The 55,314-nt window shown below is 66.7% G+C and carries 54 protein-coding genes, 1 tRNA gene and 1 pseudogene (2 of these 56 only partly in view); 25 read left to right on the top strand and 31 right to left on the bottom strand.

Annotated elements, in window-relative coordinates; genetic code table 11:
* The 3 genes in view from C936_RS0100810 to C936_RS0100800 are tightly spaced (at most 26 nt apart) and all read right to left on the bottom strand, a layout consistent with a single transcriptional unit that may run on beyond the window.
* Positions 1-872, bottom strand: the 5' portion of a protein-coding gene (locus tag C936_RS0100810) for a hypothetical protein (protein WP_018174914.1). It extends 271 nt beyond the left edge of the window; only the first 872 of its 1,143 coding nucleotides appear in the window; its start codon is at positions 870-872; its stop codon lies beyond the left edge, outside the window.
* Complete coding sequence (locus tag C936_RS0100805) at positions 872-2,239, bottom strand: adenylate/guanylate cyclase domain-containing protein (RefSeq protein ID WP_018862858.1); 1,368 nt, start codon at positions 2,237-2,239, stop codon at positions 872-874. The genes C936_RS0100810 and C936_RS0100805 overlap by 1 nt, the downstream gene beginning before the upstream one ends.
* A gap of 26 nt (positions 2,240-2,265) precedes the next feature.
* Positions 2,266-3,099: an inositol monophosphatase family protein gene (locus tag C936_RS0100800; protein WP_018649109.1), complete on the bottom strand. Its 834-nt coding sequence runs from the start codon at positions 3,097-3,099 to the stop codon at positions 2,266-2,268.
* Positions 3,100-3,159: 60 nt separating this feature from the next.
* On the opposite strand from C936_RS0100800, the gene C936_RS0100795 reads away from it, so the two are divergent.
* On the top strand, positions 3,160-3,519 hold the full coding sequence (locus C936_RS0100795) for a DUF3301 domain-containing protein (RefSeq protein ID WP_018649108.1): 360 nt from the start codon (positions 3,160-3,162) through the stop codon (positions 3,517-3,519).
* Entirely contained in the window at positions 3,516-4,457 is a 942-nt protein-coding gene (locus tag C936_RS0100790) for a hydrogen peroxide-inducible genes activator (protein ID WP_018137910.1), read from the top strand. Before C936_RS0100795 ends, C936_RS0100790 begins: the two co-directional genes overlap by 4 nt.
* 19 nt (positions 4,458-4,476) lie before the next feature.
* Here the strand turns inward: C936_RS0100790 and C936_RS0100785 are convergent, their stop codons facing one another.
* The gene (locus C936_RS0100785; RefSeq protein ID WP_018137911.1) at positions 4,477-5,400 is read right to left on the bottom strand and encodes a GGDEF domain-containing protein; all 924 of its coding nucleotides are present in this window, start codon (positions 5,398-5,400) and stop codon (positions 4,477-4,479) included.
* Between the two features lie 260 nt (positions 5,401-5,660).
* Between C936_RS0100785 and C936_RS0100780 the strand changes: the two genes are divergently transcribed.
* Together C936_RS0100780 and C936_RS0100775 are read left to right on the top strand one after the other, a co-directional pair.
* A complete protein-coding gene (locus tag C936_RS0100780) occupies positions 5,661-7,568 on the top strand; it encodes an ATP-binding cassette domain-containing protein (protein WP_018137912.1) in 1,908 nt (635 codons plus the stop codon).
* A gap of 75 nt (positions 7,569-7,643) precedes the next feature.
* Positions 7,644-7,940 carry a hypothetical protein gene (locus tag C936_RS0100775; RefSeq protein ID WP_012983699.1) on the top strand — a complete coding sequence of 99 codons (297 nt, stop codon included), beginning with the start codon at positions 7,644-7,646 and terminating at the stop codon, positions 7,938-7,940.
* A 119-nt stretch (positions 7,941-8,059) separates the two neighbouring features.
* On the opposite strand, the gene fliL is transcribed toward C936_RS0100775, so the two are convergent.
* Together fliL and C936_RS0100765 are read right to left on the bottom strand one after the other, a co-directional pair.
* Positions 8,060-8,458 (bottom strand): flagellar basal body-associated protein FliL, encoded by a 399-nt coding sequence (fliL, locus tag C936_RS0100770; RefSeq protein WP_018137913.1) that lies wholly within the window; start codon positions 8,456-8,458, stop codon positions 8,060-8,062.
* Positions 8,455-9,291: a zinc-dependent peptidase gene (locus tag C936_RS0100765; protein ID WP_018137914.1), complete on the bottom strand. Its 837-nt coding sequence runs from the start codon at positions 9,289-9,291 to the stop codon at positions 8,455-8,457. The genes fliL and C936_RS0100765 overlap by 4 nt, the downstream gene beginning before the upstream one ends.
* Before the next feature lie 211 nt (positions 9,292-9,502).
* Here C936_RS0100765 and C936_RS0100760 point away from each other — a divergent pair, with 211 nt between their 5' ends.
* Positions 9,503-9,865 carry a hypothetical protein gene (locus tag C936_RS0100760; protein ID WP_018137915.1) on the top strand — a complete coding sequence of 121 codons (363 nt, stop codon included), beginning with the start codon at positions 9,503-9,505 and terminating at the stop codon, positions 9,863-9,865.
* Between the two features lie 90 nt (positions 9,866-9,955).
* On the top strand, positions 9,956-10,372 hold the full coding sequence (locus C936_RS0100755) for an ABZJ_00895 family protein (RefSeq protein WP_018137916.1): 417 nt from the start codon (positions 9,956-9,958) through the stop codon (positions 10,370-10,372).
* On the opposite strand, the gene C936_RS0100750 is transcribed toward C936_RS0100755, so the two are convergent.
* The 8 genes from C936_RS0100750 to budA form a co-directional block, all read right to left on the bottom strand.
* Positions 10,369-12,054 (bottom strand): alpha/beta-hydrolase family protein, encoded by a 1,686-nt coding sequence (locus C936_RS0100750; protein ID WP_018649107.1) that lies wholly within the window; start codon positions 12,052-12,054, stop codon positions 10,369-10,371. The two genes, C936_RS0100755 and C936_RS0100750, sit on opposite strands and share 4 nt — an antisense overlap.
* A gap of 96 nt (positions 12,055-12,150) precedes the next feature.
* Positions 12,151-12,570 carry a hypothetical protein gene (locus C936_RS0100745; RefSeq protein ID WP_018649106.1) on the bottom strand — a complete coding sequence of 140 codons (420 nt, stop codon included), beginning with the start codon at positions 12,568-12,570 and terminating at the stop codon, positions 12,151-12,153.
* A gap of 171 nt (positions 12,571-12,741) precedes the next feature.
* Positions 12,742-13,224 carry a DUF302 domain-containing protein gene (locus tag C936_RS0100740; RefSeq protein WP_018174912.1) on the bottom strand — a complete coding sequence of 161 codons (483 nt, stop codon included), beginning with the start codon at positions 13,222-13,224 and terminating at the stop codon, positions 12,742-12,744.
* A gap of 19 nt (positions 13,225-13,243) precedes the next feature.
* Positions 13,244-13,606, bottom strand: coding sequence for a group 1 truncated hemoglobin (locus tag C936_RS0100735; protein ID WP_018138891.1), 363 nt, complete (start codon positions 13,604-13,606; stop codon positions 13,244-13,246).
* A gap of 21 nt (positions 13,607-13,627) precedes the next feature.
* Complete coding sequence (locus C936_RS0100730; protein WP_018138892.1) at positions 13,628-14,716, bottom strand: class I SAM-dependent methyltransferase; 1,089 nt, start codon at positions 14,714-14,716, stop codon at positions 13,628-13,630.
* A gap of 189 nt (positions 14,717-14,905) precedes the next feature.
* On the bottom strand, positions 14,906-15,778 hold the full coding sequence (locus C936_RS0100725) for a helix-turn-helix domain-containing protein (protein WP_018138893.1): 873 nt from the start codon (positions 15,776-15,778) through the stop codon (positions 14,906-14,908).
* A 100-nt stretch (positions 15,779-15,878) separates the two neighbouring features.
* A complete protein-coding gene (locus C936_RS0100720) occupies positions 15,879-16,277 on the bottom strand; it encodes a hypothetical protein (protein WP_018138894.1) in 399 nt (132 codons plus the stop codon).
* A 78-nt stretch (positions 16,278-16,355) separates the two neighbouring features.
* Positions 16,356-17,168, bottom strand: coding sequence for an acetolactate decarboxylase (budA, locus tag C936_RS0100715; protein ID WP_018138895.1), 813 nt, complete (start codon positions 17,166-17,168; stop codon positions 16,356-16,358).
* 147 nt (positions 17,169-17,315) lie between these two features.
* On the opposite strand from budA, the gene gshA reads away from it, so the two are divergent.
* The 4 genes from gshA (at position 17,316) to C936_RS0100695 (ending at position 24,404) form a co-directional block, all read left to right on the top strand.
* Positions 17,316-18,902 carry a glutamate--cysteine ligase gene (gshA, locus tag C936_RS0100710; protein ID WP_018138896.1) on the top strand — a complete coding sequence of 529 codons (1,587 nt, stop codon included), beginning with the start codon at positions 17,316-17,318 and terminating at the stop codon, positions 18,900-18,902.
* Positions 18,903-19,040: 138 nt separating this feature from the next.
* Entirely contained in the window at positions 19,041-20,057 is a 1,017-nt protein-coding gene (locus C936_RS0100705; protein ID WP_018174911.1) for a glutathione S-transferase family protein, read from the top strand.
* A 76-nt stretch (positions 20,058-20,133) separates the two neighbouring features.
* Complete coding sequence (locus C936_RS0100700) at positions 20,134-21,249, top strand: efflux RND transporter periplasmic adaptor subunit (protein ID WP_018649105.1); 1,116 nt, start codon at positions 20,134-20,136, stop codon at positions 21,247-21,249.
* The gene (locus C936_RS0100695; protein WP_018174909.1) at positions 21,246-24,404 is read left to right on the top strand and encodes an efflux RND transporter permease subunit; all 3,159 of its coding nucleotides are present in this window, start codon (positions 21,246-21,248) and stop codon (positions 24,402-24,404) included. The genes C936_RS0100700 and C936_RS0100695 overlap by 4 nt, the downstream gene beginning before the upstream one ends.
* Before the next feature lie 917 nt (positions 24,405-25,321).
* Here C936_RS0100695 and C936_RS0100690 read toward each other — a convergent pair.
* Both C936_RS0100690 and msrB read right to left on the bottom strand, forming a co-directional pair.
* Positions 25,322-26,533, bottom strand: coding sequence for an MFS transporter (locus tag C936_RS0100690; RefSeq protein WP_018138900.1), 1,212 nt, complete (start codon positions 26,531-26,533; stop codon positions 25,322-25,324).
* 31 nt (positions 26,534-26,564) lie between these two features.
* A complete protein-coding gene (gene msrB, locus C936_RS0100685; protein ID WP_018138901.1) occupies positions 26,565-26,960 on the bottom strand; it encodes a peptide-methionine (R)-S-oxide reductase MsrB in 396 nt (131 codons plus the stop codon).
* 105 nt (positions 26,961-27,065) lie between these two features.
* On the opposite strand from msrB, the gene C936_RS0100680 reads away from it, so the two are divergent.
* Genes C936_RS0100680 through C936_RS0100670 form a run of 3 tightly spaced genes read left to right on the top strand, consistent with a single transcriptional unit; the run spans position 27,066 to position 31,783 of the window.
* Positions 27,066-28,142 (top strand): EAL domain-containing protein, encoded by a 1,077-nt coding sequence (locus tag C936_RS0100680; protein WP_018138902.1) that lies wholly within the window; start codon positions 27,066-27,068, stop codon positions 28,140-28,142.
* Positions 28,143-28,200: 58 nt separating this feature from the next.
* Entirely contained in the window at positions 28,201-29,598 is a 1,398-nt protein-coding gene (locus C936_RS0100675; RefSeq protein ID WP_018138903.1) for a glycoside hydrolase 100 family protein, read from the top strand.
* 13 nt (positions 29,599-29,611) lie between these two features.
* A complete protein-coding gene (locus C936_RS0100670) occupies positions 29,612-31,783 on the top strand; it encodes an HAD-IIB family hydrolase (protein ID WP_018138904.1) in 2,172 nt (723 codons plus the stop codon).
* A gap of 22 nt (positions 31,784-31,805) precedes the next feature.
* Here C936_RS0100670 and coq7 read toward each other — a convergent pair whose 3' ends face one another.
* On the bottom strand, positions 31,806-32,444 hold the full coding sequence (coq7, locus tag C936_RS0100665) for a 2-polyprenyl-3-methyl-6-methoxy-1,4-benzoquinone monooxygenase (protein ID WP_018138905.1): 639 nt from the start codon (positions 32,442-32,444) through the stop codon (positions 31,806-31,808).
* A 55-nt stretch (positions 32,445-32,499) separates the two neighbouring features.
* On the bottom strand, positions 32,500-33,792 hold the full coding sequence (locus C936_RS0100660) for a (Fe-S)-binding protein (RefSeq protein WP_081616840.1): 1,293 nt from the start codon (positions 33,790-33,792) through the stop codon (positions 32,500-32,502).
* Here C936_RS0100660 and C936_RS0100655 point away from each other — a divergent pair.
* The 5 genes from C936_RS0100655 to C936_RS0100635 all read left to right on the top strand — a co-directional run bounded on the left by C936_RS0100655 (position 33,791) and on the right by C936_RS0100635 (position 37,814).
* Positions 33,791-34,525 (top strand): YdiY family protein, encoded by a 735-nt coding sequence (locus tag C936_RS0100655; RefSeq protein WP_018138907.1) that lies wholly within the window; start codon positions 33,791-33,793, stop codon positions 34,523-34,525. The genes C936_RS0100660 and C936_RS0100655 overlap by 2 nt on opposite strands.
* A gap of 54 nt (positions 34,526-34,579) precedes the next feature.
* A complete protein-coding gene (locus tag C936_RS0100650; protein WP_018138908.1) occupies positions 34,580-34,885 on the top strand; it encodes a ferredoxin in 306 nt (101 codons plus the stop codon).
* A gap of 60 nt (positions 34,886-34,945) precedes the next feature.
* Positions 34,946-35,022, top strand: a tRNA-Met gene (locus C936_RS0100645).
* A gap of 141 nt (positions 35,023-35,163) precedes the next feature.
* Positions 35,164-35,373, top strand: a complete 210-nt coding sequence (locus C936_RS0100640; protein WP_018138909.1) for a hypothetical protein — start codon at positions 35,164-35,166, stop codon at positions 35,371-35,373.
* Between the two features lie 209 nt (positions 35,374-35,582).
* Entirely contained in the window at positions 35,583-37,814 is a 2,232-nt protein-coding gene (locus C936_RS0100635) for a hypothetical protein (RefSeq protein ID WP_018138910.1), read from the top strand.
* A 43-nt stretch (positions 37,815-37,857) separates the two neighbouring features.
* Here the strand turns inward: C936_RS0100635 and C936_RS0100630 are convergent, their stop codons facing one another.
* Genes C936_RS0100630 through C936_RS0100620 form a run of 3 tightly spaced genes read right to left on the bottom strand, consistent with a single transcriptional unit; the run spans position 37,858 to position 40,762 of the window.
* The gene (locus C936_RS0100630) at positions 37,858-38,871 is read right to left on the bottom strand and encodes a M14 family metallopeptidase (RefSeq protein ID WP_018174907.1); all 1,014 of its coding nucleotides are present in this window, start codon (positions 38,869-38,871) and stop codon (positions 37,858-37,860) included.
* 8 nt (positions 38,872-38,879) lie between these two features.
* Positions 38,880-40,316 carry a glutamate--cysteine ligase GCS2 gene (locus tag C936_RS0100625; RefSeq protein ID WP_018649104.1) on the bottom strand — a complete coding sequence of 479 codons (1,437 nt, stop codon included), beginning with the start codon at positions 40,314-40,316 and terminating at the stop codon, positions 38,880-38,882.
* 2 nt (positions 40,317-40,318) lie between these two features.
* Entirely contained in the window at positions 40,319-40,762 is a 444-nt protein-coding gene (locus tag C936_RS0100620) for a hypothetical protein (protein WP_012983666.1), read from the bottom strand.
* Positions 40,763-40,906: 144 nt separating this feature from the next.
* On the opposite strand from C936_RS0100620, the gene C936_RS0100615 reads away from it, so the two are divergent.
* Genes C936_RS0100615 through C936_RS0100605 form a run of 3 tightly spaced genes read left to right on the top strand, consistent with a single transcriptional unit; the run spans position 40,907 to position 42,801 of the window.
* Entirely contained in the window at positions 40,907-41,467 is a 561-nt protein-coding gene (locus tag C936_RS0100615) for an RNA polymerase sigma factor (RefSeq protein ID WP_012983665.1), read from the top strand.
* The gene (locus C936_RS0100610) at positions 41,460-42,272 is read left to right on the top strand and encodes a hypothetical protein (RefSeq protein ID WP_018649103.1); all 813 of its coding nucleotides are present in this window, start codon (positions 41,460-41,462) and stop codon (positions 42,270-42,272) included. The genes C936_RS0100615 and C936_RS0100610 overlap by 8 nt, the downstream gene beginning before the upstream one ends.
* Positions 42,273-42,312: 40 nt before the next feature.
* The gene (locus C936_RS0100605) at positions 42,313-42,801 is read left to right on the top strand and encodes a DsrE family protein (protein WP_012983663.1); all 489 of its coding nucleotides are present in this window, start codon (positions 42,313-42,315) and stop codon (positions 42,799-42,801) included.
* On the opposite strand, the gene murU is transcribed toward C936_RS0100605, so the two are convergent.
* Genes murU through C936_RS0100590 form a run of 3 tightly spaced genes read right to left on the bottom strand, consistent with a single transcriptional unit; the run spans position 42,786 to position 45,258 of the window.
* Entirely contained in the window at positions 42,786-43,478 is a 693-nt protein-coding gene (gene murU, locus C936_RS0100600; RefSeq protein ID WP_012983662.1) for an N-acetylmuramate alpha-1-phosphate uridylyltransferase MurU, read from the bottom strand. The genes C936_RS0100605 and murU overlap by 16 nt on opposite strands.
* Positions 43,478-44,464 (bottom strand): aminoglycoside phosphotransferase family protein, encoded by a 987-nt coding sequence (locus C936_RS0100595; RefSeq protein ID WP_018649102.1) that lies wholly within the window; start codon positions 44,462-44,464, stop codon positions 43,478-43,480. Before C936_RS0100595 ends, murU begins: the two co-directional genes overlap by 1 nt.
* Positions 44,461-45,258: a phosphodiesterase gene (locus C936_RS0100590; protein WP_012983660.1), complete on the bottom strand. Its 798-nt coding sequence runs from the start codon at positions 45,256-45,258 to the stop codon at positions 44,461-44,463. The genes C936_RS0100595 and C936_RS0100590 overlap by 4 nt, the downstream gene beginning before the upstream one ends.
* A gap of 141 nt (positions 45,259-45,399) precedes the next feature.
* Between C936_RS0100590 and dksA the strand changes: the two genes are divergently transcribed.
* A complete protein-coding gene (gene dksA / locus C936_RS0100585; RefSeq protein ID WP_012983659.1) occupies positions 45,400-45,825 on the top strand; it encodes an RNA polymerase-binding protein DksA in 426 nt (141 codons plus the stop codon).
* A 42-nt stretch (positions 45,826-45,867) separates the two neighbouring features.
* A complete protein-coding gene (locus C936_RS0100580; protein WP_018174903.1) occupies positions 45,868-46,746 on the top strand; it encodes a sterol desaturase family protein in 879 nt (292 codons plus the stop codon).
* 27 nt (positions 46,747-46,773) lie between these two features.
* Here the strand turns inward: C936_RS0100580 and argA are convergent, their stop codons facing one another.
* The 3 genes from argA to C936_RS0100565 all read right to left on the bottom strand — a co-directional run bounded on the left by argA (position 46,774) and on the right by C936_RS0100565 (position 48,981).
* The gene (argA, locus tag C936_RS0100575; protein ID WP_018174902.1) at positions 46,774-48,015 is read right to left on the bottom strand and encodes an amino-acid N-acetyltransferase; all 1,242 of its coding nucleotides are present in this window, start codon (positions 48,013-48,015) and stop codon (positions 46,774-46,776) included.
* A 207-nt stretch (positions 48,016-48,222) separates the two neighbouring features.
* Complete coding sequence (locus C936_RS0100570; protein ID WP_018174901.1) at positions 48,223-48,693, bottom strand: DUF192 domain-containing protein; 471 nt, start codon at positions 48,691-48,693, stop codon at positions 48,223-48,225.
* 15 nt (positions 48,694-48,708) lie between these two features.
* Positions 48,709-48,981 carry a heavy-metal-associated domain-containing protein gene (locus tag C936_RS0100565; RefSeq protein WP_018174900.1) on the bottom strand — a complete coding sequence of 91 codons (273 nt, stop codon included), beginning with the start codon at positions 48,979-48,981 and terminating at the stop codon, positions 48,709-48,711.
* Positions 48,982-49,063: 82 nt separating this feature from the next.
* Between C936_RS0100565 and ilvD the strand changes: the two genes are divergently transcribed.
* Complete coding sequence (gene ilvD / locus C936_RS0100560; protein ID WP_018174899.1) at positions 49,064-50,917, top strand: dihydroxy-acid dehydratase; 1,854 nt, start codon at positions 49,064-49,066, stop codon at positions 50,915-50,917.
* 247 nt (positions 50,918-51,164) lie between these two features.
* A complete protein-coding gene (gene radC, locus C936_RS0100555) occupies positions 51,165-51,836 on the top strand; it encodes a DNA repair protein RadC (RefSeq protein ID WP_018649101.1) in 672 nt (223 codons plus the stop codon).
* A gap of 7 nt (positions 51,837-51,843) precedes the next feature.
* Here the strand turns inward: radC and C936_RS0100550 are convergent.
* The 4 genes and pseudogenes from C936_RS0100550 to C936_RS0100530 form a co-directional block, all read right to left on the bottom strand.
* Positions 51,844-53,068 (bottom strand): annotated as a pseudogene (locus C936_RS0100550) (DUF418 domain-containing protein).
* Between the two features lie 135 nt (positions 53,069-53,203).
* Complete coding sequence (locus C936_RS0100540) at positions 53,204-53,782, bottom strand: glycine zipper domain-containing protein (protein ID WP_012983651.1); 579 nt, start codon at positions 53,780-53,782, stop codon at positions 53,204-53,206.
* 121 nt (positions 53,783-53,903) lie between these two features.
* Positions 53,904-55,085, bottom strand: a complete 1,182-nt coding sequence (gene bioF, locus C936_RS0100535; RefSeq protein WP_018174895.1) for an 8-amino-7-oxononanoate synthase — start codon at positions 55,083-55,085, stop codon at positions 53,904-53,906.
* Between the two features lie 24 nt (positions 55,086-55,109).
* Positions 55,110-55,314 carry the final stretch of a class I SAM-dependent methyltransferase gene (locus tag C936_RS0100530; RefSeq protein WP_018174894.1) on the bottom strand. It continues 548 nt past the right edge of the window, so the window shows 205 of its 753 coding nt (coding positions 549-753); the start codon falls outside the window, past its right edge; the stop codon is at positions 55,110-55,112.

The raw sequence follows: 55,314 nt of genomic DNA, 5'->3' as shown, positions 1-55,314 counted from the left end.
TCGCGCCACTCGTCGCACAGGGAGATGCGTGCTCGCTGGGCGGCCTGGTCGGGGCCGGAGGCATCTTCGTCCAGCCGGATGTCGCCACTACGGCACCACTGAGCCGCCCGCTGCAATTCGCCGGCCTGCAGGGCCTGACGCAACTGCGCGTTGATCGCGGACAGGCGCTCGGCCTCCTCTTCGCGGTCCTTGTCTTCCTCGCGTGTGCGCATCTCCTCCTGGAGTTCGCGGATGCGGGAGGCCCGTTCGCTGACCGGGGATAAATCCTGTGCCAGGCGCAACAGCTCCAGGCGCTCGCGGCCATCGCTGTCGTCGGCATACTGCTCCAGGGCCTTGGCCAGGGCGGGGGCGCGTTCGCTCAGGGCGTCCGGGTCTGCGGGCAGTTGACCGGTATCCGGAACCAGGGGGCGCATGATCTCCAGCAGGCGGAGTTGCTGAACCAGGTTGCGGGCCTCAAGGACATCGTGGCGCTGCTGCAGGGTGCGCAGACCGACCTGGCGCTGGCGCTCCAGCTGGTCAATGAAGCGGGCACGCTCCTCGCTTTCGGGCAGGCGGGAGTCGGCGTCCTCCAGGATCCCCAGGGCCTCTGCGACCGCGCCCTCGGCGGAAACAGCCCGTGCTTTCTTCATGGCCTGCTCTGCTGCCTCTTGCGCCATGATCTCGATCTGCTCTCGGCGCGAGGTCCATTCGGCGGCTGGCTCGGGGTCGTGCTCGTTGATCAGCTCCAGGGCGCGCTGGTACTCGCCTTCCTCGACGGCGGCTTCGATCTGGTCTTCCGCCGTCATGAAGGGCTGCATGCCGGCGCAGCCCTGGAAAAAAAGCAGAGCGAGGGCGGCCAGCAGCAGGCCCGGTCGCGCGCCGTGGAGCCGCATCAATGGGTGTCCGCCACCGCGAGGATACGAATGACCTCGGCGGGTTCGCTGACGCCGTGTAACTCGTGCGTCCCCCAGTGTTCGGTTTCAAACTGCCCTTTCACCTGCTCATGCTCCATGAAGCACTGCGTGGTTACCATGCCGGCGGATGGCGCGACCGTGACCAGGCGGGCCGCCACGTTGACGGTGTCGCCGACCACGGTGAATTGCATGCGGTCCTGCGCGCCCATGTTGCCGGCCAGCATCTCGCCCGCGTTCAAGCCAATGCGGAATTCGACGCGTTCCTCGCCCCGGGCCTCGCGTTCAGCGTTGATCGCGGCGACCGTTTCCAGCAACGCGAGCCCGGTTCGTGCGGCCGTCTGGCGATGGTTCTCGTCACCGCCGAGGCCAAACACCGCCATGGTACAGTCGCCCATGTACTTGTCTACCGTCCCACCGTGACGGGCAATACATTCCGCCATCGGACCGAAGAATTCATTCAGCATGCGGCCGAGTTCTTCCGGGGTGCAGCGCTCCGACAGCGCGGTATAGCCCTTGATGTCGGCGAACAGCACCGAGCCCTCGACCGCCCGTCCTCCGAGCTCGATCCGGTCGAGATTCTCCAGGATGTCCTGCGCGATCGCGTCGGAGACATAACGGCGCAGGGCCGATTCGACCTGGTCCTTGCGCAGCAGGTCCTGGGCCATGTTGTTGAAGGCGTCGGTCAGCTGGGCGATCTCGTCCTCGTGCACCATCGGCACGGGTCGCCCATGTTCGTCGACGGGATGGCGTATGCGCTCGCGCATGGCATGTGCCAGGCGCTCCAGCGGGCGCACCAGGCGCTTGCTGATGTCGATTGCCAGGATCAGGCTGAGCAGAAAGACCCCGATCGCTGTCGCAATCCCCGTATTGATGGTGTTGCGGATCAGTTCCTGCATGGGGGTCGTGTCGATGTGCGCCTCGATGTACCCGACCTGTACATCCTGGAAGTACACCTCGCGCTGGTAGGGCTCTACCGGAACGGCCAGTGGCCACACGCCTTCGCTGATGCCTCCCCCGGGGGAGGGTGGGGTGCCGGCCGAGGCGATCACGCCGCGGTCGATGGCGTAGGCGGTGACCGATTCGACGCGACCGTCCTCGACCAGCGAGTTCAGCAGGGTCTCCAGGGTCAGATAGTCCTCGGCCAGCATCAGCTCGGCCGAGGTGCGGGCGACGGGTGCCAGGGTCAGCTCGGCCTGGGCCTGGATCTGGTTGTTGAGGACATTGGTGACCTGGTTCAGCACCACCACCGAAAGGGTGCCGATGCCCAGCAGGGTGAGGATGGCGACGACCGCGACGATCTTCCAGGCGATGGGGAGATAGCGTGGAGTGAAATCCCCCGCCGACAAGCGCCCGTTGTTTGATTTTCTGGATTTCACGATTGAGAGGCCATGGAGGGCTTTCGGTGTGGGGAGGTCCATGCCCGCCATTGATCGAACAACGCGGCCGAACGGGCCGCGATGGCCGAGCGCTTGTTCAGGGAGCGGCCAAACGCCGCCTCGCCCTCGAGGTTGCTCATTGTGCCGCCGGCGCGGGCCAGCATCAGCGTTCCGGCGGCGCTGTCCCACAGGGCCTGCCCGCCGTGCAGATACAGATCGGCGCGCCCGGCCGCCAGCCAGGCCCATTCCAGGGCGCAGGCCCCCAGGTTGCGCTGCGAGCGGTACGGGGCGTTAGTGGCCATGGCCGCCGCCAAGTCGGGGGCCAGGCGCTTGTAGTCGACCAAGGCGATGGCCTTGTCCAGGCGGCTGGCCGGGGCGCGGGCGGCTGCCGGGGGGGGCGCATCGTTCAGCAGCAGGGGTCCGTCTTCGCGTGCGGTAAAGAGTTCGTCCCGTACCGGGTCGTAGGTCGCGCCATGGGTGACGCGGTCGTCTTCGATGCGCGCAATGGAGATCGCGAAAAAGGGCATGCAGCCGGCGAAGTTACTGGTGCCGTCCAGCGGGTCGACCAGCCAGAAGGCGGGTGCCTCGTCGAGTACGCGGGCCTGCTCCTGCCGCGATTGCTCCTCGCTCAATACGGGTTCGCCTGCGATCGCGGTCCCCAGCAGGTCGCGAAGTCGTGCATCGACGGCATGGTCGGCCTGGGTGATCACCGAGCCATCGGCCTTGTAGTCCACCGCGATCCCGGCCTCGAAGCGAGGTAGCAGCTCGCTCTGGCCAACAGAACGGAGCTCTCCGGCGAGTTGATTGAATGCGTTTGTGCTGATGGACATGGGGCGTCGAGTGCAGGGTGGTCGTCGGCAAGAAACGGAATGTGGGTATCATACCCGTCCATGACGGCTTTGCTGATAATCCTAGCCCTGGTTCTGGTGGCCTTTTACGTGAACGACTCCTGGCGCACCCACGAACGGGTGCGCCAGATCGCGCGCCGCAGTTGCGAGCAGGCCGGTGTGCAGTTGCTGGATGGCAGCGTGGTACGCACGCGCCAGTCCATTCGGCGCCGGCCCGGAGGCCTGGCCTGGTGGCGGCAATACCGCTTTGAATTCGCCACCGACGGGGCCAGCCGACATGTGGGCGAGATCTCGCTGGATGGCCGTCGTCTGCGCCAGGTCACCCTCGACCTGCCCGATGACGGGCGCCTGGTGGATGGCGATGGCGATGGCGGTGCGGGGCATCGGGGCCCCGAACGATGACGCTGAGCGAGTTGCGCTATGTCGTTGCGGTGGCCGACCAGCGTCATTTTGGTCGGGCGGCCGAGGCTTGTCATGTCAGTCAGCCGTCTTTGTCCGTCGCCATTCGCAAACTTGAAGATGAACTGGGGGTTACCCTGTTCGAGCGCGGCCGTGGCGAGGTCAGCGTGACCCCGGCCGGCGAGCAAGTCGTGACCCAGGCCCGCCGGGTGCTGACCGAGGTGGAGCATCTGCGTGCGGTGGCGGTGCAGAGTCAGGACCAGCTGGCGGGGCCTTTGCGGCTCGGGGCCATCTACACCATTGGTCCGTACCTGCTGCCCGAGCTGATCCCGGTGCTGCGCGAGCGCGCGCCCAGAATGCCGCTGGTGATCGAGGAGAACTACACCGACCGATTGCGCGAGCGGCTGAAGCACGGCGAACTGGACGCGATCATCATTTCGTTGCCGTTCGAAGAGCCGGGGGTGGTCACGCTGCCGCTGTACGACGAGCCTTTCGTCGCGGTGCTGCCGGGCGGCCACCCCCTGCAGGACAAGAAGACGCTGACCCTCGAGGACATGGCGGATGCGACCTTGCTGATGCTCGGTGCCGGGCACTGCTTCCGTGATCAGGTGCTGGAACGCTGCCCCGCCTGCCAGAGGACGGTTACGGCCGATGGCAGTACGCCGCGCAATATGGAGGGGTCCTCACTGGAGACCATTCGCCATATGGTGGCCTCGGGTATGGGCGTGACCATTCTGCCGTGTACTGCGGTGGGGGCCGATCGCTACGCCCAGCGCCTGCTGGCCGTGCGTCGATTCGAGGACCCGGCCCCCAGCCGCCGGGTGGCGCTGGCCTGGCGTACCAGTTTTCCGCGGCCGGAGGCGATCGAGGCCCTGCGCCAGGCCATCCTGGCCACGGCGCTTACCTGTGTGGATTTTATTCAGCCTGGCGCGAACCCCTGAGTCCAGCTTCGGCCGGGGGTCAGTTGCCCGCCAGGACGCGGTTGCGCCCGGACTGCTTGGCAGCGTATAGCGCCTCGTCGGCCTTCTGGTAGAGGGCCTGCAGCGTCGTGTGGCGGCCCACGCTCGCGACCCCGATGCTGGCCGTGACCTTGACTACGCCCTCGCTTTGCAGGGCTGATGCATCATCGGCGGTCGCGGTGGCGCGGATACTCGCAATCGCCGTGCGGATGCGTTCCGCGCACTCCATGGCGCAGGCCAGGTCGGCCCCCGGCAAGACGGCCAGGAATTCCTCTCCGCCCATACGCACCAGCAGATCGGACTGCCGTGTGGCCGTACGCAGCGTGTCCGCTACGCGGCGCAGTAGCTCGTCGCCCACCGCATGGCCGTAGTCGTCATTGATGCGCTTGAAGTGGTCCAGGTCGATGGCCAGCACGGACAGTGGGCGGTCCTGGCGGCGGCAGTCGGCCAGCCATTTGGCGCCCTGGATCTCGAAGGCACGACGGTTGCCCAGCCCCGTGAGTTCGTCGCTCTCCAGGTTGGACATCAGCCGCCGGAACCGGTGGGCATTGTGCAGGGCGGGGGCGGCCAGCCCGAGCAGCGCCTCGATCTGCTGCTGTTCCGCGTCGCTGAAGCGGCGTCCGCGCATCAGGATCAAGGAGCCCATGGTGACGCCGTTGTAGCTGAGCCCGTATTCGATGCGGTGACGGTCATCCTCGCCGCCCGACCACGACTGGTCTTCGTTGTCGGTGTAGAAGATCCATCCGGAATGCTGCAGGAGGGTGTGGAGCTGCTCTTGCAGGCGCTGAAGGACGGCGTCGAATTCCAGTGTCGCGGTCAGGGACTGGACGAAGGCCAGCGCGTCAAATGGGGCCTCGGGGTGCTCGGTGGATTTCCCCTTGCCCGATACCAGGCGCAGATTCCCTGCGTTTCCGTCGCGATTCATGGCCGCCTCGCCGTATCCAAAAGTCTTGGGCTCAAGCTGAAGCGAATTTTGTGCCATTTAGTAAAAAAAGATTATAAACAATGTGATGCGTTTATTGTCTTTCTTGGGGTGACGGAAAATCGGCGCCTTTCTGCCGGGGTGGCAAGGCAAGGCCGCCCCGGGCGGCAAGGGGTGGCAATAAATTGACGCATGGGTCAGGAGGGGGCTTTGAACTCGCACTGTCATGTGTGCGCGGGTAACCGTTTCCCTACACTACGCTCATGATCCGACTCTCCGATATCGAGCTGCGGCGTGGCCGGCAGGTGCTGCTGCAGCACAGCGACCTGACTGTTCACGCCGGCTGGCGCGTAGGGCTTACCGGGGCGAATGGCTGCGGCAAGTCCTCGTTGCTGGCCGCGTTGCAGGGCGAGCTCTCCGTGGATGCCGGCCATGTCGATGTGCCGGCGGAGTGGGTGGTCGCCCACCTCCCGCAGGAGGTCCCGGGCAGCCCCCGTCGAGCGGTCGACTACGTACTCGATGGCGATGCCGAGCTGCGCGAGCTGGAGCGCCAGCTGGAGTCGGTCGAGGACGGCGCGGAACACGCGCAGCTGTATGCGGCCATCGATGCGGTCGATGGCTGGTCCGCCGAGGCCCGCGCGCGCCGCCTGCTGGCCGGTCTCGGGTTTGCGCCGGAGGATGCCGATCGTCCGATGAGCGACTTTTCCGGTGGCTGGCGGATGCGGCTCGGCCTGGGGCGAACCCTGATGACCCGGTCGGACCTCCTGCTGCTGGACGAGCCGACCAACCACCTCGACATGGAGGCCATCGTCTGGCTGGAGGGCTGGCTGGCGCGCTATCCGGGCACCGTAATCGTGATCGCCCACGACCGGCGTTTCCTTGATGCGGTAGTCACACACATCGCGCATATCGAGCGCGGACGGATCGAGCTTTACAGCGGGGGTTACACCCAGGCCGAGAAACGACGCGCGGAGGTCGCGGCACAAAGCGAGGCGGCGGCCGCGAAGGTCGCCGCCGAGCGCGCGCACCTGGAGGACTTCGTGCGCCGTTTCCGCGCCAAGGCGAGCAAGGCGCGCCAGGCCCAGAGCCGGCTGAAGCGCCTCGAGCGGCTGGATGAGGTCGCGGTGATTCGCGCCGCGCGCCCGATCCACCTGGAGATCCCGACCCCGGGGCGTCTGCCCGATCCTCTGCTGGCGCTGGAGGCGGCGGCGGTCTGCGACGGCGAGACCTGCCGCCTGCGGGCGACCGACCTGCGGCTGCGCCCGGAGGATCGTATCGGCGTGCTGGGACCCAACGGCGCCGGGAAATCGACACTGCTGTCCCTGCTCGCAGGCGCGCTTGCCCCGACGGCGGGTGAGCGGCGCGTCGACCCCAGCCTGCGGGTGGGCTACTTCGCCCAGCATCAGCGCGAGCAGCTGGATCTTGCGGCCTCGCCCCTGACCCATATGACGCGGCTGGATGCCGCCGCACCGGAACAGCGCCTGCGTGATTTCCTGGGCGGCATGGGGTTTCCCGGCGAGCGTGCGGACGACCCCGTCGGGCAGTGCTCCGGCGGCGAGCGGGTGCGTCTGGTGCTGGCGATGCTCATCTGGCAGGCGCCCGCGCTGTTGCTGCTCGACGAGCCGACCAACCACCTGGACCTCGACATGCGCGAGGCCCTGGCGGAGGCGTTGGAGAACTATGCCGGCGGGCTGGTCGTGGTGGCACACGATCGCGAACTGCTGGCGCGTGTCTGCGACCGTTTCTGGCGGGTCGAGGAGGGCTGTCTGACCGAGTTTGACGGCGATCTGGATGACTACGCGCGCGAGCTGCAGCGCGAACGGGAGACGCCGGACGCCTCCGCGCCATCGGCGTCGCGCGCGCCGGAAGCGCCGCGTTCGCAGAAGGAGCGCCGCCAGCAGGCCGCTCAGGCACGCGCGGCGCTGCGTCCACTGCAAAAGCGGGCCGATACGGCGGAGCAGGCCTGTGGCGAGTTGCAGCAGCGGCTGGAGGCGATCGAAGGCGAGCTGGCCGATCCCGCGCTGTACACCGGAGATGCCACGGGCCGGCTGGCCGAGCTGACCCGTGAGCAGGGCGAGTTGCGTGCGCGCCTGGAGAACGCCGAGGCCGAATGGATGGAGGCGCTGGAGGCACTTGAGTCAGCGCGCGGGGATTCTGTGGGCCAGGTCTAATGCCCGAGCCTTGCACTCGGGTATTCGGGGGTCTATACAGTAGAGTGAATACACCGGCACGAGGAGTCATTCGCAATGAATGCACAGGAACTCAATCGTCGTTGTGTCGAACTCTTTCAGCACCCGGATGCACAACTGCACTGCTGGCATCCCCGGATGTTCTGGGAGACCCACATGGTGGAGAACCCGAAGCCGGAGGATCTGCAGCAGCCGAAGGTGGACCTGCGTGAGCTCGAGGTGCTGCTGGCCGAGGCCACGCACCAGGATTCACAGTGTGCTGCCGAGCTGGAGCAGGAAGAACCTGGCCGGGCGACCCTGATCCGGCACATGGTCGAGCGTGGCGAGATGCCACTGCTGCACCGGCCGCACTGATCTTGGCAGGATGAACTGGGTCCCTGGCGGGACCCCGGCCCGGTCCTCCGTCGGGCAGCTTGGGCCCCGGCAGATCTTGGCTGCCGGGGTCTCCTTTGTTTGGCCGGTGGCGCGCGTTACTACTGGCGGATGAAGTCCGAGAAGTACAGGGCCTCGATGCGCGGGGCGCCGGTCAGTTCCTCCAGCAGCTCGTTGAGCTCTTCCATCGCCTCCTGGCGCAAGTCCTCGCGGGCCGCGCTGCCGCGCAGGCTGTCGGGTGAGCGCCCTCCCAGGATGCGAATGAGCCGGTCCCGCACGGCCGGAATATGTCCACGAATCTCGCGGGCGTCACCCATCTCCGCAGCCTCGAGTTGAATCTTGGCCTGCAGGTAACGGGCGCGGTCGGAGGATTCCATGTTGACCACCACGGGTTCCAGGGTCACGTAGCGGCTGTCGAGGTCATCGACAGCGACAGCGCTGCCGGGGATCATCCACCAAAGCATGGCGAGCAGGAAAAGGCTTGGCGACAGGGTCTTCATGCGGAGATCTCGTGTGGCAAGTGGGTCCCTTGCGTGGCGATGGCCGCCGCGCGACGGTGTGGTTCCTGGCGATAATATCGGGCCAGATGATCATAGACCGCCGGCAGGGCCTCGCGCAGCCCTTGCGGCTCGAAGAAGAAGGCCTCTGCGGCCACGGCCAGGAATTCCTCCGGCGCGGTCGCGGCGTACGGATCCAGCGGCAGCTGGTCTTCCGGGGTGTCGTTCTCCACGGCCTCGACAAACGCCTCGTAGGCCGCGGTGAAGTCGCGGGTCCAGTCCTCGGCCGAGTGATCGCGCGCGAGTGGCGGAAAGCCGTTCACGTCGCCGTTACCGGCATCCAGAACGTGGGTCATCTCGTGCACCACCACGGCACCATCGCGAACGACATCGGCCCAGGACAGGATGACGGGCCCGCGCTCCCAGGCCTCGCCGGACTGTGGCATGGCCCCCTGATGCACGATGCCGTCCTCGTCCACCCATTCGTGCTCCGGCACGAAGGTGTCCGGATACAGCACCAGTGTGCGCCAGTCGCGATAGGGGGCGAGCCCCAGCTCCAGGACCGGTAGTGCCGCGTAGGCCGCGATCATGCGGCACTGGCCGGGGGTCGGCTCGGACTCGATGCCCACAAACTCGCGGGTGCCCAACAGCTCTTCGACCAGCCCCTTCAGGCGTTCGGTCTCTTCGGGCGTGAGCGTCGCGATGAACGGAACCTGGCGGCGCAGGGTCTCCCATTCATCGGGGCCGAGCGGCACACGGCCGCTATGGCCAGTCGCAAAGGGCTCGATCAGCCGCTTGAGCAGGCCGCGCAACGGATAATGGGGCGTGTCGTGCATGCCGACATCGTCGCACGTTTTATGTGCGGGGTGCCGCGTGGACGGATTCGGCGTGGCCCGGGGGAGGGGCAGGGCGGCTGGCGGCTATCGAAGGTATCGGGCTTCCTTTCCGCTGCGGGCGGCGGTGTGACGTGAAAGGGATGTTCTGTGCCAGAATCAATCGTTCGGGCGGCCCGTATGGCTGCCACAGGCAAGCGATGGAGTGGAGTGGATGCGCAAGCAAGCAGGAATCGTGGCGGGGCTGCTGGTGGCGGCCCTGTGGGTGCCCTTTGTGGCCGCGGATGAGGTCCATACGGTCGCGCAGCTGAGTCAGGCGCCGGCCGAACTCGAGGGTGAATCGGTGCGCCTGGAGGGCATCGTCGGCCAGGTCAACGAGGACATCATGGGGGTGAACTTCATCCACTTCGTGGACGGAACCGGCAACGAGGGTGACTACATCACGATTACATCCACCGAGTTGCCGGAGGTCGGCGACCGCGTTTCGGTGATGGGGACGCTGGTACTGGAGCGTGACTTCGGCGCGGGCTACACCTACCCCGTGCTCATCGAGGACGCCGAGTTTACCGAGAGGTAGCAACGCGCCCTGATCGCGGGGCCAGAGTATTTCAGATGTCATTCGGGCCGCACAGGATGGTGCGGCCAACGCACACCCAGGGAGGGGATCATGTCCATCAAGAATCTGCTGACGCGGTTTGTACTGCTTTATTTCTCGCTGTCGATTGCGGCAATGGTGGTGATTGCGTATTTCGAGCTGGAGGAGCTCGGTACGCCACTTGGCATTGCGATACTCATGCTGGCGGTCATGTGGCCGTGCGAGGCCTTCGGGCGCAGGAACGGGCGCTATCTGTCGCGCTCCGAGAAGTGGCGGGTGATTGCGGTGATGGTGGCCGTGCTCTTGGGTACGCAACTTCCCGTTGCATTTCTGCTGGTATGGGCCGAAGGCAACGCACTGGACCCCGTGTTCCTCGGAATTTTGGGTGTTGTTGCGCTGTTGTACGCGGGATGCGTGGCGGGCGCGGTCAGCATCACCGGCCGCAATCTCCGCAAGCGCGGCCTGATTCCACAGGGGGCTTCCGACTAGTCGGCCAGGTGGCGCTTCAGCCACTGGAGCTCGTCTTCCGACCACTCCGTGGCTGTCACCGCCTGCCAGCTGTCGATGTAGTGCTCGGTGGCATAGACATGTCCGTAGCCGCGCGGTGCGGCATCGCCGATGGCCACGTCCACGGCCAGCTGCAGCATGGTGACCACCGGGTACCAGGTCAGGTCCGGCGAGACATCCGGGCCACGTGGCGACTGCATCCATTCGGGTTTGCGGTACAGCGCCTGTGGCTCGAAGAAGGTGATCGGGTCGCTTGCGTACTGCAGGTAGACGATGCGCATCGGGCCCCAGGAGGCACCGGGGATGTCCAGATGATTCTCCTGATTGGTGAAGCGCACCACCGAGCTGTCGCGAAAACGCGGTAGCCAGGCCGGGGAATCCGGCTGGCGCTGGCGCGTGATGTCGCGCCAGGTCTCGCTGCGGAAGGGCGGCCCCGCCCACAGGGCACCGTTGAACGGGTCGCCGATCACGTCGTAGAGGTCCGCCGCGCGTTCGGAGTTTAGTGCGCCCAGGCTCAGGCCATAGAGGTACAGCTCCGGACGTGCATCCGCGGGGAGCTGTTTCCAGTAGCTGTAGATCTCCGCAAACACGGCCTGGGCCGTCTCGTGACCGTACTGGGACTCCGACATCAGCGACAGCCAGCTCGGCAGGTAGGAGTACTGCACGGCGACGGTTGCGATGTCGCCGTTATGCAGGTATTCCACCGGCGCGATCGCGCGGTTGTCCACCCAGCCGCGCCCGGTGGGAGTGGCCAGGATCAGGACCGAACGGTCGAAAGCGTCCACCCGCAATAGCTCCTGCAGGGCCAGGCGGGCCCGTTCCTCGATTTCCTCGGCCGCATTCAGTCCGACGTATACCCGAATCGGGTCAAAGGCCTCTTCACCGGTGAAGTCCGCGATGTCGGCCGCGACCGGGGCGTCGCCGATGAAGCGCTGGCCCTGGCGACCCAGGCCCTCTTCCCAGGAGACCAGCGATTCGGCACTGCCTGTGCGGGCGGGGTTGGTCGGTTGCTCGGCCCCGGGGTACTCGCGTACGTCGAACTGCTGGAAGCTGCGATCGGCGGTGCGCAGGCCGTATTCCAGGACGACGCCGTCGATCACGGCCCAGAATACTGCCGCGGCCGCCACCACGCCGATCACGTTCGACAGCCGGCGCGGGATGAAGCGCCGCAGGTGCTGCGCGAGAAACCGCACCAGCAACTGGAACAGTCGCCCGACAGCTAGGGTCGCGGCGAACACGGCCGCGGCGATCAGCCCCAGGCGGACCGGGAAGCCTCCGTCCACCGGCTCCTGATCCATCAACTCGCGGATGGTGTTCTGCCACTCGGTGGCCTGCCACAGAAACATCAGCACGATCAGTGCGGCCCCGCCTCCGGCGATCAGCACCAGTGTGTTGTGCACGCGCTCGCTGGGCTCGGGCAGCTCCAGGTAGGACCACAGCCAGTGGAAAAACACGCCCAGCCCGTAGCCCGCGGCCAGCGACAGCCCGGACAGGACGCCCTGCACGTCGTCGGTACGCGGGATCAGACTCGGGGTCAGCGAGGCGGCGAAAAACAGCGTGGCCAGGATCAGCCCCGGGATCGACAGCGACCCCAGGACACGTGTGGCCCAGCCGGGCCAGATGAAGCGCCGCAGGCGGGTTTGCAGACGGGCGACGACCGACATCGCGTATGCGGTTCCTTCGCGGGTGGAAAGCTTCATCCTGTCTGGCCCGCGAGACGGGTTCAAGTCTCCGTGACGAAGCCCCGTTTGCTCCGAGAACTATTGACCGTTCTGGCGCTGCGCGAAAGCATGCCGCTGGCGAAAGCGAAAGGCCGCTTCGACCATGCGCAGGGCCACGCCGAACAGGGCCACCTGCACCAACAGGCCCCCTGTCGCCGCCCCGGCCGCCAGGCCGGTGGCCAGCCCGAGCGCCATCAGCAGCATCAGGAGCGTGGCGGCGATGCGACTGCGCAGCCAACCGCCGATGACGGCCAGCAGTGCGACCAGTGTCCCCTCCATCATCGTCGGGGTGTGCTGCATCAGCAGGCCGAGTGCGACGACGACCGCACCGGCCAGCGCCAGCAGCCAGCCGGCGACCCGGGCCAGGCGCTGTGCCTTTTCCACTCCGTCGACCGCCTGCAGCAGAAGCCAGAGGTCGGCGCCGGCCCCGGCCCAGTGGCGAGAACGTGAGTGTGTCATCGCGACAGCGTACAACGCGAAAGTGACGGTTCTGTGACAGGCAGTTTGCGCAATCAAACCGGCATCTCCTCAAGGGTCATTCCGGCTGGCGGGTCTCCGGACGGTCTCTGTCCGGAGACCCATGCCCGCGGCCAGGCGTGGGCCACCCCGCCGCGGATTGCTGGTGTGTGGCTACGGCGCATTGCCTTGCGGGCGCGGGCCCAGGGCATGGTCCAGCAGCGCCTCGAAGGCCGGCTCGGCGCGTTCCACTGCCCGCTCCAGGCTCGGGTGCGGTTGTAGTGTGGTCATGAATTTGGGGTGCAGTATGGACAGCTTGGTGACGTCGTCTTCCTCGTACAGCCCGATATGGCCGCAGGGCATCATCGCGCCGACGTGCATCCCGGCATCCAGGATGTCGGGCCCCAGGGGCAGATAGCAGACCTTCAGGGCCGTGATGTCGCCACCGGCCAGGCCAAACTCGGCCAGAAAGATCCAGTCCTCCTCGTTCTCGGCAAACTCGCGGATGGTCCGTGCCAGTTCCTCGCGCGGTTGCTCGGTGTCGCGAATGATGAAGTGGTCGTCGGGTTCGGCTGCAATCGCCGGGGCGGTCAGGGCCAGGGTCGCGGCGACTGCGACCGACAGCGCAAGGCCTGTGAAGGGTGAATAGGTCTTCATGGTTCGTTCCTCCGGGATGTCAGACCCGCACGATCTCGGGCTTTAGCGACCAGGAGATCATCAGCAGTTCTTCCTTCTCGCGCTGGCCGACCCCATGTTCGTCCAGGGCCTCGACGATGTCGTCGACCACCGCGACGAATTCCTCTTCGCTGATGTTCATGCCGCGATGGGTGGTCAGCATGTCGCGTCCGCTGTAGGCCTGCGGGCCGCCGGTGCCGTTGCAGATAAATTCGGTCACCAGGCGAATCACGTCATCGCGATCCGTGTTGGCGTAGCGGTTGCGGATGGTGGCGTTCTGCGTGTGCTTGTCGAAGATGGTCGTGGCGAGTTCGCGGATGCGCGTCTCGCCGCCCAGGCGTTCGTAGAGACTTGTGTCGGTCATGATGAATCCTCCTCGCGGGGGTTATCGGGTGGCCACGTACCAGTTGTTCTGCGGGTCATGGGCCAGTTGATGGACCTGGATGTCGTGAAAGCCGGCGCGCGTCAGGTATTCGCGGGCCCGGGGCTCGCCCCACATCGCGCCCAGTCCCGGGCCGCCCTGGGCGAGTGATACCGGCATGCAGTGCATGCAGGACACGGTGTAGAGAAAGGGGCCCAGGGGATGATCGAGATCGTCGCGGATCGCGCCGGAACCGCGGATGTCCTGCATCAGGTAGATCCCTTCGGGCGCGAGTGCGCGGTGGATGCCCTCCAGGGTGGCCAGCGGGTCGGCCTGGTCGTGGATGGCGTCGAAGGTGGTAATCAGCTCGAACTGGCGTGCCGGCACGTGGCGATCGAGCGTCGCGGCATCCGCCTCAATGAACACCGCGTTGTCCAGCCCGAGGGTCTGCGTCTCGGCTCGGGCCTGCTCGATGGCCTCTGCCGACAGGTCGAGCCCCGTGAACTCGCTGCGCGGGTAGAGCGTCGCCAGCCGGTTGAGGATACGGCCCCTGCCGCAGCCGACATCCAGTACGCGGATGCCGCGTTCGAGGTGGTCGGTCAGGCCCGGCACCAGCGGCAGGATGTCGCTTTCCAGCGACGACAGGACGGACTGGCCGCTGTCCTCGGCCATCACCTCGTGGAAGCGGGCATAGTGTTCGTATCCGACGCCTTCGCCGGTATGGAAGGCGTCCACGATCCGGTCCTCCACCCCGCCCAGCAGGCCGATGTACTGGGCGAAGACGGCCAGGTTGTCAGCCGCGGCGGCCCGGGTCAGGCAGGCGGCGTGTGCCGGGGGCAGGGCGAAGCGCGGGCCCTCCGGCTCCACGGTGACGAAGCCGCCGGTGGCCATCGCGCCCAGCCATTCGCGCACGTAGCGCGGGTTAAGGCCCGCGGCCGTGGCGATCGCCTCCGCGGTCGCGGCGGGTCGGTCGCGCATCTGGTCGAACAGCCCGGTGCGGTGTCCGACCGAGAGCATCAGGCACACCGCGCCGTGGTTGAGGACCTCGATCAGGTGCTCGCCGAAGGCCTCGGCAGTCCGTGGCGTTGCTCTGGTTTGCGAGACAGAAGACATGGGCCGGCCTCGGGGGTGGCGGATGGCTTTGTCTCGAGCCTAGGGGGCGGGGGCGCCCTGCGCTGTCAGAAACTTGCGCCGGGCGGCGCTTTCTTGCGGCAAATGTCCCGCCGGGGGCGTCCGCCGCTGGCCGGCCACCCCGAGGCGGGTGCGGGTCGAGCGAGGAAGGCTCGAAAAAACCGTGTGGCCCTATGCGGCGCTGCCCGCGTGGATGCGCCGGTAGGCCGCCGGGGCAACACCGAAGGCGCGGCGGAAGTGTCGGGCCAGCTGCTGCGACGAGTACCCGGTGGCGCTGGCGATCTCGGTAACGCTCAGGGGGGTGCGGACCAGCAGGTCGCGGGCCCGCTCCAGGCGCAGGCGCGTGAGGTACCGATGTGGTGGCAGGCCATGCGTCTCGCGAAAGGCGCGCGCGAAGTGCCAGGGTGACAGACCGGTCAGGGCGGCCAGGTCGCCCAGTGTGACACGGTGATCCAGATGGCCGCGCATGTATTCGATGACCCGTGCCGACTGGTGCGGCGCGAGACTCGCTCGGCGCGACGCCAGTTCCTGGTGCTGATCCGCGAGGCGGGCGAGGCGCACGACCAGCACCGCGATCATGCTTTCCACGAACAGACGTGCGGCCGGGTCCTGCCGCCCCATCTCCTGCCAAAGGCACGCCAGGGCCTGACTCACCAGTGGGTCGGCCTGTGTGCGGGTATGAAGGGGACCAAAGTCCAGTGGGTCATCGGGGTCGCGTTCCAGGCAGGCGCGGGCGAGTCCCGCTGGTATACCGACAAAACGCATCCTGGCAGGGTCGTGCATCTGGCAGTAAGTAGGAACGTTCGGTGGGATCACCACGAACTCCTTCGGGTCTGCCCAGCCGGAAAAAGCCCCGGCACCGATGTCGCAACGAAAGCGAAAGGGCGCCCCGCAGGTGTCGCTGATCATCAGCTCGCGCACCGGCGGGGTGCTCATGCGCCCCGGCGGGTGGGCGTTCTCGATCATCGGGATCGGCGGGTTTCCCCGCGCGCGGACCTCCTGCAGGAACGGCGCGTCGTGCCCCCGCGCAAAGAAGTCGAGCATACTGGTCGATCGTTGTGGCATCGTCTGCACCCCGCAACCTGGCTTATAGGCCATGGCGAGCCGTCGATCCACTTGTCACGGGATGACCGCGACGGGGATGTCAGCGATAGACCCGGACTTCCTGCTCCCGGCCCTCCACGCCGCGGTTGGCGCAGAACTCCTGTTCATGGCCGTCGGCGTAGCGGATCTCCACGTTGAAACCGGCCCCGGGCGGGTGGTTCAGGGCCACACGGCGGCGTTCTCCGGGGCCGATCTCGCCCTCGCGCAGCGACGACTCGGACAGGTCGTGCCCGAAGTCGAAGTGAACCGCGCGGATGGGGACCTCGCTGTCATTGTGCAGGGTGACCATCAGGACCCCCTCGGGCGGCCCCGGCTCGACGCCCCAGTGCACTATCCCGGCGCCCGCTGCCAGCCCGAGCAGAAACAGCCAGGCGGCGGGCGTGCGCAGGGCATCCACCACGATCTCGTCCCAGCTGCGGCGTTGTCTTTCCTGGTCCACGGGCGCTCCGATTACCAAAAATAAGAAAAGACTAATATGCAGCGCGGGCGCAGGCAAAGGCGCGTATGAACGGTCAGGTCAGTGTTCGGCCTCGTTCAGATCCTCGGATGTGTCCCGCGACAGGTCCGCGGTCAGATAGTCCAGTGTCATGGGCAGGCCCAGGTCCACGCGCGGGAGGTGTTGCAGGGCGATGCGGATGGATCGCGGACGGGCCTCCAGCAGGTGACCGCCGCAGCGGCGGTCGGCGTCCACGAAATGCAGATGGTAGCCGGGCACCGCAACTGACTGCATGAACTCGGGGGTCCAGAAGCCGGCCATCGAACCCTCAATGCCCTCGAATTCGTACTCCGGCTGCTCGCGGGCAACCTCCACCAGCGGCCGGTAGGCGTCCTGGCGCGGGACCGAGCGGGTGCGCACGTAATCGAACACGCCATCCAGCCGGATCGCGTAGACCATGTTGTGCGACGGGATCAGGCGGTTGAACAGGGCGAGCAGCCCGTCGTAGTCCATCGGGGTGTCGATGGTTTCCTCGCTCCACGGGCGAAAGCGCGTGACGCAGGCGAAGGGCGTGCGTGTCTCCGGGCTGACCGCGTAGGCGCGGCCGTCCGAGCGCAGCTGGAAGACCTCGCCATCCAGGACCACCATCTCGCCGTCGAGGTCGTTGAAGGTCCCCAGCCCGAAATCGCCGCGATCGAGGATGTCGGCGATCGTCGTGTCCTCGCGATAAAGCCCCTCGACCAGGGCGTTCACCGGGGCCGAGACATGCAGGCTGGCGGCGGTCGCCGGCGTCTCCAGCCAGCGCTCTATCAGGGCCTGCGGGTCCTGGCCTTCGCGGCGGGCACGGGCGCTCAAGCGTTCCATCAGGTCATCGGGTAAATCGTTACTGGACATCTCGGTGGCTTCCGGTCAGCGCAAACGGTTGCCGGCAAGGTTGCGCGGGCGCTGGGCTTCCCGCAACCCCGTGCCGGTTGCATGTGACCCCGGGGGCGCATTCCGGTATGTTCGCCGGGTTTGCAGACAGGCAGGAAACGCAGCCCAGTGGGAACCGACGAACGCAATCTGCAGGGACTGGTCGCGCAGCTGGCGGAGCGCCTGGCGGGCACTGGCCTGCACGGGCGCATTGGCCTGGAGAAGGAGACCCTGCGCGTCGGCCCGCAGGGCTCGCCGGCCCTGACCCCACACCCGGCGGCACTGGGTTCGGCGCTGACCCACCCGAATATCACGACCGACTACTCCGAGGCCCTGCTGGAGCTGGTCACCCCGCCGTTCGACGATGTGCGCGAGACGCTGGGTTTCCTGCACGACCTGCAGGCCTTCGCCGCCGCCAATGTCGGCGACGAGATCCTGTGGTCCACTTCCATGCCCTGCGTGACCGCCGACGACAACGCGATCCCGGTCGCGCAGTACGGCACGTCCAACGCCGGACGCATGAAGACCGTTTATCGCATCGGGCTGGGGCACCGCTACGGGCGCAAAATGCAGGTGATCGCCGGGGTGCACTTCAACTATTCCCCGCGCCCCGAGTTCTGGCCGGCGCTCGCGCAGGTGCTGGGCGAACAGGACGACCGCGCGTTCCGCGACGAGCGCATGATGGGCATGATCCGCAACCTGCTGCGCTTCGGCTGGCTGGTGCCGTATCTGTTCGGGGCCTCGCCGGCGGTGTGCAATTCCTTCCTCGAGGGCCACGGCGCGGTGCTCGAGGACTTCGACGACGACACCTCCTACCTCCCGCATGCGACCAGCCTGCGCATGGGCGACATCGGGTACACCAACCGCAAGGAGGCGGACACCGGCATCAAGGCGGACTACAACTCCCTTGGCGGTTACGTCGACTCGCTGCGCTGCGCGATCAACACGCCCAGTCCCGAGTGGGAGCGCATCGGCGTGAAGGTCGATGGCGAGTATCGCCAGCTGAACGCCAACATCCTGCAGATCGAGAACGAGTATTACTCCACGGTGCGCCCGAAGCAGCCGCTGGAGCGCTTCGAGAAGCCCACCGATGCGCTGGAGGCGCGCGGGATCGAGTACGTCGAACTGCGCTCGGTGGACATCAACGCCCAGCACCCGCTGGGGGTGGACGAGACCCAGCTGCGCTTTCTGGAGGTGTTCGCCCTGGCCTGCCTGCTGCAGCCGAGCCCACAGCTGGAGGCGGGTGAGCTGGACGCGATCGATGCCAACCTGCTCGATGTGGCGCACTATGGCCGCCGCCCGGGGCTTGCACTGCGTCGCCCCGGCGGCGAGGTCGCGCTGCAGGACTGGGCGCGCGAACTGCTGGCCCTGATGCGCCCGGTCGCCGCAATCCTTGACCAGGAACTGCCGGGCGACCCGTACCGCCGTGCGCTAAGCGAGCAGTGGGGCAAGGTCGAGCAGGCCGATCTGACTCCCTCGGCGCGCATGCTGGAGGACATGATGGCGCGCGAGGAGGGCTTCTACCGCTACGCCAGCCGTCTGTCCGCGCAGCACCGCGAGGCGTTTCGCTTCAACGGTCCGCTGCCGCGCGCCGAGACGCTGGAGGCCCTGGCGCGCCAGAGCCTGGCGGAGCAGGCCGCGATCGAGGCGGCCGATACCCTGGACTTCGATACCTTCCTTGCCCGCTACTTCGACGGCACGCTGCGCGCCTCCTGAACCTTAGTGTTTGGTTGTTGATTCGATATTTTCGAATCTTCAAGCGGAAACAACGCGATTTATCTTCGAATTTATCGACATGATAATCGAAGCCATCATCCGTAACCGTGGCGACTGGACCGCTACAGAGGGAACCCCATGAGTCTTCTGATCAACGGCGAACTGCGCGAGGGCTGGCTGGAAGAGGAGTCCGACGAGAACGGAGAGTTCGTGCGCCAGGACCAGCAATACCGCAACTACGTGACCGCCGACGGCTCCGCGGGCCCGCTGGGCGAGGGCGGCTACCCGGCCGAGTCCGGGCGCTACCACCTGTACGTCTCCTATGCCTGCCCCTGGGCGCATCGCGCGCTGATCCTGCGCAAGCTCAAGGGTCTGGAGTCGCACATCGGGCTGTCGGTGGTGCATCACTACATGGGCGACGCCGGCTGGTCCTTCGATGACTGCGACGGCTGCACCGGCGACCGCGTGCACGGCTCCCGCTACATGCACGAGCTCTACACCCGCACCGATCCGAAGTACACGGGCATCGTGACCGTGCCGGTGCTGTTTGACACCCAGACCGACCGGATCGTGAACAACGAGTCGGAAGACCTGGTGCGCATGTTCAACAGCGCCTTCGACGGCATCACCGGCAATACGCTGGATTTCTACCCGGAGGACCTGCGCGAGGAGATCCACGCGGTCAACGATCGCGTCTATGAAAATGTGAACAACGGCGTCTACCGCTCGGGTTTCGCAACCTCCCAGAAGGCCTACGATGCCGCCTGGGACCGCCTGTTCGAGACCCTGGACTGGTTGGAAGAGCGTCTGGCACGCCAGCCGTTCCTGGTGGGCGACCGGATCACCGAGGCCGACTGGCGACTGTTTACCACCCTGGTGCGCTTTGATCCGGTCTACTACAGCCACTTCAAGTGCAACCGCCAGCGCATCATCGACTTCCCGGCGCTGTCGGCCTACCTGCGCATGCTCTACCAGCGCCCCGGCGTGGCCGAGACCGTGCGCATGGATCACATCAAGGCGCACTACTACGGCAGCCACCCGATGCTGAACCCCAGCCGCATCGTGCCGAAGGGCCCGGTGTTCGATTACAGTGCGCCGCACGGTCGGCCGCTGGGGGATCTCCCGGCCGAACTCCGGAACGCCGCGGAAGTGTGACGGTCGTTACACTATTGGCGAGGATTACGCGGGCCCGGGCTTGCTCGGGCCCGCTTTTTAGCGAGGGGTTGGCTGGGTGAAGGCGATTGGCTGGTTGCTGGGGTTGGTAGCTGTGCTCGCGCTGGGCGTGGCTGCCTGGTACGGGCTCGAGGGCGAATTCCAGTCGAACAGTGGCGACGCGCAGGCCGCCGACGAGGCCCCCGAGGAGGCGGATCGCCGCACGCCGGTGCGGACCTCAACCGTGCAGCCGCGCACCTTCGAAACCATTGTCGAGTCCCTGGGTACCGTTCGCGCCAACGAATCGGTGCTGGTCACCGCGAACGTGACCGAGCGCGTGGTCGAGGTCCTGTTCGACGATGGTGACGAGGTCGAGGCAGGGCAGATCCTGGTCCGCCTGGATGCAGACGAGGCCGAGGCGGCCCTGCGCGAGGCGCGTGTTCAGGTCGAAGAGGCCGAGCGCGAACTGGAACGTGTGCGCGATCGCGTGGCCGATGGCGTGGTGACACAGCAGCAGGTGGACCAGCAGCGCTCGCGCCTGAGCGAGGCCGAGGCCCGGCTGGCGGCCGCCGAGGCGCGCGTGGCCAACCGCACGATCCGCGCCCCATTTTCCGGCCGGCTGGGCCTGCGCCAGGTGAGTCCCGGTTCGCTGGTGAGCCCCGGTACCCCGATCGCGGAGCTGGATGATATCGAGCGGGTGAGGGTCGATTTCGCGGTCCCCGAGCGGCACGCGGCCGCGATCCCGCTGGGTAGCACGGTCTATGGTCGCAGCGCGATCGGGGTGTTCGAGGGACAGGTCTCGGCGGTGAGCAACCGCCTCGATGTGTCGACCCGGACGCTGACGGTGCGCGCGACGGTGGACAACCCCGACTTCATCCTGCGCCCGGGGATGCTGGTCAATATTCGCCTGGCGCTGGATCCGGTCGAACGGGTCGCCATCCCCGAGGGCGCGGTTCAACAGGTGGCCGATCAGCACTTCACCTTCCGCCATCTGGAGGACGGTACGGTAGAGCGCGTACGGATCCGCATTGGGCGTCGCATGCCGGGCTTTGCCGAGATCCTGTCCGGGCTGGAAACCGGGGATGTGGTCGTCTCCGAGGGCGTGTCCCGAGTGCGGGACGGGCAGTCCGTGCGCGTGCTGCCGCCGCGCGTGCCCGAGTTCCTGGAAACCGGCGAGGCCGGTGACGCGCAATGATTATCTCGGATGTCGCCAATCGCCGTCCGGTCCTGGCGATTGTCTTCAACCTGCTGCTGATTACCTTCGGCCTGATCGCCTACGACAACCTGCCGCTACGTGAATACCCCGACGTGGACCCGCCCGTGGTCACGATCGACACCGTCTACCCAGGCGCCAGCGGCGACATCATCGAGCGCGAGGTGACCCAGCGGCTGGAAGACCGGGTCGCGGGGATCGAGGGCATCCGCTATGTGGAGTCCACCAGCGAGGACGGCCAGTCCCGCATTACCATCGAATTCAACCTGAATCGCGACCTGGACGCGGCGGCCAACGACGTGCGCGAGGCCGTCAGCCGCGCGATGCGCGACCTGCCCGAGGATATTGACCCGCCGGAGGTCACCAAGGCGGATGCCGACGCCAACCCGATCCTCTGGCTGAACCTGTCCAGTACCACGATGGATCAGCTGGAGCTGGCGGACTACGCGGAGCGTCACCTGATCGACCGCATCTCGGTGGTGGATGGTGTCGCGCTGGTGCGCCGCGGCGGTGCGCGCAGCTATGCGATGCGGATCTGGGTGGACCGCGAGGCCCTGGCTGCGCGCGAGCTGACCGTAACGGACATCGCCGATGCCCTGGAACAGGAGAACGTCGAGCTCCCGGCCGGGCGTCTGGAGTCGGTCGAGCGCGAGTTCACGGTGCGGGTCGATCGCCAGTACCGCACCCCGGAAGACTTCTCCAACCTCGTGCTCAAGCGTGGCGAGGAAGGGCAGCTGGTGCGGCTGAGCGACGTCGCCGAGGTGAACATCGGCGCCGACACCGAACGCAGCGAGTTCCGCGGCAACCGCGAGGACATGATCGGCCTGGGCATCATCCGTCAGTCGAATGCAAACGTGCTGGATGTCGCCAACGGGGTGAAGGCCCTGGCCGCCGATCTGCAGGACAGCCTGCCGGAGGGTACCTCGCTGGTGACCACCTACGACGAGTCGGTGTTCATCGAGGGGGCGATCCGCGAGGTCTACATCACGCTGGCCGTGGCGACGGCGGCGGTCGTATTCGTGATCTGGCTGTTCCTGGGGAGCTGGCGGGCGACCATCATCCCGGCGGTGACGGTGCCCGTGGCGATCACGGCGGCCTTTATCGGCATCAACCTGTTCGGGTTCTCGGTCAACCTGTTGACCCTGCTGGCGCTGGTGCTCGCCGTGGGGTTGGTGGTGGATGACTCCATCGTGATGCTGGAGAACATCCACCGGCGCATCGAGCGTGGCGAGCCCGGTCTGCTGGCGGCCTATCGTGGCGCCGGGCAGGTGGGCTTCGCGATCGTCGCGACCACCTCGGTGCTGATTGCGGTGTTTGTGCCGCTGGCCTTCCTCGAGGGCACGGTCGGGCGTCTGTTCACCGAGTTTGCGATCGCGATGGCGATCGCCGTGTTCTTCTCCAGCCTGGTCGCGCTCACCCTCGCGCCCGTGCTGTCCGGGCGGCTGATGCACAAGGGCGACGATGACACCGGCGCGGCGCGCTTTATCAGTCGCGGCTTTTCCTACCTGGAACGCGGTTACGGGCGTGCGCTGCAGACCGGCCTTAAGGGAGCCTGGCTGATCGTGCCGATCCTGGCGCTCGTGCTCGCGGCCGCCTGGTATCTGTTCGACACCCTGCCCGAGGAGTTTGCGCCACAGGAGGATCGCGGTGCCTTCTTCGTGATGGTCGACGGCCCGGAGGGGGCCAATTTCGACTACATGAGCCGCCAGATGGCCGAGATCGAGACCCGCATTCAGCCCTTGGTCGAGGACGGTCCCATCCGTCGGGCCCTGGTGCGTACGCCGCGCGGATTTGGCGGGTCGGAGCTGATGAACAACGGCTTTGTGATCGCCATCCTCGAGCACTGGGACGACCGCGACATGTCGGGGCAGGAGGTGATCGACGAGGTGCGGGGCATCGTCGAAGAGATGCCGGGGGTCGAGGCGCGCGTGGTCATGCGCCAGGGCCTCTCGCGCGGACGCATCGGTCCGCCCGTGCAGTTTGTGATCTCCGGCCCGGACTACGACACCCTCGAGGAGTGGGGCGAGATTATGCGCGAGGCGGCCGAGGGCATCGACGGCCTCACCCGCGTGGATCTCGACTACGAGCCCACCCAGCCGCAGATCAATGTGCGCCTGGACCGCGACCGTGCCGGCGACCTTGGTGTGTCCATGCGCGATGTCGGGCGCACGCTGGACATCGTGCTCGGGGGGCGCGATGTGACGACCTTTGTCGATCGCGGCGAGGAGTATGACGTGATTATCGAGGGCCTGACCGACCAGCGCCGCACCCCCGGGGATATCGACAACCTCTATGTGCGTTCGGCGGCCGGCTCCATGGTGCCGCTGTCGAGCCTGGTCACCTACGAGGAATTTGCCGGTCCCTCCTCACTGGAGCGTTATAACCGGGCACGTGCGGTCACCCTGACCGCCGGCCTGCAGGACGGGATGACGCTCGGCCAGGCGCTGGATGCCCTCGATGCCAAGGCGGCCGAGCTGCTCCCGGCCGAGGCCGGGATCGACTACAAGGGAGAGTCGCTGGACCTGCGCTCCGGTTCCGAGGCGATCCTGTTCGTCTTTGCGCTGGCGTTGCTGGTCGTGTTCCTGGTGCTGGCTGCCCAGTTCGAGAGCTTTGTGCACCCGTTCGTGATCATGCTGACCGTGCCACTCGCGGTGGTCGGGGCATTACTGGGGTTACACCTGACTGGCCAGACCCTGAACATCTACAGTCAGATCGGGATGGTCATGCTGATCGGGCTGGCGGCCAAGAACGGCATCCTGATTGTCGAGTTCGCCAACCAGTTGCGCGACCGCGGGCGCGACTTCGACACTGCCGTAGTCGAGGCGGCGCGCATGCGTTTGCGGCCGGTGCTGATGACCGCGCTGACCACCGTGGCCGGGTCGATTCCGCTGATCCTGGCCTCCGGGCCGGGCGAGGAGACGCGCTTCGTGATCGGGGTGGCGGTGTTCTCGGGTGTGCTGTTTGCCACGCTGTTCACGCTGTTCGTGATTCCGGCGGCCTACAGCCTGGTCGCGCGCGGCACCACCTCGCCGCTGGCGACCACCCGCCGCCTGCACGACCTCGACGCCGAAGTCACCGACGTCGACGGCGAACGCCGCGGCGGCCACGCCTCATCCGCCCCCCGCGCCGAACCCTGATTTCCCGTTGCCGGGCCGCCTGTCTTGTTGTGGCTGGCCCTGGATCGGCCTCAGTGTTTATGTGCCTTTGGTCCGCATACTGCCGAGCGCTCACTCGCGAGCGCGCCGCGCCCGTTTTTGATCAACAACGGGCTTTCTTGCTTGCCCAAGAAAGTACCCAAAGAAGGGCACCCGGATTCCGCCCGGGGACCTTGCTCCAGGGCCCTCGGGCCGGCGGCGCTGAAACTCGCTGCGCTGTCGCTTCGCTCAGACAGTCAGCGCCCCCGTTTCTATTTTGAATCGTCCGTCCCGAGGACCCTTCCGCAAGGGGCTTCATACGGGGGGAGAAGGTCAAAACAAGAGCCATTCCCCAACGTTTCGCCCAACTCCGACGCCGTAGGGTGCGGTTGAGCGCAGCGAAACGCACCATCCCAGCGTCCGGGCAACCCTGATGCGATTCGCTACGCTCATCGGCATCTTACCCTTGGCGCCCGCTTGCGGGCGCGGCACGCTATGGCCGTAGGCCGAGCGTGCCGAAGATGTCCGAAGACCCAGCCTCCATCCAGAAGCACGAACATGGGGATCGCCGCTGTTTAGACCTTCACCCCCCGTTGTCGTCGCGCCGAGTGGAGAGGGTTTTCGCGGGAAGAGAGGCGCTGACTGTCTGAGCGAAGCGACAGCGCAGCGAGTTTCAGCGCCGCCCGCGAAAAGCCTCGGAGCGAGGGAAACCCCGGCCCGCATAGCGGGCCGGGGTCGCGGCAGTCGGGCGTGTTTCTTGGATACTTCTTTGCACGAGCAAAGAAGCCCGTTTTTGATCAACAACGGGCGCGGTGCGCTGGCGAGACAGCGCATGGCAGGCGGCGGCCCGAAGCCACCGTAAACACCGGATGCCGATCCAGAGCCAGCCACAACAAGACAGGCGGCCCGGCAACGGGAAATCAGGGTTCGGCGCGTGGGGCGGATGAGGCGCGGGTGTCGTCGAACCAGAGCCAGGCGACGGCGATGGTCAGCAGCGCGACGACCGGCAGCATGGCCAGGTTCAGGCCGTCCCAGCCCAGTGGTCGCAGCAGTGCGCCAGCCAGCAGCGAGCCGGCCGTGACCAGCGTGAAGATGGTCAGGTCGTTCACACCCTGGACCTTGCCCTTCTCGGTGGCGGTATGCGTGGTCGTCAGCAGCGTGCTGCCGCCAATGAACAGGAAGTTCCAGCCGACCCCCAGCAGGAACAGCGCCAGCCAGAAATGCCCCAGCGTCTCCCCGTGCGCGGCAACCGCCACGCTGAACAGCACCAGCGCATTGCCGAGCGCCAGGATGCGTGTGATCCCAAGGCGGGTGATCAGGTGGCCGGTCACAAACGAAGGCGCGAACATCCCCAGCACGTGCCACTGCATCACCAGTGCGACCTGACCCATGTCGAAGTCCGCCTGGCGCATGGCCAGCGGGGTCGCCGTCATCAGCAGCACCATGACCGCATAGCCCAGTGCGGCCGCGGTCAGGGCCACAAGGAAGCGACCCTGCGGCAGGATCTCGGCCATCGGCCGGGCGGGCCCGCGTTCCTCTGGCGGCGGCGCCGGCACGCGCAGCCAGGCCAGCAGCGCCATCGCCAGCAGGGCCAGGGCGCCGAGGACCAGGTAGGGTCCGGCCTCCGGCGTGTCCGGCAGCAGGGCCTGGGCATGGTGGGCGTTCCACGGGCCGAGGAAGGCGGCCACGACCCCGCCGGCCATCACCAGTGAGATCGCTCGCGGGCGAAAGGCGGAGCTGGCCACGTCGGCGGCGGCAAAGCGGTAGTACATCGCGAACGCCTGGTAGGCCCCCAGCAGCAGGTTGCCGAGCACGAACAGCCAGAAGGCCTCCGCGAAGACCCCGGCCGCCGCCAGTGCGGCGCCACCGACCCCGCCCACGCTGGTGCCCAGCAGGAAGCCGGTGCGCCGCCCGAAGCGCTTCATGAACAGCGAGGCGGGCAGGGTGGTGACCAGGGTCCCGACCATCATCGCGGCGACCGGCAGGGTGGCCAGGGCCGGGTCCGTGGCCAGGCGCTCCCCGACCACGCCGCTCAGTGTCATCACGGTGACCGCGGCGATCAGAAACAGGGCCTGTGCCGTGGCCAGCAGCAGGACATTCACGCGTTCGCGCGGGGTGATCGAAGAGGACACGGGATTCCTTTCCACGGGAGTGGCGACGTACTCAGGCGCGGGGGCGAAAATCGAGCACGGCGGAGTTGATGCAGTAACGCAGTCCGGTCGGGGGCGGGCCGTCGGGGAAGACGTGTCCCAGGTGCGAGTCGCAGCCCGCGCAGCGGACCTCGGTGCGTTCCATGCCCAGCGAGCGGTCGCGGTACTCGCTCACGGCGTCGGGCGCGGCCGGGGCCGTATAGCTGGGCCATCCGGAGCCGGAATCGAACTTGGTGGTGGAGTCGAACAGCGCGGTACCGCAGGCTACGCAGTGATAGACGCCATCCGCCTTGTGGTCGTGATAGGCCCCGGTGAATGGGCGCTCGGTCCCGCCTTCGCGGGCGATGCGGTACTGCTCGGGTGTCAGGCGTGCGCGCAGGTCGTCGTCGGGATGATCTGGGTTATTCATTGCAGCCTCCGGGTGGTGCTATGGTGCGTACAAACCGAGAATGACCGGGATCGTAGCACTGCCCGGAGGGTCTCGACTGGATACGATGGACCGCTGGAGGTGGTCGTGAGTTGCCCGGATTGCGAACGTATCGATCTCCTGCCGGCGGAATCCGGCACCCTGTATCTCGCGCCGGTTCTGGCGCATACCCGCGCAGTCTTGCGCAGCCGCATGGTGGAGGAACAACTCCCCTGCAGCGAACCCGTCTCCGGCATTCTTGCAATGCCGGTCGACAATAACGGGGGGCTGGGTGACACCCTGGTGCGCTTGGAGCAGGCCTTGAGCGGTGCGGAACAGTCCGGTTGTCGGGCGACCTTCGTCCCGGGCGACGAGACCTTCAGCCTCGCCCATCTGCAGGACACCCACCTGCTGTCCACGCTGATCGCTCGCCACAACGCCCGCGATCTGGCGGCGATCCTCGCGAACGACTCGCTGGACTTTCATTTCCAGCCGATCGTGCACGCCGCCCAGCCCGAAGAGGTGTTCGCCTACGAGGCGCTGGTGCGTGCCCGCACGCCCGCCGGCGACGTGATCCCGCCGAATGAGTTGTTCAAGACGGCGCGGGCGGCCGAGCTGCTGTTCCATCTCGACCGCTCGGCGCGGATCAACGCAATTCGCCGCGCCACCGAACGCGGGATCGGGAGTCGGCTGTTCATCAACTTCAACCCCACGGCGATCTACGACCCGGCGTTCTGTCTGGAGACGACGGTGCGCGAGATCCTGTCGCGTCCGGACGGGGATGGTCCGAGCGGTTTCGTGTTCGAGGTGATCGAGAGCGACTACGTGACCGATGTCGATCACCTCTCGCGCATCGTCGATCGCTATCGCCGTGCCGGTTTCCAGGTGGCACTCGACGATCTCGGCGCGGGTTATGCCTCGCTGAACATGCTTTCGCAGCTGCGCCCGGACTACGTGAAGATCGACCGCCAGCTGGTCAGTGGCATCGACGGTGATATCTATCAGCAGAAGATTCTCGGCAAGATCACCGAACTGGCGCGCGAGCTCGAGATCCAGACCGTCGCCGAGGGCATCGAGACGGTGGAGGAGTGGCGCTGGCTCAAGGACCAGGTCGACTACTGCCAGGGATACCTGTTCGCCCGTCCGGCCGCCGAGCCGCCCATGCCCGTGCATCCGGAGGCCTGAACCGTGGTTTCTCTGGGGCGGTGCACATCCGACCCGTGTCTCCCTTAGACTCAAGGGTATGAACCAGCTTCCGCCCGATGCCCGAAACCCGACGCTGGAGTCCGCCTTCCAGCTTCTTCGTGATGCCGAGGTGCGCTATCAAGGCCGTACGGTGGGGACCGTCGCCAGCCTGGATGCCCGCGCGCCTGCGGACAACTACGCGGACTGCTTTATCCGCGATTTCGTGCCCTCCGGGCTCGTCTACCTGCTGAACGACGAGCCCGAGGTGGTGCGCGACTTCCTGTCGCTGATCCTGCAAATCCGCGATACCCAGGAAGAAATCGAGGGTCACCGCCGCCTGCCGCGCGTGATGCCGGCGAGCTTTCGCGTGTTCACCGACGAGAACGGTCGCGAGGGGCTGGCGGCCGATTTCGGCGATCGCGCGATCGGCCGCGTGGCCCCGGTGGATTCGATGATGTGGTGGGTGCTGCTGCTGCGCGCCTATCAGAACCGCACCGGAGATCACGACTTCATCAAAAGCCAGGATGTGCAGCGCGGCATCCGGCTGATCCTCAGTATCTGTCTGCAGGACCGCTTCGAGGTCTTCCCGACCCTGCTGGTGCCGGACGGCAGCTTCATGATCGACCGGCGCATGGGCGTGTTCGGCCACCCGCTGGAGATTCAGGCGCTGTTCTACGGCATGCTGAAGGCCTCCTTGGCGATGCTGGAACCCTGCGATACCGACTCCGAGCAGCTCTGCGAGCAGTCCGCGATCCGTACCCGGCAACTGTCCGATTACATCCGCCACTACTACTGGCTGGATCTCGAGCGACTGAACCACATCCACCGCTACCGTACCGAGCACTTCGGCCACGAGTCGGAGAATGCGCTGAACATCTATCCCGAGAGCATCCCTGACTGGCTGGTGGACTGGCTGCCCTCGGAGAGCGGGTATCTGGTCGGCAACCTGGGGCCGGGGCGGATGGATTTTCGCTTCTTCAGCTTCGGCAATCTGCTGGCGGTTCTGTTCGGGCTGGCCGACGAGCGCCAGTCGCGCTCGATCATGCAGACCTTCGAGCAGCGCTTCGAGGACCTGATCGGGACCATGCCGGTGAAGATCTGCTACCCGGCGATGAGCGGCGAGGAATGGCGCCTGCTGACCGGCTCCGACCCCAAGAACACGCCATGGTCCTACCACAATGGTGGCAACTGGCCGGCGTTGCTGTGGGCGTTTACCGGTGCCGCGCTGCGGGTCGGGCGCCCGGATCTCGCGCGCAGCGTGCATGCAGTGGCGGCCGAACGGCTGCATCGCGACGACTGGCCGGAGTATTACGACGGCCGTCACGGCCGGTTGATCGGTCGGCGCGCCAACTATCAGCAGACCTGGTCGGCTACCGCCGTCCTGGTTTCACAGGCCCTGCTCGACAACCCCGATACCATGAGCCTGTTCGACAGCCCCGAACCCGAATTGCCATGAGGCATGTGCGTCCATGAAAAAGACCCAGAGCAAGGCCCGTGATGGGGAGGGCCTGTACCTCGTCCTGATCAGTGTCCACGGCTTGATGCGGGGGCGGGATCTGGAGCTGGGGCGCGACGCCGACACCGGTGGGCAGACGCTGTACGTAGTCGAGCTGGCGCGCGCGCTGGCGCGACACCCGCAGGTGGGGCGGGTCGATCTGCTCACACGGCGCATTGTCGACAGCCGGGTCGCGGACGACTACGCCGAACGCGAGGAGCCACTCGGCGACGGCGCCTTTATTGTGCGTCTGGATTGCGGACCCAAACGCTACCTGCGCAAGGAAAAGCTCTGGCCCTATCTCGACTGCTTCGCCGACAACGCCCTCGGGCATATCCGCGAGGTGGGACTGCGCCCGGACGTGATTCACGGGCACTACGCCGATGCCGGGCATGTGGCGGTGCGCCTGTCCAACCTGCTGGGCGCGCCGATGCTCCAGACCGGGCATTCCCTGGGTCGGGTCAAGCGCGAGCGTCTGCGCGAGGGCGGGATGTCCGACGACGACATCGAGTCGCGCTATAACATCGCCACCCGCATCCACGCCGAGGAAGAGGCCCTGGCCCATTCCCATCGGGTGATTGCCAGCACTCGCCAGGAGATTGGCGAGCAGTACGCGACCTACGACAACTACCAGCCCGAACGCATGGAGGTGATCCCACCCGGGACCGACCTCGAACGCTTCTACCCGCCCAAACGCGGCCAGCGCAAGCCGCCGATCTGGCCCGAGATCCGGCGGTTTCTGCAAAAGCCGGATCGCCCGCTGATCATGGCGCTCTCCAGGGCCGACGAGCGCAAGAACATCCGCGCCCTGGTCGAGGCCTACGCCGGCAACGAGTGGCTGCGGGAGAACGCCAATCTGGTGATCGTGGCCGGCAATCGCGATGACATCCGCGACCTCGACAAGGGTGCGCGCGACGTACTAAAGGACCTCCTGCTGCGCATCGACCGCCACGACCTCTACGGCCGTGTGGCCTACCCGAAGCACCACAGCCCCGAGGACGTGCCGGACCTCTACCGCCTGGTCGCGTCCAGCAAGGGGGTGTTCGTCAATCCAGCGCTGACCGAGCCGTTTGGCCTGACCCTGATCGAGGCCGCGGCCAGCGGGGCCCCGATCGTCGCCACCAATGACGGGGGGCCCGAAGAGATCATCTCGCGCTGCCACAACGGGTTGCTGGTCGACCCGCTGGACCCGGAAGGGATCGCCGATGCGATCCAGGGCATCCTCGCGGACCGCCCGCGCTGGCAGCGCTATTCGCGCGCGGGCCTGAAGGGCGTGCGCCAGCACTACTCCTGGGACGGACATGCCGAGAAGTACGTGAGGTTGGTCAAGGCGCTCAGCAAGGAGGTGCGCCAGACACGGCGCGAACAGCGCTCGACCTCCGGTCGGCTGGCCAAGGCCGACCGTGCCGTGATCACGGACATCGACAACACCCTGCTGGGCAACGACAAGGCCACGCGGGCCTTTGTCGCCTGGCTCAAACGCCACCGCAAGCAGGTGGTATTCGGTGTGGCCACGGGCCGGCGGCTGGATTCCGCCGCGGCCGTGCTGGAAGAGCACGGGGTGCCCGCGCCGGACGTCTGGATTACCTCGGTGGGCAGCGAGATCCACTACGGGGCGGAGCGGACCGAGGATCGCGGCTGGGCACGGCACATCAGCCACCGCTGGGAGCCCGACCGCCTGCGCGAGTGCCTGCTGAAGGTGCCCGGGCTGGAGCTGCAGCCCAAGGAGGACCAGCGGGCGTTCAAGGTGAGTTTCTTCGTCGATCCTCCGGGGGAGCTGGATGCCGAGAGCATCGAGACCCGCTTGTACCGCGAAGACCTGCACGCGCGCGTGATCTATTCGCACAAGCGCTACTTGGATCTGCTTCCGGTGCGCGCCTCCAAGGGGCTCGCGGTGCGCTACCTGTCTGACAAGTGGGGCATCCCGCTCGAACATGTGCTGGTGGCCGGGGACTCCGGTAACGACGAGGATATGCTGCGTGGGCGGCTGCTCGGGGTCGTGGTCGGGAATCACCAGCCGGAGCTGGAAGGGCTGCGCGGATTCCAGCGCATCTTCTTTGCTGACGCGACCTATGCGCGCGGTATCCTCGAGGGCATCGAGCACTTCGATCTGCCCAACCGCTGCGACATCCCGGCCGACGAATAGCCCCGGTCCTCCGGGGCAGGTCTCAGATCCAGTAAGCGGTGCGTGTCATCACGGTCGAGGTGAGCGGCATCAGCACGTTGCGTACCGGCCAGGGGGGTGGCTTGCCGCCCAGCGCCATCGCATGCGCCCCGTGTTCCACCTCGTCCTGCTTCATCTGCTCGAGGATACGGGCGGAGGTCTCGTCGCTCTTCGGCAAGCGCTCCAGGTGACGGTCCAGGTGGCGCTCGACCTGACGCTCGGTCTCGTCGATAAAGCCCAGGCTCCAGGCATCCCCCGCCAGGCCCGCCACGGCGCCGAGCCCGAATGATCCGATATACCAGAACGGCCCCAGCAGGCTGGTGTGGCCGCCCAGTTCGTGCACACGCTGCGCGCACCAGTGCAGGTGGTCGCCTTCCTCGCGTGAGGCCTGGTCCAGGTGTTCGCGGATCTGTGGATTGCGCGCGGTCAGCATCTGCCCCTGGTACAGACCCTGGGCGGCAAGCTCGCCGGCATGGTTGACCCGCATCAGGCGCGTCGACAGCTGGCGGTCTTCCTCTTCCAGGTGCGGCCAGTCGTCGCCCCCGGGCGACGGACGGCCGGTGGAGCGGGCGTGGCCGGCCACGACCTTGACGAAGGCATCGGCCTGGCCGATCAGGTGATCCAGGGGGCTGAGTTTGCGCATGGTGGTGCCCGTTTCGCAGGGAATAACTAAAGCGTAACGCAAGCGATTGCGGCCGTCAGGTCCGGGAGGGGCCGGAGCCGAGCCGACTGGCGAGAAAGCGGGCCGGCGAGAGGATTGGCGGGCCCCCGCAGTCGTCCGCCAGGGCACGCAGGTGGACGCTGCAACCGACGTTTGCGCTCACGATCACATCCGGGGCATCGGCGGTCAGCGCATCCAGCGTGGACGCGCCCAGCCCGTCGGACATCTCCGGAAGCGCAAGCATCGCGGTGCCACCCGCACCACAGCAGTTCGGGGCACCGGACACGTCCGTCAGGGTGACGCCTGGCAGCCGTTGCAGCAGTGCGGTCAGATCGCGGGTCTCGTGCGTCACGTTGCGCAGGGTGCAGGGCAGGTGCAGCGCGACGCGTACCGGGCTGTCGCGCCAGGTCGGAGGCGCGGGTTCGGCCTTGATGTGGTCGCTCAGGAACCGGGTCAGGCTCATGCTGCGCTCCCCCTGACTGCCCTCGGGAGTTTCCCGCAGCGTGGCCTCGCAACCGCTGTCCAGCGCGATCACGGGCATCTCGCCGGCCAGGGCCTCTGCGTTTCGCTGTTGCAGGGCGCGCGCGGCCTGTGGCCGCCCACCATGCTGTTCCAGTGCCCCGCAGCAAACCTGGTCGCGTGGTACCGCGACCCGGAACCCCAGCGCGTTCAGTACGGCGAGCGCGGCCTCTAGGTCCGGTCCGGTAAAGAAACGATCCATGCAACCGGTAAACAGCAGGGCATCCGCGTGTTCCGGGGCCACGGTGTCCGCCAGTCGCGGCGCCGGGGCGAGCGAGGCACGGGTATGGTCCAGGGTGCGCCACAACCGCTGTCCGGGGCGCAGCCAGCGCTGCACCCCGGTCTTCTGGGCGATGCGGGCGGCCATGCCACTGAGGGCGCGCAGTGACTCGTGGCGCAGAGCCGAGGCCTGCAGGGACTGGCGCCAACGGGCGGTGGCGGGGCGGTCCTCCTGCGGGTTTTCCTCCAGGATCTCGTGTGCGCGATCCATCAATGCGCCGAACGGTACGCGTGCCGGGCAGACGGCCTCGCAGCTGCGGCAACCGAGACAACCCTCCAGGTGTTCGCGCAGGCGGGGCGCCTGCGGCTCCAGTCGGCCCTGGGCCAGCCCCTGCATCAGGGTCAGGCGCCCGCGCGGAGAGTCCCCTTCGACTCGGTGCCAGGCATAGGTGGGGCAGTGCGGCAGGCACAGTCCGCAGTGGACGCACTGGTCAGCCGCGGAAAGACCCTGAAACCGGGGCGGTTGGTCCGACGCACCGAGGGGCTTTGCTAGGGTTTCGTCCCCATTACTCTGTCCCGGGAGAGGTTTCATGCTGCGTTTTGCCCACCCTGTTCGTTCCTCGCTTGCCCTGTTCATGCTGGTGAGCATACCAGCCCTGCCCGCCATCGCCTGGGATGCCGAGGGCTGGGAGACCAGTATCGAGCTCGGGGCATCCAAGACCACAGGGAACACCGAGTCGACTACGGCCAATGCCCGCTTCCGCTCGCAGCACACGGCGGAAGAATGGCGCAATCGGCTGCGCCTGGACGGGTACTACCACGAGGAAGACGACGACACGACCGGGCAGCGCTATGTCGGCAGTTACCAGCTGGATCGCAAGTTGGGCGAACACGATTACCTGTTCGGTGCTGCACGCTACGAGCGTGACCGGTTCAGCAGTTATGTGTACCAGAGCTCGCTGACTGGCGGTTACGGTCGCCGGCTGGTGGATCGCGAGACCGTCAAGCTGGACGCCGAAGTGGGTGGCGGTATGCGGCAGTACAAGCAGCGCATCGAGGGCAGCACCGAACGCGAACCCGTGGCACGCTTTGGCGGCAACTTTCGCTGGGACTTCTCCGAGAATGCGCGCCTGACCGACGAACTCCTGATCCTTTATGGTTCGGACAACACCGAGATTGAAAACATCCTCTCGCTCACCGCAGACATGACCAGCCGGCTGGCACTGCGCACCAGCTTCACGGTCAAGCACAACACCGATGTCGAGCCGGGTACCGAGAATACCGACACCATTACCGACGTGAGTCTGGTCTATCGCTTCCAGTAACCGGATCTTTCGCACCCCGCGCTATGATGCGCTGATCGAATGACGGAGCACACGATGGGCTACTACGAACGCCACATCTTCTTCTGCACCAATTGCCGCGAAGACGGCAACTGCTGCGAGGACCACGGGGCGACCGAGATGCGCGCCTACGCGAAGGATCGCGCCAAGGCGATGGGGATCCACGGCAAGGGGCAGGTGCGGGTCAATACCGCCGGCTGCCTGGACCGTTGCAACGAGGGCCCGATCGCCGTCGTGTATCCCGAGGGTGTCTGGTACACCTATCACGACGAGCACGATATCGACGAGATCCTTGAGGAGCACCTGAAGAACGGACGGGTGGTGGAGCGCCTGCAGATCTGACCCGCTTCGCGCATCTACTTGACTTTGGGTGGGCAGCTCCGGAGAATTCGCAACCCGCGTGGCTACGTAGCTCAGCTGGTTAGAGCACATCACTCATAATGATGGGGTCCCCTGTTCGAATCAGGGCGTAGCCACCACCGTCTTCCCGAAAGGGGCTGCTTCTGCAGCCCCTTTTTTGTTCTGGGGGGGCTGCGCCGGTTTGTTGCTGGTCTTTCAGGGCTCGGCTAGACTGCGCCCCGGCCGTCCCGGCTCATTGGGACCAACATCGGACGAACTCCATGAAACGTTACGGAATCCGCATCCGCCTGCCGGAAGGCAGCACCATGGCCATGCCGCACCTGCTGGGGCCCGACTGGGAGTCCTATCGCTGGTATGACAGCGAGCAGGCGCGCGAAAAGGCCCTGGCCGACATGCAGCGTGATCTGCCGAATTACCGCAAGGGTGATCATGTCTCCCAGGTGCTCGAGCGCGTCGAGCGCGACGGCTGAGTTTTCCAGGACGATGCTTCCCCGTGTCGTCCGTCTTTAGTATGACGACCCGCCGGCCCGTCGAACGCTTCTGCATCGCGTGATACTCCGCCATACGTGGCCGGTCGGCCCGTGCCTCCTGTCTGGTTGAAACCCCGCCCTCGCCATGCTTTAGTGCGAGGCGCAAGGAACCAGCGCTCATTTTTGGCGATTCATACAGGAGTACAGGCATGTCCACGTCCAACCCCAGCGATACCACGCCGGAGAACCCGCCCGAGGATGCGGACAACGTCCTGACTGAAGGGGTCGTGGCGCCACCGTCGCGGCCGCGCATGGCCATGCCGGCCGCGGGTGCCAGTCGCGCGTCGATGCGCACCACCCAGGATCGCGCAGAACCGCACTACTTTACCGAGCGCGACCTCGACCGGATCCTCGAAAATCTCGATCACCTGCGCAGCACGGTATTCCCGCGACTGACCAAGGGGAGCGCCGCCGACGAACACAAGCAGCAGTGCTTCCCGTCCGTGTGCCTGATCGGTGTTGGCCGGTGCGGCTCCAACGTCGCCCTCGATGTGGCGGCGCTGGTTCACAGCGCGCGCTCGGAATACATGCGCGAGCTGGACAACGAAGAAAATGGTGGCCGTGAGAAGGAGATGCGGCCGCTGCGCTGGATTCGCAAGAGCCTGAACCTGCCGCCGTCCAATGCGGTGAAGCCGGTATTCCTGATCGAGCCGATGGTGATGCTGGGCGATCTCGACAAGGACATCGAGGGGCGCATCCGCTTCTCCAGTCGTGCAGGGCAGGACAACTTCATCGATAACTACAACAAGATGAAGATCATGGATCTGTCCGAGGTGCATGCCGGCGGGGCCGGTAACGCGCCGATCCTGGGCCAGTACCTGGCGCGCATCATCCTGAACAAGGACACCGATCAGTTCTCCAACGAGGACTGGAAGTTCATCCACTCCTATCTGATCGATTCCTGCGGGATCAAGGCCAACCAGTCGCGGCTGTACTTCTACATCTTCAGCGCCGGCGGCGGTACGGGCTCCGGCATGGCCTCGGAATTCGGGCTGGCGCAACAGTACTCCTACATGCGCAAGACCTTCGACCCGAAGCTGGAAAAGCGCGACAAGGCCAACCGCGACCACTCGTTCGTGTTCGAGCCGATCTTTGCCGCCGGTATCTGCATCCTGCCGAACATCCAGGACAACCGGGTGGAGATGTCCGAGGCGCTGCACATCAATGCCGGGCGCCTGCTGTGCAAGTATCTCGCGGAGGAATGGGATTTCTCCTACAACTTCGAGGCCGAGGAGACCCGCGACGAGGACATGATGCATCGCATCCGCCCCTGGAACGCGATGATGCTGATCTCCAACGACATCATGCGCTACGCGGAGGAGACCGACGACGGCAATATCCGCAACGTCGATGTCAACGCCATGGAGAAGTACGCCAACCAGTACATCTCCCAGCAGATCTTCAACATCCTGACCGCGCAGGCGGTCACCACGGACTACGATGAAGACTACTTCCGCCGTGCGGGGGTCGACATCGGCGAGACGATCCGCCTGGATGCGAACGATCTCTTCATGAGCCTGGCGGGGCCGGTGGCCGTGGCCTACGCGGAGTCCGAGGTGGCGACCGGCGAGCAGGCCCCGGTCGGGCAGGGTTCGCTGGATATCGATGACCTGTTTTATCGCTCCATCGATCTGCCGCATTTCAACAAGCAGACCGAGGCGATCGAGGGCATCAGCCTGCTGCCGATCGATGCCCCGCGCTACCGCGAGGCCTTGAAGAAATACAAGGAGTCGAGCATGGACGCGGTCCATCTGCGCGACCTGCACTTCTTCAAGAACTGCTCGTCTATCGTCACGATCCTGTCGCTGCCCAAGGACTACAAGCTGTCCTACATGGACCTGAACCGGCTGAAGACGCACCTGAACGGGCTGTTCCCGAACACCACGCTCAAGCGCTACGCCCTGGTCATCGGGGCCTCGGCCAACCTGTCGCTGACCACCTTGGTGGTGAAGAGCCCCTGCCTGTCGGACGACTTCCTGACCCTGTTCGTTGCCTACATCAAGCGCTGCTTCGCCAATGACAAGACCCGCTTCGATGACACCCTCGACCATGCGGTTCTGGACCTGATCCGGGCCGAGGAATTCGACGAACAGCGCGTGGACGACATGCTCAACGAGTTCGAGAACCCGACGCGCATCCTTGATACCAATTGGTACGCGATCAAACCGATGTACGAGAAAAAATATCGCGAGATGTGCAGCGACGAGCAGAGCTTCGTCTCGATCAATGACATCCGGCTGAGTCGAGAGAACGTCAAGCAGGCGATTCGCTATCTGCGCGAAATCTACCGCCACCGCACCAGCAAGACGCAGATCATCAGCCTGAACGACGGCAAGACCGGTACGACTGCGACCAAGCGCCGGACCAGCAGCAAGAAGTAAGAATGTTGGGGCTGCCCCTGAGGCGTCAGGGGCAGAGCGCTCGTCAAGGCAGGGCCAGGGGCTCCATCAGGTAGCACAGGCAATCCTGTGCGATTACCCGTGAATCCAGCGTCAACATCGACGGCATCGCCGCGCGCTTGAGCTGGATCTCGTCGCCATGCGTCTCCAGATATTGAGCGGTCACCTCGCTTCCGTCCTCGGCAATCGCGACCAGCGGGCTGTCGACCTCGGGGCGGATATGCACCAGTGTCGAGCGGGCCGGGAGCAACTGGAAGTTCAGGCGGTCCAGGTCGGGTTCGAGCCGGACATCGTGCTGGGCGTCCAGCCCGGCCTGCAGCCCGGGTCGTACGCGCACCTGGGCCACGGTGTGGAAGATCTCGATATCGCCGGCGCGTGGCGGATGCTCCGGAAAGTGATCCAGGTGCAGCACCGCGTCCAGCATCTCGAAGGCGTGCTGGATGCCTGACCCGTCATTCGGCGGGCCACATTCCAGCGTGACCGAGGGGGCGATACGCGCCAGGGCCATCGAGGCGACGCCGCGCGGGCGCGTGAAGTAAACCACTGTGCGCCCGAATAGCGCCGCCAGGTTCATGAAGGCCGGGTCCAGGCGGTTGATGCAGGCGTAATGTGGGTTGCGCCCGGTGTTGTTGTGCAAATCGACCGCGGCGAACAGCCCGCGCTGTTCCAGGCGGCGACAGACCTCGGCGAAGCGCTCGGCCTCCGGCGATCCCGCCTGCTCGGTACCGGGCCAGATGCGATTGAAGTCCGGTTGCTCGTCGAGATGGCGCTGGCTGACGGCCGCGGCGCGCGGGTTGCCGATGATCAGCGTCAGTGCCCGTGGCAGGGGCTTCCCGGTGTAGTGTCGCAGCAGCTGCTGGACCGCCTGCAGGCCCACGGGCTCGTTGCCGTGCAGCAGAAGGACGACCGCGACCGCCGGGCTGCGTTGCCCCTCCAGGTGGATCAGGGTGGGCTCCGGTACGCACTCGTACAGGTTCTGCGGGGTGGCGTCGAGAAAGCCATCAGGCAGTTCGTGGAGTTCGGGAAGGTCTTGGGTCATGGGTCGAATCAGAGTCCCCAGGTGTGGACCGGCGAGCCGGTGTTTTGCCAGCCGCGATAGGCGCGCACGAGGCCGGACCAGTCCCGACCATGACGCTCGACCCAGTCGCGCTGCCACTGGGTCCCGGTCTGCCGCGTGGCCGTGCGCGCCGCGATAATTCCGAGCAGGCTGTTGGCCTCGGCGGGGTCCACGCCCAGACGCTCGAGTCCCGCGGCGGCCCGCGGCAGCAGGTGCCGCCGAATCAGCCGGGGGGCCGGCTCCGGCTCCGCGTGTCCCCAGCGCAGCCTGGCATCCAGCCCGTAGCGCGCGGCATTGTAGAAGTTGTCGCGTGCCTCCGAGAAGGGTGTGCCCAGCGTGCCGTCGGGCGATTCGTGGATCAGGTGTTCGGTCAGTCCCATCGCGAACGCCGTGTTCGCCAGCATGTCGATCAGCGTGGGCCCGGCCGGCAGACAGCGGAACTCCAGCCGCAGGTTGCGGTGGCCGCGGTCGTCGACGCCCACGATGGGGCGCGTCCAGCGCCAGATCGTCCCGTTGTGCAGGGCCAGATGGCGCAGCTCCCGCGACGGGGCATCGAGCCTGGCCGGCAACAGCACCGGAAAGTGCTCCAGATTCTCGGTAAAGAGTTCGCCGATCGAGTGATGCAGGTACCCCGTGCCAAAGGTCACGCGCCGGATCGGGCCGCGCGCGCTGTCGGCAAAGCCACCCACCTCGACCGATTGTTCGAACACCGGGATGCGGCTCTCGCACCACAGATCATGGCCGAACACAAACGGGGTATTGCCGGCCGCGGCCAGTACCGGGGCGCTGGCCACCAGGCTGGCGTTGTAGGCGCGGTGGGCGACTGCTGGACGGGTCTCCGTGTGGACCTGGAACGAGGTGGCCAGGGCCTCCAGCATCACGTCGCGGTGGGCGTGCTGCAGATGTTCGCGCCCGACGATGTCGAGCTTGAGCGGCCGTTGTGCACGTTGTTCCAGCACCGCCGTGTTGAGTGCGCGGTAGCGCGCCTGGGGCGACATGTGGTGCAGGCCGAGGTCCTCCGGCTGGATGGTTGGGAGCGTGCCGGCCATCAGCAGCTCGGCCTGATGGTGGCGTGCGGCGCGGCGTGCCTGGCGCAGGGTCTCGTTCAGCTCCGAGAGGATCGCCGCAAAGCATCCGGGGCCTACCTGGAAGACCGACGAATTGAGCTCGAGATTGAACTGGGCGAGTTCCAGCGTGGCCAGGGGGCTGTCCATCGATTCGAGGACCCCCTGGTTGACCGGCAGGGGGCGTCCGGCCGCATCGCAAAGCCAGGCCTCGATCTCGAACCCGAGTCGTGGCGGGACTTCGGGGCCATCCGTCTGCTGTTCCAGCCATTCGTGCAGCAGCGCCGTCTCGCGACCCAGGGCGGCGCGAAAACGCTCGTAGTCCTGTGCGTTGAAGTGCTCGTCGGCGATCTCCTGGCCCAAAGTCAGTCCTCGTCCGGCGCGTCGTCGTAGAGGCTTTCCAGGAGATCACCCCAGACCTGTTCGTGCTGTTCGAGGAAGGTCAGTAGCGCCTTGCGAAAGGCCAGGTAGTCGGCCTCGAAGGCCGCGAAATCCTCGCCTCCGTTCAGCAGCTTCGCCGCCCGGTCGGTCTGCTGCAGGCTGTCGCGCAGGTTGAGCGCGGCCGCCATCGCCCCCTTCACGCGTTCGCGCTCGTGCGGAATCCAGGCGCGGTCGGACAGCAGCGACCGCAGGTTCTCGCCCAGCTCCAGCAGGCGCTTGCGCAGGCGGGGTACTGCCCCGATCGTCCCGGTCTTCAGGTCGCCCCAGACGGCATCCGTGATCAGACGCGACCAGCGCTCGCGCAGGTCACGGGTGGTCTCCGGGTCGAATGCAAAGGAGGCTTCCAGTTGTTGCGGATCGAAGGGCATTGGGTATCCTGAGGCTGGGGATTCGGGACGCAGGCCACAAAGAGAAGGGCCTGGACCGGAATAGCGCTGCGTGGGGTAGCGTCCTACAAGGTACAAGAACAAGCAAGGCCGCACGTACGGCCCTGCGGATGGAGGAAATACAACATGGCGACCTGGTTCGCACAGAGGCGGTTGCGCCAGAAGGTCTGTGACCTTCGACCGCAAATGTACCGCATGGCCTTTGCCTGGTGTCACGACGCCGCTTTGGCCGACGACCTGGTGCAGGAAGCGATGATGAAGGCCCTGACCCGGCTGAAATCGCTGCAGGACGAGAGCGCCCTGAAGGCCTGGGTGTTCCGCATCATGACCAACTGCTACCGGGACTGGGGACGGCGGCAGAAGGATACGGTGGACGTGGACAGCATGGAGCTGCCCTGCGAGGACTGTCCGGAGATGCAGACCGAACGCAACCGGATGGTGTCGGATGTCCACCGTGCGATGGCGCAGTTGAGCGCGGATCACCGACAGGTGGTGTCGCTCGTGGACCTGGAGGGGTTCGCATACGCAGAGGTCTCGGAGGTGCTGGATGTGCCGATCGGGACCGTAATGAGCCGCCTGAGCCGGGCTCGGGCGCAACTGAAAAAGGTGCTGTTGGAACAGCAGGCCGACCAGGGGCAAGCGGCTGATGGACCCCATCTTCAGGTAGTGAGGAATCGGCATGGCTGAACACCGTCTCAATGCGCAGGATCGCCCCAGCGAGGAGATTCTCAATGCGTTCGTCGATGGCGAATTCTCGCCCGAGGATCGCCTCAATACACTGAAGCTGATCTCCTCCAGCGAGCGCCTGAGCCGAGAGGTCTGCGATATGCACCAGCTCAAGGAGCTGGTGGGCATGGCCTACGAGGACCTTCCCACGGCCCAGTCAGGCGGCGGACGCTGTCGTATCTCCCGATCATCACGTACCCACTGGTTCCCGTCGATGGCGGCCGGGGTGGTGGCGCTCGTGCTGGGGTCCCTGGCGGGTTACGAGATTACGCGCGACGCCGGATTCCTCGGGAGTGGCGAACCAACCGCCTTGATTGGTGGTGATGCCGGCGAGACGGCGCTGATTGCCGGTAGCGATCAGGCCGATGGCTCCGCGCCGCAGGTCGTCGCGGCGACCGAGACTGACCAGATCCTGCTGCATATCAACGAGGCCGACCCGAAATCCATGGCCGAGCTGCTGGACGACATCGAGGCGATGTACCGCGACGCGGCGGCCGATGGTCGCGAGCTGAACGTGCAGGTCGTGGTGCACAACAACGCGATGGATTTCCTGCGCATGGACCGGGCTCCGTATCCCGAGCGGGTTGCGGCGCTCAGCCAGGAGTATGCGAGCCTGCGTTTCACGGCCTGCACCCAGACCCTCGATCGTCTGGCCCGCGAGGAGGGCGGCACGGTGGACATCCTCCCGCAGGCCGAACGGATCGATTCCGGCGTAGCCGAGGCCGCGCGCCGTCAGGCCGAAGGCTGGATCTACATCAAGGTATGATCGCGCCAGTCGCAGGTCATCCCGAGGGTTCGGCCTGGCGATGAACCCCCTCTCGTTTCTCGCGCGCCCCGGCTGGTTCCTGGCCGGGGCGCTTTTCGTACTGTCGCTGGGGGTCACCTGGGCCCTGTTCTCGTTCGAGCGAGACGGCGGCGAGACCGCTGATGCCGACGACACACTGCAGGTGGTCTATCACATCAATGCCGATGATCCGGCTCTGCACCTCAATGCCCTGCGCAACCTGCAGAACCATATCGACGGCAGTGCGGTGGATCGTCTGGAGATCAAGGTCGTGATGCACGGTGGCGGGGTCAGTCTGCTGCAGCACGCCAAGGACGACCCCGACCTTCGCAGTACTGTGGACACCCTGAAGATGCAGGATGTGCGGTTCCTCGTCTGCGGCAACACCCTGGACAAGCGCGGGATCGAGCTGGACGATCTGCATGATGCCGAGCCCAAGGACCGTGTGTCCTCGGGCATTGGCGAGCTGACGCGGCTGCAGCGCGCGGGCTACACCTACATCAAGCCGTGATCCCGACTTCGGTCGATGTCCGCCTCCAGCGTCGCGAGGCGTTCGGGGGTGCCGATGTCGCGCCAATCCCCCCTGTAGCGCTCTCCGCTCACCCGCCCGCCGCCGATGGCCTCGCGCAATAAGGGTCCCAGCGGGCGGCGCCCTTCGGGCAGGCCCGCGAACAGCGCGGGGTGATACCAGCCGATGCCGCTGAAGGTCAGCGGCGTGCCGGTATCCAGCGATACCCGCCCGCCGGACAGTCGAAAGTCGCCCTGCGGATGGTGCGGCGGGTTGTCCACCAGCACCAGGTGCGCAAGCGGGCCGCTTTCCGCGAGCGGCTGTTGGGCGGGAGGGTGGAGCGGGTGCTCACACCAGACGTCGCCATTGACCACCAGAAACGGCCCGTCGCCCAGCAGCGGCAGGGCCTGGCGGATGCCCCCCGCGGTTTCCAGCGCCCCCTCCGGTTCCTCGGAGTACAACAGTCGCGTGCCTGCGTACTCGGCCCCCAGCGCCTCGCGGATCTGTGCGCCCAGGTGTGCGGTGTTGATCACCACCGTGCGGTAGCCGGCCCGGGCCAGGCGTTCCAGGGTGTAGGCGATCAGCGGGCGTCCGGCGACCGGGAGCAGTGGCTTCGGGCAATGGTCGGTCAGCGGGCGCATGCGCTCGCCGCGTCCGGCGGCCAGGATCATCGCGCGCATCAGGCGTGCTCCCTGGCCGCATGGGCAGCGAACCAGCGGGCGACCGGCCCCAGTTCGGGGTGGCGCAGGCCCTGTTCCAGCAGTCGGTGCAGGCGCGGCAGGTGCTCCAGATAGCGGGGCTTGCCGTCGCGTTCGGCGAGGCGCACGAAGATGCCCAGGATCTTCACCGTGCGCTGAACGCCCAGCACGTGATAGTGCGCCATGAACGACGCGCGGGGCATGTCCGCGTTCGCCAGGTAGTGTTCGAGCCCGCGGGCGACCGTTTCGGCCGAGACCTCGCGGCGAGCGTCTTCCAGCAGCGAGACCACGTCATAGGCGGGACTGCCGATCACCGCGTCCTGAAAGTCCAGCAGCGCGCAGGCCTGCTCGTCGCCGGGAGGCAGCATCAGATTGTCGACATGGAAATCGCGTAGCACCAGGGTGTCCGGGAGACCTGGCAGGGCCTCCAGCACCTGGTGCCAGGCGGCGTCGAACTCCGCACGCATGGCCTCCGGCATGGCGTGACCCCGCAGCCGTGGCCAGTACCAGTCCGCGTACAGGGCCGTCTCTGCCAGCAGACGCTCGCGGTCATAGGGGGGGGCGTGATCAGCGCGGCCTTGCTCGGGCCAGCGCCGATGCAGCGTGGCCAGCGTATCCAGGGCGCGCTGGTACAGCGGCCATTCGTTCGCCCCCTCGGCCAGGGCCCGGGTGAAGGTGCGGTCCCCCAGGTCCTCCAGTAGCACAAAGCCCGAGTCGGGCTCGTGTTCCAGTACCCGGGGTGGTCGCAGCCCCAGACCCTCCAGCAGCCGGGCGATTCGTACGAAGGGCTCGGTTGCCTCGCGTTCGGGCGGGGCGTCCATGATCACGACCGACACCCCGTCCCGACGGGCTCGGAAATAGCGGCGAAAGCTCGCATCCGCCCGCAGCAGGCGCAGGTCCTCGAACGCCCCGGGCAGGGTGTCCAGCCAGTGCTGCAAGGACTGGGCGCGGGCGTCTGGCGTATTCATGCCGAAGGTTCCATGGCGATGCGGGTCCCCGGTACGCGGACCACCTGCGTATCGAATCGCCCATCCGGGTGCAGATCCAGAATGCGGTAGCCGGCGTCCAGGGCCGCATCCACGGCGAACTCTTCGGAGCCCGGCGTGAACTGCACGCAGGTCGACGGGCTTCCGAGGAGCTCGATCGCACCCCGCCGGGCCCGGAAGTCCTGGTGGATGTGCCCGAACAGGCAGGCGCGCACCTGCGGATGGCGGTCGAGCACCGCGAACAGCGCGTCCGGATCGAGCAGCCCCAGCCGATCCATCCAGGCACTGCCAATGGCCACTGGCGGATGGTGCAGGGCGACGACGGTAGGGCGGTCCGGATCGGCCGACAGGCTTTTCTCCAGGCGCTCGCACTCTGACGCGTCCAGACGCCCGGCCGCCTCGCCGGGTGTGCTGGAATCCAGGCCGATCAGCTTCCAGGGCCCCAGCATCCTCTCGCCATGGACTTGACAGGTCTCGGGCTCCAGGGCGGTGCGCAGGGTCTGGCAATCGTCGTGGTTGCCGGCGAGTGCGAGCATCGGTTCGCGCCGGCTGCCCAGCAGTCGCGCCAGCCGAGCATAGGTCGCCGGTTCCGGATCCTCGGCCAGATCGCCGCTCAGGAGCAGGGCATCCGCCGCCGGCTCCCGGGGCAGGGCGCCGAGGATTCGTTCCAGCTGGGTGTCGCTGTCCGGATAGCCGGCCCGGATCGGCCCGGGCACGCGGCCCAGGTGGGTGTCACTGATCTGGATCAGGCGCTGCGTGGTGCTCATGGTGTGCATGGGTTCCCATGAAGTCCTGCGATTGTTGCGCGGCGTTTGCCGTCCGCGTGGGGAAGTGCCCTATACTGGATCGGGTGTACCTGTCGTCGTGCCGGGTCCGTTCCGACATGGGGTCGGAAGGCGGTCCGGCGAGGGGCCGATATGAGCCAAGAAGCCGAAACTATCCTGGAGTCCGGGTATCGTCCGTCCGAGGACGAACCCTACATGAATCCGCGTCAGCTGGACTACTTTCGCGCCAAGCTCGAGGCCTGGCGTGCGGAACTGATCGAGGAGTCCGAGCAGACGCTCGAGCACCTGCGCACCGAGAGCTGGCAGGAACCGGACCCCAACGACCGCGCGACTCACGAGGCCGATGCCGGGCTGGAGCTGCGCACGCGCGATCGCTACCGCAAGCTGCTGAACAAGATCGATGCGGCCCTGGCGCGAATTGATCTGGGCGAGTACGGCTACTGCGAGGAGACCGGCGAGCCGATCGGTATCGCCCGCCTGGAGGCTCGTCCGATCGCGACTCTGAGCGTGGCGGCCCAGGAGGCCCATGAACGCAACGAGGCGCGCTTCGGTCAGTAGGCAGGGGCGCGACCGCGCCTGAAGCGAACGCAGGGCACACACATGGCGGACTGGTTTCTGGCGCAAGAGCCGATCATTCGGGTCGGCATCCTGCTGTCCGTTCTGGCGATCATGGCGACCTGGGAGATCCTGGGGCCGCGACGTCCCCTGTCGGTGGGCAAGGCCTATCGCTGGTCGAATAACTGGGGCGTGGTGATTACCGGCACGCTGCTGACCCGGTTCCTGTTCCCGGCGGGGCTGGTGGGCCTGGGGCTGTTCGTCGAGACCCAGGGCTGGGGGCTGCTGCAGATGCTGGACCTGCCCTTCTGGCTGGTCGTGCTGATCGCGGTCGTGGTCCTCGATTTCGCGATCTGGGCCCAGCACGTGATGTTTCATGCCGTCCCGTCGCTGTGGCGGCTGCACCGCATGCACCATGCGGATCTCGACTTCGACGTGACCACCGGCCTGCGCTTCCACCCGCTGGAAATTGTGCTGTCGTTCGGTATCAAGGCCATGGTGGTGGTCGCAATCGGCGCCCCGGCACTGGCGGTGCTGATCTTCGAGGTGATCCTCAGCTCGCTGGCCCTGTTCAACCACTCCAACGTGCGCATGCCGGCCGCGGTGGACCGGGTGCTGCGCTGGTTCATCGTCACGCCGGACTTCCACCGCGTCCACCATTCCTGGTATCCGCACGAGACCAACTCGAACTTCGGATTCAACCTCTCGCTCTGGGACCGGATCATGGGGACCTACCGCGCGCAGCCGCAGGACGGGCATGACGGGATGACGATTGGGCTGAACCAGTTCCGCGACCCCGCCTGGGAGCGGCTCGATCGCATGCTGATCCAGCCATTCGTCGGGCCCGCCGACAGCTATCCGATCAATCGCCGCCCAGATACCGAGGGGGATTCGCGGGAGGAGGTCACCCGCCGCCGGCGCTGATGGCGCGGTTGCGGCGGGCGGCCGGGGTCAGGGCTGGAGCCGTTTCGTGTAGACCCGGGAGTTTCGCGCCTGGTTGTAGTGCGCGCGCCGCTCGGGCGGCAGATCGTCGACCTTTCCGGTCGTGTAGCCGCGCTCCTGGAACCACTGCGCGGTGCGGGTCGTCAGCACGAACAGCTGCCGTGCGCCCTGTTCCCGCGCCAGTGACTCCATGGCCGCCAGCAGGCGGTCGCCCCGTCCGCTGCCGCGATAGTCGGCGTGCAGAGCCAGGCAGGCGATCTCCGCCGCTTGTTCGCCAAACGGATACAGCGCGGCGGTGCCGATGATCAGACCGTCGACATCCAGCACCTGGAAGCGCTCGATTTCCAGCTCCAGGTGCTCGCGTGCACGATGGACCAGGATGCCCTCGGCCTCCAGAGGCTGCAGCAGGGCATGGATACCGCCGACATCGTCGATCGTTGCCTGACGCAGCCGCTCCAGCGGTTCGCGCGAGACCAGCGTGCCGATCCCCTGGCGGGTGAACAGCTCGATCAGCAGCCCGCCATCGTCATGGCGGTCCACCAGGTGGACGCGCATCTCGCGCTGGCGGCAGGCGTCGATCGCACTCTTGAGGTGGTTGGCCAGCTCCTCCGGCAGATCGTCCGATTCCGCCAGGAGCCGTTCCGCGGCGGGCACGGTCAGCTGGCCCAGGACCCCGTGCTGCGGGTCGCGCAGGACCCCCGCCTCGGTCAGGAAGATCAGCTTGTCCGCGTTCAGGGCGATCGCGACCTGGGTCGCCACGTCCTCGCCCGAGAGGTTGAACACCTCGCCGGTGGGCGAGTACCCCAGCGGCGAAACCAGCGCCACCTGTTCCCGGTCCAGCAGGTTGCGCAGGGCCTCGGTATCGACCCCGCGCACCTCGCCGGTGTAGTGAAAGTCCACGCCGCCACGCACGCCAAGCGGGCGCGCGGTGACGAAATTGCCGCTGGCCACGCGCAGCCGTGCATTGCCGGTGCCCGGCTGCCCCAGGCTGCGCGACAGCAGGCCCTCGATCTGCAGGCGCAGCCGGCCGACTGCATCCAGTACCGCCTCCAGCGCCGGCGCGTCGGTGACTCGCAGGCCCTCCGCGTACTGCGGCGTCAGGCCGCGCTCGGCCAGTCGGGCCTCGATCTGGGGGCGCACGCCATAGACCAGCACCACACGCACACCGAGCGCGTGCAGTTTGGCGATATCGCGCATCAGCTCCGGGAATTCCGGTGCCAGCGCAGCCTCGCCGGCCAGGGCGATGACCATCGTCCGGCCCCGGTGCGCGGCGATATACGGCACCGCCCCGCGGAACCAGTCGAGTTCCGAGGGGTGCGGGGCGGCCCGGGTTTCACTGGGTGCGCCGGGCGTGGCACTGGCGGTGGCGGGAGGGTTCACGGGCGTGTCCGCGCGCGGATGGGCTTGTCGGACAGTGTAGGGAAAGCACGCGGTGGGCGCATCAGTGTGAGATTTGAGCTATTTCTTGCCCAGTGCGCGCGGGAGATCGTCGATCCGGTCGCCGGCGCTGACATCGTTTTCCGCGAACCAGCCCGCGTTGACCTCCAGCGCATAGAGCACGTCGCGTTTGGCTTCGTGCAGGGTGGTGGTCTGTGGCTCCATGGTCTCGATGTTGGTGATGCGGTAGTCGGTGTCGATAAACGCGACGTCCAGCGGGATGTAGGTGTTGCGCATCCACATCGCGTAGCGCGCCGGTCGATCCCAGACGAACAGCATCCCCTGGTCGTCGGCCAGTTCCTCGCGGTGCATCAGGCCCTGCCGGCGGGCGGGCTCGTCGGCGGCGATCTCCACGCTAAGCGTCCGCTCGCCGACCGTGAGCTCGGTGACGGGCAGGCCGGACTCGGCCTGGGTCGCGCCCCACAGCAGCAGGACCCCCAGCAAAGCCGCGCCCGCCACGAGGGCGGGCGCGATACGCGAGACTGCACGCATGCCGTCCGTTGCCGGCTAGTCGCCGCTCATGCGCCCCACGGCGCAGCTGGCGAAGGACTTGGCCTTGGCGCTGGCGGAACGCAGACCGGAGACCGAGCCCACCTCGGGGTAGCCCATGCTGGCCAGCTTCGCCGCGACCGCTTCGCGGGCGCTATCCGGGGCCTGGACTTCCACGGCGCCGCCTTCCACATCGACCTCGGCTTCAGTGACGCCTTCGACCTGCATCAGGCCCTTGCGGATGGAGCTGGCGCAGCCGCCACATTTGATGTTCTCGACCTCGATTTTCATCAACGTTTCCTCCGGAAACTGGGGTTTGTACGACTCATTATGTACGATTCCGCATCTGCATAAACGTTCACGAGATCCGACCATGCCCGCCTATCGTTCCCGCACCACCACCCACGGCCGCAACATGGCCGGCGCCCGCGCCCTGTGGCGCGCCACCGGCATGAAGGATGGCGACTTCGGCAAGCCGATCATCGCCATCGCCAACTCCTTCACCCAGTTCGTGCCCGGGCACGTGCACCTGAAGGATCTGGGCCAGCTGGTCGCCGGCGAAGTGGAGAAGGCCGGTGGTGTGGCCAAGGAGTTCAACACCATCGCGGTGGATGACGGTATCGCGATGGGCCACGGCGGGATGCTCTATTCGCTGCCCTCGCGCGAGATTATCGCCGATTCGGTGGAGTACATGGTCAATGCCCACTGCGCCGATGCGCTGGTGTGCATCTCGAACTGCGACAAGATCACCCCGGGCATGCTGATGGCCGCGATGCGTCTGAACATCCCGGTGGTCTTCGTCTCCGGCGGCCCGATGGAGGCCGGCAAGGTGAAGGCCCCGGGCAGTGACAACGTGATCCACCTGGATCTGGTGGATGCGATGGTCAAGGCCGCGGACTCCAGCGCCAGCGACGAGGAGGTGGAGGCCATCGAGCGCTCCGCCTGCCCGACCTGTGGATCCTGCTCCGGCATGTTCACCGCCAACTCGATGAACTGCCTGACCGAGGCCCTGGGCCTGTCGCTGCCGGGCAACGGCTCGCTGCTGGCCACCCATGCCGGGCGCAAGTCGCTGTTCGAACAGGCTGGAAAGCGTGTGGTCGAGCTCGCGAAGCGCTACTACGAGCAGGACGACGAATCCGTGCTGCCGCGTTCGATCGCCACCTTCGAGGCCTTCGAGAACGCTATGAGCCTGGACATCGCGATGGGCGGCTCCACCAATACCGTGCTGCATCTGCTGGCGGCCGCGCGCGAGGGCGACGTGGACTTCACCATGGCGGATATCGACCGCCTGTCGCGCAAGGTCCCGAACCTGTGCAAGGTGGCGCCGGCCACCCAGCTCTATCACATGGAGGACGTGCACCGCGCCGGTGGCGTGGTCGGCATCCTGGCCGAGCTGGACCGTGGTGGGCTGATCCACCGCGATATCCCGACGGTCCACGCCGACACCATGGGCCAGGCGCTGGAGCAGTGGGATGTGATGCGCCACGCCGCTGCCTCCGAGACCCTGTACAAGGCCGCGCCGGGCGGCGTGCCCACTCAGGTCGCGTTCAGCCAGGACAAGACCTGGGACAGCCTCGACATCGACCGCGAGAACGGCTGTATCCGCGATATCGAACATGCCTACTCCCAGGACGGCGGCCTGGCCGTGCTCTACGGCAACATGGCCCCGGACGGCTGCATCGTGAAGACCGCGGGGGTCGACGAGAGCATCCTGAAGTTCTCCGGCCCCGCGCGGGTGTTCGAGAGCCAGGACGCGGCCGTCGAGGCGATCCTCGGTGACCGCATCCAGGCGGGTGACGTCGTGATCATCCGCTACGAGGGTCCGAAGGGCGGCCCCGGCATGCAGGAGATGCTCTACCCGACCTCGTATCTGAAGTCCAAGGGGCTGGGCAAGGAATGCGCGCTGATCACCGACGGGCGCTTCTCCGGCGGTACTTCCGGGCTGTCCATCGGCCACGTCTCCCCGGAGGCCGCGCAGGGCGGCGCGATCGGCCTGATCGAGGAGGGCGACACCATCGTGATCGACATCCCCGGGCGCGAGATCCGCATCGACGTCGACGACGCCACCCTGGCAGCCCGGCGCGAGGCGATGGAGGCCCGTGGCGCGAAGGCCTGGAAGCCCGAGTCGCGCGAACGCCCGGTCACCCAGGCCCTGCGCGCCTACGCCCTGATGACGACCTCCGCCGCGTTCGGTGCGGTGCGCGACATCTCCCGCTTCGAGGACTGACCAACGGCTACCACCAGGGTCGTAGGATGCGTTGAGCGGCAGCGAAACGCATCAAGGTTGTCATTGGTGTCCGAATCGATGCGTTTCGCTTTGCTCAACGCATCCTACGGTTCTTCGCTACTACCAGCAGGGTCGTAGGATGCGTTTCGCTGCCGCTCAACGCATCCTACGGTTCTTCGCTACGGTCGGGATGACCGAGACGGCCTGGAACGAAGAAACCAAACGACCGAACCACAGGGAGGTGGGGATGGCGATTACCGACTGGCCCGCGGCCGAGCGCCCGCGGGAGAAGCTGATCGAACGGGGCGCGGCTGCGCTTTCGGACGCAGAGCTGCTGGCGATCTTTCTGCGCACCGGCGTGGCCGGCAAGAGCGCGGTCGATGTCGCGCGCGATCTGCTCAGCCGCTTCGGCGGGCTGCGGCCTCTATTGCAGTCCGATCAGGCGGGATTCTGCGCGGCGCCGGGGCTGGGGGATGCCAAATACGCCCAGCTCCAGGCGGTGCTCGAGATGGGTCGGCGGCACCTCGCCGCCGACCTGGAGCGTGGCGATGCGTTGACCTCGCCGACTGCCACCCGCCAGTTCCTTGCGGCGCGTCTGCGCGACTATCCCTTCGAGGTCTTCGCGGTCCTGTTCCTGGATAACCGCCATCGGGTGATCGCCTTCGAGGAGCTGTTCCGCGGCACGATTGACGGCGCCGCCGTGCACCCGCGCGAGGTCGTGCGGCGTGTGCTGCACCACAATGCGGCCGCGGTGATCCTTGCCCACAACCACCCGTCCGGGGTGGCCGAGCCCTCGGGCTCGGATATCGCGATCACCCGGCGTTTGACCGAGGCCCTCGGGCTGGTGGATGTGCGGATACTCGATCACGTGGTGATCGCCGACACCCCCGTATCCATGGCTGAACGGGGGCTGCTGTAGACCCTGGCTAGCTTGCCAGGCGCCGCCAGAGGGTCTCGATTGGCCCGGGGCCGATGTAGCGTTGCCAGAGCAGGGAGAAGGTGATCTGGAACACCCAGATCGTCAGCACGATGCCGAGCAGTTCGAGGTGCCCGAACTGCGAGAACAGGCCGAGCCCGATCCCGTAGAAGATCATCGCGGCGAGGATCGACTGGCCGATGTAGTTGGTCAGCGCGAGGCGGCCGACCGCCTCGAGGGCGCGGATGACGCCTGGCAGGATCCGCCGACGCCCGTCGGGGTGGGCCAGCAGGATCACCAGGGCGACCCAGGCCAGGGCAATCGCGACACTGCCCCACAGGTTGGCGATGCGGCCCAGGAACATCGAGTAGCGCAGATCCCACTCCACGGCCGTGTTGAACCACAGCCCCGCCAGTACCAGCGGGATGCCGGCGCCCAGTCCGGCCAGCACGACACGCCGGTAACCAGTCAGTGACCAGCTCCCGTGAAGGAAGCCGAGCCGCATCAGGGCCATGCCGATGAACATCATCGCGAGCATCTGCCACAGGCGCTCGGAGAAGAACATCCACAGCTGCGCAGTCAGTGCACCGGTCGCCCGCTCGCCGGTCGCGGCCAGCCAGTGCAGCGACATCCGGTTGAGTTCGTCGCTGACGACATCGGCCCCGGGCTGCCAGTAGCGCTCGTTGAGCGTCTGCAGCCAGTGCTCGGGGACAAGGAAGATCAGGATCGCGCTCAGAACGAGCCAGAGCGCGGTCAGTCCTCCGAGCAGCGCGACCCCGAAGGCCAGGAGCGTCATCGGCGGGTGGTCGCGAAAATGCATGGCCACCAGTCCGCACACCGCGTACGCCGCGAGGATGTCGCCGGGCCACAGGATCAGCCCGTGTGCCAGCCCGATCAGGAACAGCCAGCCCATGCGGCGGCGAAAGCGCTGCTCGAAGGTGTCGGCGCGGATGGCGCGAACCCGAGGCCATCAGCACGATCCCGGCCCCGAACAGCAGGGTCAGCATGCTGATGAACTTCTCGTCCGCCAGCACGTGGACCACGACCCAGGCGATCCAGTCCGCCAGCGGGAGGGGGCCGAGAGCCATCGGATTCAGGTATTCGCTGGAGATGCGTCCGAACGACTGGATGTTCATCACCAGGATGCCGAGGATCGCGACTCCGCGCAGCACATCCAGAACGATCACGCGTTCCGGTGCGGACGGGGACGTATTGGCGGGCAGGATCCGGGCCATGGAGTGAGACATTCCGTGCTGTGCGGCCCTTCGGTAGCCGGACGGAAGGTGTGGCCGGCCGGGGAAGGGCAGGGTGGCCCTGCAGGATAGGCGATGGTGCCCGGGGGTGTTCAAGGCCCCCGGGCCAATGGTCGTTTATCCGCGGATCTCCCAGTGTCCGGGTTCGTCCGGGCAAGCCGTACCGGTGTGGCGTTCGCCGTCGATCATCATCTCGAAGTCGCGGCAGCCGCTGTCGCGAACGCGCCCCGGCGTCATGTGCACCGGCTGCCCATTGGCATTGTCCCAGTAGACGGGCTGTCCGGGCTCGGCCAGTTCCAGGGCATGTCCCATGCAGGCCTGGTCATTGCGGTCCATCTGGCGTCCGATCATGCCGCCTAGCACCGCGCCACCGGCCGCCCCGATCAGAATGGCCACCGGATCGCCGTCGCCGACCTGGTGGCCGATGACGGCGCCGGCACCGCCGCCAATCGCCGCGCCGATTGCGTCGCGGTTGCAGCGGCCGTCCATCACGCCGTAGTCGTGTTCCCAGCGGTCAACACTGTAGCCGTGGTACCCGGCATACCCCGGGTCGTTCTGCGCGCGCCAGCCGTGGGCCGGTGCCCAGGGCGGTGGGGCGGCCAGGGTGTCGGCGGCGAAGCCGAACAGCATCGCGGCCGCCAGCGCCTTCAGATGAGTGGGTACACCGCGTCGGGAATGGTTGCGTTTCCGTGCCATGGTCCGTCTCCTTTCGACCGTGCTCGGCTTCAGCCTCGCGCGGGGTTGCTGAACGGTTCTTTAACAGGGAATGGCGGTTTTCGGAAACGTGAAGGGCGTCAATGCCGGGGTGTGTACGGGTTCACGGAGTCGCATGCTCGAGGGCCTGCTCCAGCGCCCGTAGCAAGGCATCCACCTGAGCCTCGGTGTGGGCGGCGGACAGGGTGATGCGCAGCCGTGCCTGGCCCTCGGGGACTGTGGGCGGACGGATCGCCGGGACCAGAAACCCGGCGGCCAGCAGCCTCTCGGCCACGTCGCTAGCGCGGTGGGCGTCACCGATCTGGACCGGCTGGATGGGGGTCAACGGAGGCGGGTGCTGCAGGCCGAGCCGGTCCAGGCCCGCCCCCAGGCGCTGGAGCAGGCCCTGCAGGTGCGCCCGCCGATCCGTTGCGGCCTCGGCGATGCGCACGGACGCCAGCGTTGCGGCGGCGAGGGCGGCCGGCATCGCGGTGGTGTAGATGTAGGGCCGGGCGGTCTGGATCAGGGTCTCGATCAGGACTTCGGAGCCGGCAACGAAGGCCCCGGCGGCGCCGAATCCCTTACCCAGCGTGCCCATCAGGATCGGCACATCGTCCGCGCCGAGGCCGTGGTGCTGGCAGCTGCCGCCACCGGTCGCGCCCAGCACCGACAGGCCGTGGGCGTCATCCACCATCAGCCAGGCATCGAACTCGCGCGCCAGCGCGGCTAGCTCCGGCAGGGGTGCGATATCCCCGTCCATGGAGAACACCCCGTCGGTGACGACCAGCCGATGCCCGCGATCGGGAGCCCGCTCCAGGCGATCGCGCAGGTGCCCGGGATCGGCATGACGATAGCGCTGGCTGCGCGCGCCGGCCAGGCGCACGGCATCGATCAGCGAGGCATGGTTCCAGCGGTCCTCGAACACCGTGTCGTGGCGGCCGGCCAGCGTCTGTACCAGCGCCAGGTTGGCCATGTAGCCGGTCGAGAACAGCAGCGCGCGCTCGCGCCCGGTGAAGCGCGCCAGCGCCTGCTCCAGTTCCACATGGGCGCGGGTGTGGCCGTTGATCAGATGGGCGGCCCCGGCCCCGACCCCGTAGCGGTCGAGGGCCTCGCGGGCGGCGGCGGCGACGGCCGGATCGGCCGCCAGACCCAGGTAGTCGTTGGAGCAGAAGGCGACGATCGATTTACCGTCGATGACCTGCTCCGGCTGCTGCGGCCCGTCCAGCGTGCGCAGACGGCGCCAGCGACCGTCCGTGCGCACGCGGTCGAGGCGGGCCTGCAGAAAGGCCTGCAGCGTCTCGCTCATGGTGAATGGCTCATGGTGAATCGCTCACGGCCGCAGCCCGGCGCGCAGGAAGATCGGCCAGTGGACGCGGGCGGTGATGTCCGTATTCGGCCACAGCGCGCGCAGGGCCGGCTCCAGCACGGCCAGCGGATCCTGGCCGGCCGTCTGCGCGCGGCGGATGGCTGACCAGGTGCCGAGGTAGCCGAGCAGGGTGTCGCGGCCCCATTCGCGGTCGATCCGAAACTCGGGC

The sequence above is a fragment of the Thioalkalivibrio sp. ALJ4 genome, assembly GCF_000377225.1.
GTDB lineage: Bacteria > Pseudomonadota > Gammaproteobacteria > Ectothiorhodospirales > Ectothiorhodospiraceae > Thioalkalivibrio.
This window is presented reverse-complemented; position numbering and strand designations above follow the sequence as displayed.

Excerpts from the sequence above, each read along its gene's own strand:
- C936_RS0100745 (WP_018649106.1), bottom strand. The coding sequence starts at position 12,570 with ATGACACACTCACGTTCTCGCCACTGGGCCGGGGCCGGCGCCGACCTC.
- C936_RS0100580 (WP_018174903.1), top strand. The coding sequence starts at position 45,868 with ATGGCGGACTGGTTTCTGGCGCAAGAGCCGATCATTCGGGTCGGCATC.
- radC (WP_018649101.1), top strand. The coding sequence starts at position 51,165 with ATGGCGATTACCGACTGGCCCGCGGCCGAGCGCCCGCGGGAGAAGCTG.
- C936_RS0100570 (WP_018174901.1), bottom strand. The coding sequence starts at position 48,693 with ATGCGTGCAGTCTCGCGTATCGCGCCCGCCCTCGTGGCGGGCGCGGCT.
- argA (WP_018174902.1), bottom strand. The coding sequence starts at position 48,015 with ATGGTCATCGCCCTGGCCGGCGAGGCTGCGCTGGCACCGGAATTCCCG.
- C936_RS0100755 (WP_018137916.1), top strand. The coding sequence starts at position 9,956 with ATGTCCATCAAGAATCTGCTGACGCGGTTTGTACTGCTTTATTTCTCG.
- C936_RS0100670 (WP_018138904.1), top strand. The coding sequence starts at position 29,612 with ATGAAAAAGACCCAGAGCAAGGCCCGTGATGGGGAGGGCCTGTACCTC.
- C936_RS0100605 (WP_012983663.1), top strand. The coding sequence starts at position 42,313 with ATGAACCCCCTCTCGTTTCTCGCGCGCCCCGGCTGGTTCCTGGCCGGG.
- C936_RS0100640 (WP_018138909.1), top strand. The coding sequence starts at position 35,164 with ATGAAACGTTACGGAATCCGCATCCGCCTGCCGGAAGGCAGCACCATG.
- C936_RS0100765 (WP_018137914.1), bottom strand. The coding sequence starts at position 9,291 with ATGCACGACACGCCCCATTATCCGTTGCGCGGCCTGCTCAAGCGGCTG.
- fliL (WP_018137913.1), bottom strand. The coding sequence starts at position 8,458 with ATGAAGACCCTGTCGCCAAGCCTTTTCCTGCTCGCCATGCTTTGGTGG.
- C936_RS0100730 (WP_018138892.1), bottom strand. The coding sequence starts at position 14,716 with ATGTCTTCTGTCTCGCAAACCAGAGCAACGCCACGGACTGCCGAGGCC.
- coq7 (WP_018138905.1), bottom strand. The coding sequence starts at position 32,444 with ATGCGCAAACTCAGCCCCCTGGATCACCTGATCGGCCAGGCCGATGCC.
- C936_RS0100735 (WP_018138891.1), bottom strand. The coding sequence starts at position 13,606 with ATGACCGACACAAGTCTCTACGAACGCCTGGGCGGCGAGACGCGCATC.
- budA (WP_018138895.1), bottom strand. The coding sequence starts at position 17,168 with ATGTCCAGTAACGATTTACCCGATGACCTGATGGAACGCTTGAGCGCC.
- bioF (WP_018174895.1), bottom strand. The coding sequence starts at position 55,085 with ATGAGCGAGACGCTGCAGGCCTTTCTGCAGGCCCGCCTCGACCGCGTG.
- C936_RS0100675 (WP_018138903.1), top strand. The coding sequence starts at position 28,201 with ATGAACCAGCTTCCGCCCGATGCCCGAAACCCGACGCTGGAGTCCGCC.
- dksA (WP_012983659.1), top strand. The coding sequence starts at position 45,400 with ATGAGCCAAGAAGCCGAAACTATCCTGGAGTCCGGGTATCGTCCGTCC.
- C936_RS0100725 (WP_018138893.1), bottom strand. The coding sequence starts at position 15,778 with ATGCTCGACTTCTTTGCGCGGGGGCACGACGCGCCGTTCCTGCAGGAG.
- C936_RS0100610 (WP_018649103.1), top strand. The coding sequence starts at position 41,460 with ATGGCTGAACACCGTCTCAATGCGCAGGATCGCCCCAGCGAGGAGATT.
- C936_RS0100780 (WP_018137912.1), top strand. The coding sequence starts at position 5,661 with ATGATCCGACTCTCCGATATCGAGCTGCGGCGTGGCCGGCAGGTGCTG.
- C936_RS0100620 (WP_012983666.1), bottom strand. The coding sequence starts at position 40,762 with ATGCCCTTCGATCCGCAACAACTGGAAGCCTCCTTTGCATTCGACCCG.
- C936_RS0100785 (WP_018137911.1), bottom strand. The coding sequence starts at position 5,400 with ATGAATCGCGACGGAAACGCAGGGAATCTGCGCCTGGTATCGGGCAAG.
- C936_RS0100750 (WP_018649107.1), bottom strand. The coding sequence starts at position 12,054 with ATGTCGGTCGTCGCCCGTCTGCAAACCCGCCTGCGGCGCTTCATCTGG.
- C936_RS0100540 (WP_012983651.1), bottom strand. The coding sequence starts at position 53,782 with ATGGCACGGAAACGCAACCATTCCCGACGCGGTGTACCCACTCATCTG.
- C936_RS0100565 (WP_018174900.1), bottom strand. The coding sequence starts at position 48,981 with ATGAAAATCGAGGTCGAGAACATCAAATGTGGCGGCTGCGCCAGCTCC.
- C936_RS0100705 (WP_018174911.1), top strand. The coding sequence starts at position 19,041 with ATGAGTCTTCTGATCAACGGCGAACTGCGCGAGGGCTGGCTGGAAGAG.
- C936_RS0100790 (WP_018137910.1), top strand. The coding sequence starts at position 3,516 with ATGACGCTGAGCGAGTTGCGCTATGTCGTTGCGGTGGCCGACCAGCGT.
- murU (WP_012983662.1), bottom strand. The coding sequence starts at position 43,478 with ATGCGCGCGATGATCCTGGCCGCCGGACGCGGCGAGCGCATGCGCCCG.
- C936_RS0100590 (WP_012983660.1), bottom strand. The coding sequence starts at position 45,258 with ATGCACACCATGAGCACCACGCAGCGCCTGATCCAGATCAGTGACACC.
- C936_RS0100740 (WP_018174912.1), bottom strand. The coding sequence starts at position 13,224 with ATGAAGACCTATTCACCCTTCACAGGCCTTGCGCTGTCGGTCGCAGTC.
- C936_RS0100760 (WP_018137915.1), top strand. The coding sequence starts at position 9,503 with ATGCGCAAGCAAGCAGGAATCGTGGCGGGGCTGCTGGTGGCGGCCCTG.
- C936_RS0100650 (WP_018138908.1), top strand. The coding sequence starts at position 34,580 with ATGGGCTACTACGAACGCCACATCTTCTTCTGCACCAATTGCCGCGAA.
- C936_RS0100775 (WP_012983699.1), top strand. The coding sequence starts at position 7,644 with ATGAATGCACAGGAACTCAATCGTCGTTGTGTCGAACTCTTTCAGCAC.
- C936_RS0100695 (WP_018174909.1), top strand. The coding sequence starts at position 21,246 with ATGATTATCTCGGATGTCGCCAATCGCCGTCCGGTCCTGGCGATTGTC.
- C936_RS0100635 (WP_018138910.1), top strand. The coding sequence starts at position 35,583 with ATGTCCACGTCCAACCCCAGCGATACCACGCCGGAGAACCCGCCCGAG.
- C936_RS0100630 (WP_018174907.1), bottom strand. The coding sequence starts at position 38,871 with ATGACCCAAGACCTTCCCGAACTCCACGAACTGCCTGATGGCTTTCTC.
- C936_RS0100595 (WP_018649102.1), bottom strand. The coding sequence starts at position 44,464 with ATGAATACGCCAGACGCCCGCGCCCAGTCCTTGCAGCACTGGCTGGAC.
- C936_RS0100660 (WP_081616840.1), bottom strand. The coding sequence starts at position 33,792 with ATGAAACCTCTCCCGGGACAGAGTAATGGGGACGAAACCCTAGCAAAG.
- C936_RS0100795 (WP_018649108.1), top strand. The coding sequence starts at position 3,160 with ATGACGGCTTTGCTGATAATCCTAGCCCTGGTTCTGGTGGCCTTTTAC.
- msrB (WP_018138901.1), bottom strand. The coding sequence starts at position 26,960 with ATGAATAACCCAGATCATCCCGACGACGACCTGCGCGCACGCCTGACA.
- C936_RS0100800 (WP_018649109.1), bottom strand. The coding sequence starts at position 3,099 with ATGTCCATCAGCACAAACGCATTCAATCAACTCGCCGGAGAGCTCCGT.
- C936_RS0100655 (WP_018138907.1), top strand. The coding sequence starts at position 33,791 with ATGCTGCGTTTTGCCCACCCTGTTCGTTCCTCGCTTGCCCTGTTCATG.
- ilvD (WP_018174899.1), top strand. The coding sequence starts at position 49,064 with ATGCCCGCCTATCGTTCCCGCACCACCACCCACGGCCGCAACATGGCC.
- C936_RS0100615 (WP_012983665.1), top strand. The coding sequence starts at position 40,907 with ATGGCGACCTGGTTCGCACAGAGGCGGTTGCGCCAGAAGGTCTGTGAC.